This is a genomic window from Desulforamulus hydrothermalis Lam5 = DSM 18033 (assembly GCF_000315365.1).
Taxonomy (GTDB): domain Bacteria; phylum Bacillota; class Desulfotomaculia; order Desulfotomaculales; family Desulfotomaculaceae; genus Desulfotomaculum; species Desulfotomaculum hydrothermale.
This window is the reverse complement of record NZ_CAOS01000012.1, coordinates 1-57,671: the sequence shown is the minus strand read 5'-3', so window position 1 is coordinate 57,671 and position 57,671 is coordinate 1. Positions and strand designations below refer to the sequence as shown.

Genomic DNA, 57,671 nt, shown 5'->3' with positions numbered 1-57,671 from the left:
CGTTGCCCTCTCAACCGCCTTAAGCGGTTACGCCGGGGGCTGCCATACTACCGGCTGACCGTTGCGGCGGCTGCTAGGAAGATCAATCAACCGTTGATTGGCAGAGCCCCGAAAGGCCAGGCTTAAATCTCTTTTATCTTGTTCAAAGGGACCGTCCACCAGCACATCCACCAATTCCAGTACAGGCAGGTTTTTTATTTCTTCATACCGGTAGCCGGTATACAACCAAATATCCAGCCTGGGAAACTGTTTTTTGATCAGTCTGGCCAGCTCGTAAACCGCTGCCGGCTGCAGCAGCGGGTCGCCGCCCGAAAAGGTAACGCCCTGGGTCAGGGGAGAAATGGTAGGCTTGATTTCCTGCCAGGCTTCCTCCACAGTTACTTCCCTGCCGCCGCCGGCGTCCAACAGCTCTTGGTTATGGCAGCCCGGACAGCGGCGGGGGCATCCCTGCAGGAACACCACCGTGCGCAATCCCGGCCCGTCCACCACACTGTTGGCAACAATACCGCCCAAGCGAAGTTTGCCGCTCAACAAATTCCCCTTCTCCATCTTAACCTCGCCCATCCATTCCGGAGTGTACCACCCGATCCTTTAATTCTGATACCTTGGCGTCATTAAACCGGTCCACCGTACTGAGATAACCGGTGATGCGGCGCACCCGGCGAATTTCCGGGGATGCGCAGCGGGGGCAACTGTCCTGGTTAATGACTCCCGTGATATTGCAGGAAGTGCAGTAGTCCACCGGGAAGTTGATGGCAGCATAACCCATATCACTGGCCCGCATGTGTTTAATTATGGCCTCCACCGCCTGGGGGTTATGCAACGGCGGTGAAGCCATTTCAATATAACTGATGTGCCCGGCATTGCAGAACTTGTGATAGGGGCCTTCCAACGATATTTTTTCAAAAATACCGATGGGATAACCCACTGGCACATGGAAGGAGTTGGTGTAATAATCTTTGTCGGTCACACCGGGTATAATGCCAAATTCTTTGCGATCCAGTTTCGCAAAACGACCTGCTACGCTTTCAGCCGGGGTAGCCAGCAGGGTATAGTTGAGATTGTATTGTTCAGCCGCCTCGTCAACCTTACGACGCAGGTAAGAAACAATTTCCAACCCTAATGCCTGGGCCTCCTCACTGTGCGCATGGTGCCGGCCGGTTAGTGCCACCAGCGCTTCGGCCAAACCGATGAAGCCCGGTGACAGGGTGCCGTGCTTAATTACATCTTCAATCACATCGTCCGGTTTAAGTCCCTGGGAACCCAGATACAACCCCTGCCCCATAACAAAAGGCATGTCCTTTACTTTAAGTTTAGCCTGCACCCGGAAGCGGTGATACAGTTGACGGCAAGCTAAATCCATAACTTCATCCAGCAGGCGGTAAAACTTATCCAGGTTGCGTTCTGCTTTAATGGCCAGCCTGGGTAAATTAATAGTGGTGAAAGACAAATTACCTCTACCGTCGGTAACTGCCGGACCCCGGCGGTTAGCAATCACCCGGGTACGGCATCCCATGTAGCCCACCTGATCCCCATACTCGTTGTTAAAGGAAGAATCCATAAAGCTAAAGGTAGGATTTAACCGTTTAGAAGAAACCCGAATAGCTAACTGAAATAAATCATAGTTGGGATCACCGGGATTCAGGTTAATACCCTCTTTTAGTTTAAAAATGATATTGGGAAAGATGGGGTTTTCCCCCCGGCCTAACCCGGCTTCATAAGCCAACAAAAGGTTGCGGGTTACCTTGCGTGCTGCTTCAGAGGTTTCGGTGCCCAGGTTAAGACTGGAAAAAGGCACCTGGGCACCGGCCCGGCTGTGCATGCTGTTTAGGTTATATATTAAGGCCTCCATAGCTTGGTAAGTTTCATGATCACTGGCGTCTTCCACAAACGGTGCTAAATCGCGGTCAAAAAAGGCAAAAGACTGGCCGCCGTGCATATCGTTTTGGGAGCTTTGCAATATAATCGCAGCCAGGGCAGTGGCCGAGGTCGGCCGCTTGGGTGGGCGGATATAACCGTGGCCTGTATTAAATCCTTCTTTCAATAATCTTCCCAGGGGGATCTGTATGCACGTTAGAGTTTTACCGTAAAACTCCAGGTCATGTATATGTATATCCCCCCTGACATGGGCCTGGGACATTTCTTCCGGGATTAAGCGGGTTAAATAATACTTCTTGCTGGCTGCGCTGGCAATCTGCAGCATTTTGGCTGAGGGCGAGTTGGAAACATTGGCATTTTCCCGGTTGGTTTCTGCCAGAATTTCCTCTACGGCATCCATCAGGTCGCTTTTGGCCTCCCGCAGCCGGGTACGCTGGTGACGGTACAAAATATACGCTTTGGCGGTACGGGCATGCCCTGTCTCAATCAGCACCTTTTCCACCATGTCCTGAACTTCTTCTACACCAAAAATATGACCGTTATATTGTTTTTTCAACAACTTTAAAACTTCCAGGGTGAGTTCCATCGCCGTTTGGCGGTCTTCGCCCCCTACCGCTTTGGCCGCCTTAAAGATGGCATCGGTAATTTTTGTTTCATCAAAGGCCACTTCCCGGCCGTCTCTTTTTCTAATCTTGGTAAACATCCCAAGGTCCCCCTTTATGTCTTACTCTTTAACAATTTTTCAACTTCCTTGAGAAAACTCTTGATATCACCAAACTGCCGGTACACCGAAGCAAACCGGATATACGCCACTTCATCTAATGCCAGCAGCCGGTCCATCACCAGTTCCCCCACCACATGGCTGGGCACCTCCAGTTCCATATGGCTGCGCAGTTCCCGTTCGATGTAATGCACAGTATCTTCTATCTTTTGCAGCGGTACCGGTCTTTTTTCGCAGGCCTTCATTAACCCGGCCAGCAGTTTGGTACGGTCAAAAACCTCCCGCCGCCCGTCCTTTTTCACCACCACCAGCGGCCGTTCATCCACCCGCTCGTAGGTGGTGAATCTTTTACCACACTCACCGCATTCCCTGCGGCGACGTATGCTGTTTCCTTCATCTGCCGGACGGGAGTCTAAAACCCGGCTTTCGGGAAAACTGCAAAAGGGACAACGCACCTGTGTTCACCCCCGATAAATAGGGTTTTGTTTTGCCCAATATATAGTGGGCAGACTAATTATAAAATACCATATATTGTGAGTCAAAGCCCTCCTGGCAGTAATTTTTTCCTTTCTGGCGTTAATGCTTAGCCAATCTCTGCATTAGCTGCCTTTTTTAACAACCCGATAAAAAATAAAATCAGGACCTTCAGTCTGTTCTGTATAATTCAAAAGTCCTGCGACATACTTAGATATAAAAATTTAAACAAAGGACGAGGTTATGTCAAGTACTGTAGTAAAAAATAACATTACCGCCGATATCTTCATTCCGAAACGAGTTTTCATCGAGCCGGCCGCTCTGGATTATGAACTGGGTATTAGGCTACGCGATCACTTCCGGTCTGCAGGCATTCCGGTGACGGTGACCGGTTCCCATAACCGGGTAACCGGTATCCCGGGGCAAACCGCCCAGGAAGCCTTTGTCGAAGCCAAGCGTACACTGGTGGTGGGAGTTCGCAAAGGAAAAGATTTTCAGACCTGCAAACCCTCAGCCCATTACCAGCTGCCTCTGGTGACCGGTTGCCCCGGCAAGTGCGAATACTGTTATTTGCTGACCAACCTGGGCAAGAAGCCCTATCTGCGGGTATATGTCAACATTGAAGAAATATTAGAGCGAGCCGAGTCTTATATAACCCATCGTTTGCCTGAGGAAACTGTTTTTGAAGGCGCTGCCACTTCTGACCCTATCCCGGTAGAAAGGTATACCGGGGCTTTAAAGCAAGCCATTGAGTTTTTTGGGCAAAACCGGTATGCCAGGTTCCGTTTTGTAACTAAATTTACCGATGTGGATTCACTGCTGGATGCCCGGCACAACGGCCGCACCCGTTTTCGGTTTAGCCTTAATGCCCAACCTGTGATAAAAAATTTCGAACACGGTACACCCTCTATGCGGGAACGAATAGCTGCCGCCGGCAAAGTAGCACAGGCAGGTTACCCCCTGGGCTTTTTGATAGCTCCTATTATGATGTACGACGGCTGGCAGCAGGATTACAGCGAATTGTTTGAGGAACTGAACCGGGTCTTGGAGCCGCACTACCGCCATGATTTAACCTTTGAATTTATTACTCATCGTTTTACCCAGCGGGCCAAGCTAAACATCAATCAGCTGTTTCCCCAATCCAGACTGGATATGGACGAAAGCAAGCGCCAATTTAAGTACGGTCAATTTGGCTACGGTAAGTACGTTTATCCTAAGGAGGCACTGGCAGAAATAAGCCAACTGTTCCAGCTTCACTTGGCCAAGCATTTCCCCGGAGCAAAAGTAGAGTATCTGGTATAGAAAATATAGATATATAATATTGTGATTTTTGTAACATAATGTCTTGCAATAATAAGATAAATTTGTTACTTTTGGCACAAATAAAGCTTGCCGGTACGGTCTGTGAGCAAACTGCCCACATCATCGGGGTGCCTTCGCGACAAAAAATAAAAATTCTTTGACATTAGCTGGTTGTGGGGCAAAGCCTTAACAAGGGAAAGGATTTAATTGCTGCGTAAATTGTTAACACCGGTGTCATTTGTGTTTATTTCTCTGCGTAAAGGAGGTTTTAAAATGAGAGATATAAAGGTTTATGCAGGAGAAAATTGCATTGTTATTCATGTGAAAACAAACTATCTTTTCCCTGCCTGTGCCACCATTAGTCGATTGCATGACAACGTTTGGTATTTTAACCGATTGATTGTACCAAAATGCACAAGGCGTCAGGGCTTGGCCGGTGAGTTAATGAAAAAGCTTGTGACGCTGTTAGATGATAATAAAATTATTTTAATTAATGAAGTTCAGGGTACCGGTGATTTAAACAATGACCAACTGGTTATATTTTATAAAAAATATGGTTTCTTTGAAACAGACCGCCCCTACCGGTTAATCCGCCTACCCAGCCGGTAGTAAAGTATTAAAGCACTGATTTTTCCACATATCGGTGGGCAAAAACCGGAGACCGGTTATCAGCCGGTCTCCGGTTAAATATGGCTATTCTGTTAAGGCTTCTGCCAGCAGCTCGGCTGTGTGCTTAACTACCATGTTTTTGCCTCTGGCATCCAGACCGCCGCTGATTTGCATTTTACAACCGGGGCAGTCCAGGGCCAACACGCCGGCACCGGTAGCTTCCGCATTGGCTAATTTCTTTTCCAGTATGGCCAGGGAAATTTCCGGCATCTTAATTGAATAAGAACCGCCAAAACCACAGCATTCATCGCAGCCCTTCATTTCAGTAACGTCAACACCCGCCTTGCTCAGCAGCTGCCGGGGTTCTTGCCAAACCCCCAGGGCCCGTTTCATGTGGCAGGAATCATGGTAGGTTGCCTTGATCCCCAAACCTTTAAATTTAAGTTCCTTGCCATGTTTAGTTACAAACGATGCAAAATCAATAACTTTGGCCGCAATTTTCTCAGCCCGTGCCCGCCAGGCCGGGTCATCTTTAAAGTGCTCCGGGTAATGGTGTTTCAACACCTCAACACAGGTGGGGCACAGCGAAACAATGTAATCCACGTTTTCTTTTTCCAAAGCTTCAATGTTCTGCTTGGCTAATTTTACGGCTACCTCCGGTGCTCCCATCTGGCTGGCAGGGATACCGCAGCAGGTTTGCTCCATGGGGAACACCACTTCCATCCCCATTTTATTAAGCACCTTATAGGCAGCTTCACCCTGTTCAGGGTAGACAAAATCCCCCAGGCAACCGGCATAATAAGCAACCTTGGCCTTTACTTTACCTTTGGGCTTAGCGTGTCCCACCCGGTCCCGCAGCGGTGTTGCAGCAACCGCCGGCAGGCTGCGGCCTTCGGTAAGTCCGGAGAAGAATAAGGGCAGATGGCGAATCATATTGCCTTTAACAAAAGGTTTTTGCGCCAGAGAGGCGGTTCTGATTAAAGAATGGAACAGTTTACGGTTGGTCAATACCTTTTCTAAAATCAGCTTTTGCCCCATGGGCAAGCCGTCTTTCTTAACGGTGCGGCGGCGCAGCTCAACAATCAGACTGGGAATGTCCACCTTGCCGGGGCAGAAAGACTTGCAGCGTTCGCAGCGCAGACAAAGGTTTTGCAGTTCGCCGGCCTTTTCAAAGCTATTTAAGAAGGCAGTTAAAATCGTGCCAATACCACCGGTGTATACATCGCCATAAACGTGACCGCCCACCTGCTGGAACACCGGACAAACATTCAAGCAGGAAGCACAACGGATACATTGCAGAGCTTGTTTAAAAACAGGGTCGTTGCGCATTTCGGTGCGGCCGTTATCCATCAGTACAATGTGCATTTGTTTTTGCTGTATAATGTTGCCATCCATGTCAATGGCCGGGGTTGGGCCGGTCATCATAGTCACATAACTGGTTAGTTTTTGACCGGTAGCACTGCGGGGCAGCGCTTCTAAAATGGGACCCACATCTTCAAATTTGGCCACCAGTTTTTCCATCCCCACCAGTACCACATGCACCGGAGGAACCGTGGTAGTAAGCCGCCCGTTGCCCTCGTTGGTGCACATGACAATTGTACCGGTTTCAGCCACTGCTATGTTGGCGCCGGAAATACCCATTTCTGCCCGCAGAAATTTATTGCGCAAGTTCTCTCTGGCTACCTTTACCAGTTTAGGAATATCGGGTTCTAAATGTTCGTTGACTTCTTTGGAGAATATTTCTGCCACTTCGCCGCGGGTCATGTGAATGGCAGGCATTACCATATGGGAAGGACGCTGGCCGCACAGCTGAATAATCCATTCTCCCAGGTCTGATTCTGCCACATCCTGGATGCCGTTTTCATTAAGAAATTGATTAAGGTGAATTTCCTCTGAAGCCATAGATTTGGACTTAATAATATGATTTACATGGTTCTCTCTGGCAACTTTGAGGATATATTCTTTAGCTTCCTGAGCGGTTTTGGCCCGAAAGACGATGGCGCCGTTTTTTTGCGCATTAGCAGCAAACTGCTCCGCCAGTTTCTCCATATTTTCTGCGGCGTAGCTCTTAGCTACACGAATTTTTTCTCGGATGGCCTCAAAATCTTTACCTTCGTAGGCCTTGGCACGGGCAATGGGGTAAGCTTCCCCGAAACGCCCCAGGGCACCCTTTAAATTGTCGTTATTCAGGGCGGCATTAATCTCTTGTTTCAATTTTGCTGTCCCCATGATGTACCTCCTAGTCTATAAACACAATGATTAATCTGCCCGGACCATGCACACCAATGGTGAGCACCCTTTCAATATCGGCAGTTCGGCTGGGCCCACTCACAAAAGTAAGGTATTTAGGAAGCTCGCCCAGGTTTTTATTGTAAACAGCAATGGCATCTAACAAAGTTGGCAAAAGATTCTTTGTCTGTACCAAAACCAAGTGCACCGGCGGCAGAATAGACACCATACGGCTTTCTATACCGGTGGCATTGCCAACCAGGGTGCCGATTTCAGCAATGGCATAGTCTAATTGCGAAATGCCCAGACCGGCATCCGCCGCGTTTTGGCGCAAGTTCTCATCGGTCATGGTGATACCCAGTTGACCGGCAAGTGCTTTGACGTCCAGTTCGTCAACCAGCGGCCCGGCAGCATAAACCGCTTTGGAAATCTTTAATTCTTTAATCAATTGGCTAACCAACCGGCGAGCATCTGCCATATTGGCTGCTCGATATACTTCGGCAGATAATGCTTCGGCAGCGGTTTTAAATTTTTCGTACAAAGCATCACCTGCAAATTTATCACAGGCCTCTTTGATAGGAACTTTTGCTTGTACGGCACTCATACAATCCACCTCTTAATAAGATTTTTTTGGAACCTTTATAATAAAATTTACATTCCGAACATTTTGAGGGCATGATGGTCTGACCACATTATCCATTCTAATAATTCCTCCAGCAACGCGGAGAAATAAAACTCATCGACAGTTTAATAGTTTGTGTCAGAATATTCTTTACCAAAATCCGGCTTGATAACTTAATATGCCAAAGTATACTGCATTTTCCTTGAAATAAAACAACTATTTTCTGATTTTCAGTATATTAAAATTTTCGACAAAATGCAATAATTATTACTGGATTAGCTTCCCTTAAATAAACAGTCATAATATTAGAATAAGTCTTAACAAAACTTAGTAGCGACCGGTTTCCTCGCCGGGGCTTTGGTATGGCGTTATTTCCACTAATATTGTATCGATACCTATTTTCTTAATTTTATCCCAGGGAACCACCAGTTCGTCTTCCCGCCCAAAAAGACCCAGAAAGCGGCCCTGTCCCGGTAATATAAGGGCGGCAATGCGACCCGCTTCCAAATCAATATCAATATCCTTAATCATTCCTAACCTTCTGCCGTCCACTATATTTACCACCTCTCTTATGCGCAGGTCAGAAATCTTAATCATTTTGCCACCTCCCAATTAATGTATATGCAGCATGCCGGCTTTTCTGCACAAAAAAGGGAGTGTCTGAAAAGTCATTTTATAACATTTAAAAACAGGCATCCCGTCCCACTTTAACAGCGGCGACGGGACGCAACGTGTAGACAAGCGTTCATCGGCGGTTTGTGATCCACTGTAGCTACGGTCAACGCACCGGCCACTCTTGATGGCAACAATCTTATACGTACTTTCGCATGTGGTTTAGAGCGGCTTTTTCTAACCGGGATACTTGTGCCTGGGAGATTCCGATCTCCTCAGCCACCTCCATTTGGGTTTTACCTTCAAAAAAACGCAGTGTTAAAATGTGCTTTTCGCGATCGCTGAGTTTGGTTAGGGCTTCTTTGATGGATATTTCCTCCAGCCAGCTGAAGTCCTGGTTTTTCTCATCACTAATCTGATCCATGACAAATATGGGATCTCCCCCATCATGGTAAATGGGCTCAAACAAAGAAATGGGCTCTTGGATTGCATCCAGGGCAAAAATAATTTCCTCCCTGGGCATTTTTAATTCACCGGCAATTTCATTTATTGACGGTTCCCGGGAAAACTTATTAACCAAACTGTCTCTCACTTGCAGAGCTTTATATGCTACATCCCGCAGCGACCTGCTGACCCTGATGGGATTGTTGTCACGCAGGTATCTCCTTATTTCCCCAATAATCATCGGTACAGCATAAGTGGAGAATTTTACGTTTTGACTGAGATCAAAATTATCAATGGCTTTCATAAGACCAATACATCCCACTTGGAACAGGTCGTCCACATATTCGCCCCGGTTGGTAAAACGTTGTATTACACTGAGTACCAACCTTAAATTGCCGTTAATCAACTCATTTCTGGCATTTTTGTCGCCCTGCTGCATTGCTTCGAACAAAGTTCTCATCTGGCTGTTCGTTAGTACCGGAAGTTTGGATGTGTTAACACCGCAGATCTCAACTTTGTTTACCAGCATGGATCGGCCTCCCAACCTTATGTCTAGTAGCGGTGGTACCAGTGATAAAACCTATTCTCTTGACTTACAGTTCATTATTGCCTTGGTAAATTTCTTATATACATGCTTGTTAAGAGCATCAAAAAACCCCAAAAACAACCGTAATTCATTGTTTTTGAGACTTTTGCTTGCTGATACCGGCCCTCTCATATTACTCTAAACGGTGAATTTCTTTTTTTAATCTTTTAATAATTCTCTTTTCCAACCTGGATATATAAGATTGTGAAATTCCCAACAGGTCAGCCACTTCTTTTTGGGTTTTTTCTGCACCGTTATTCAAACCAAAACGCAGTTCCATAATTCTTCTTTCCCGGCCGGATAATTTTAATAGCGCCTGATGCAGCAGTTTTTTGTCAACTTCCTCTTCCAGGTTTTTGTAGATTATATCGTTTTCAGTCCCCAATACATCTGATAAAAGTAATTCGTTACCGTCCCAATCAATGTTTAAGGGCTCATCAAAAGATACCTCAGAACGGGTTTTATTGTTGCGCCTTAAGTGCATTAATATCTCATTTTCAATACAGCGGGAAGCGTATGTAGCCAGCTTTATTTTTTTATGGGGATCAAAGGTATTAACAGCTTTAATTAAACCAATGGTACCGATAGACACCAGGTCTTCAATACCTACACCCGTGTTTTCAAATTTCCGGGCAATATAAACCACTAATCGGAGATTTCTTTCAATAAGAATATTTTTAACTTTAATATCTCCGCTGCCCAACCGCTCAATTAAATCATTTTCTTCATCATTGGAAAGGGGCGGCGGCAAAGCTTCGCTACTGCCAACATAATGAACCTCCTGCCGGTAACCTAACCAGTGGATAACCCGGGCCACATAAAGACGAATCAATATTCTTAAATGCCAGGCGTTTTTCAAGCCTCTCCCTCCCTGAACCCCATCCTTTGGCCTTTTCTTTTAGGAAGCCAGTAATTGCGGGTGCAACAAAGCTCTGTAGGCGGTCTCCGGGCTAAGTCTTTGGTCATATATGCCTACCACCACGTCTTTAACCCGCTGTTGTTTATCTTGATAAAAAATTTCTATATTATCAGGTTGGATGCCCAACAGCATGCCGTGTTCGCTGCCAACGGCATGAAAAGGTATTAACCGCAAGCGTTTGGCGTAAGATGTCTGCGCCAGTGACAGCATCATGTGTGAGCCGTCTTTGGTTTTCCCTGACTGGAAAAGCCCGCAGATCTCTGCCGGCAGCAGCGGCTGCAAAACTTCATATTCCACTATGACAACCGGGTGCCGGCTCAAGGGTTCCATCAGCCGGTTGCCGGTATCCACCAATGCCTCCAGGGAAACCGATTTTCCCCACAGGGTAACAGTTAAGGGGATTTTAACAGCCTTTAAATGCAGCTGCCTAAGCCGGCTGTCAATCCCCCACTTCCCGGCCCCAAGGCAGCAAAGTACCGTACAAGTTAAGATCAGCCATTTATGGTAACTCATGTCCGCCAGGGGGCCTTTAAATTGCACCACCGTTATGTTTTGCCCCAAATAATGCAATCCCGCCGCAATGCCGCCTACAGTAAAGCCAATCAGTATAAACCAAAGAAAATTACGCATAAATTTTTGCCAAGAAGTATAGCCAAAGGCTATTAGAACCATCAACGCGGCAGTCAACAATTTAGCCCAAAAACTGCCTGCCAGGTTAAACCCGGGAACAAAAATTGCCAGGGCATAAAGACAACCTATAGCCGCAGCACTTAATAATCTGACCGGAGAACCGGCAGGGGTGACGTTTAATCTGGAAGTTAACCAGAGTACAGTGAAGTTCATTACCAGGTTAACAAGAATAATTTCATCTAAGTAGACCACTTGTCTCATTTATGTCTACCCCGTTATTACACAGGCTGATTAGTACCATCATATGGCTTGTTTAAATTAAATATTCCATCACTACCGGCAATAAAAAACCCTGGCAGTATTATACAACGCCAGGGTTAGAAAAAAATGTAAATATATGGTAATTAATTCCATTATTTTCAGAGCCGGTTTTACATTTTTTTAAGTAAATACAAACATCTTAATTTAAAGGATCGTTAATATCATGGCGGTTTGCATCTTTACGAGCCGGCCCCCGGTTGGGATCAATAAATCGCTGCTGGCTCCTTACCCTGTCCAGCGCTTCTTTACGGGTCAAACTTTCTTGATTGGCTGGTGGTTTTTTCATTACATCACCTCCGGCTGTTTCTCTTAATTATTTTGCCCCGGTGCATTCAGGCTATCCGCTACAAAAAAACACTATAAATCCCCTGCCAAAGTCGTCGGCAAAGATCACAAAACCTCCCGGCAGTTTTGCTAAACCTCTGTCCCAAAAAACAACCCCCCTGTTATTTAGGGGGGCAGACTGCTGTCTTAGCGTCGGCGCAGGAAAGCAGGAATGTCCAGGTCGTCCTGCCCGGCAAAGGGTTTAATTTCCATGTCGGGCTTTTTCTTTTCTTTTCTTGCGGGCACATGATGGTCAAACCCGGTGGCAATCACCGTCACCCTTACTTCTTCGTTCATTCTTTCGTCTATGACGGCACCAAAAATAATATTTGCTTCCGGATCAGCAGCCTGGGCAATAATTTCTGCCGCTTCGTTAACCTCAAACAAGCCCAGGGAGGAACCACCGGTAATGTTTAACAGCACACCTCGCGCCCCCTCAATGGAAGTTTCCAGCAGGGGGCTGGAAATAGCCATGCGGGCCGCTTCAGTAGCACGGTTTTCTCCCGTGGAGCTGCCAATACCCATGAGTGCCGAGCCGGTATCCTTCATAATGGTCTTGACATCGGCAAAATCCAGGTTAATCAAGCCGGGTACGGCAATTAGGTCGGAAATGCCCTGCACACCCTGACGCAATACATCATCGGCTATGCGAAAAGCTTCCACAATGGAGGTATGTTTATCAATAACTTGCAACAGCCGGTCATTGGGAATGGTAATTAAGGTATCCACTTTGCTTTTTAAGTTTTCAATCCCTTGTTCCGCCTGGGTTAACCTTTTTCTGCCTTCAAACGTAAAGGGTTTGGTAACAACGCCAACCGTCAAGGCACCCAGTTCTTTGGCAATTTCCGCCACCACCGGAGCTGCTCCGGTACCGGTGCCACCGCCCATACCGGCGGTAACAAAAACCATATCAGCTCCCTTAAGAGCCTGCATTATTTCGTCCCGACTTTCTTCTGCCGCCTTACAGCCGATTTCCGGGTTGGCGCCGGCACCTAAACCTTTCGTCAGTTTAGTACCTATCTGTATTTTGTGGTTGCTCTGGGACAAGAACAATGATTGAGCATCTGTGTTAACCGCGACAAACTCAACACCTTTTAACCCGGCGCTGATCATACGGTTGACCGCATTATTCCCGCCGCCCCCAACACCGATTACTTTAATGTTCGCAAAATTATCCAGATCTAATTCAAAATCAAGCATGATTATCCTCCTCCGTATTTTGCCGTCAAGCCGTTCACTTATATAAACCTGCTTATTACTTCACGCCATCCGGTTTGGTTTCCTGTGCGGCGGGTGCTTCCTTTGGCGCCGTAGAGCACCATGCCTAAGACTGAAGCATATACGGGGCTGCCCCACTCCTCCTGAGACATAGCCAATTTGACAGGATGACCCACTGCCACCGGGCAATTCATCTGGCAAGCGGCCAAATCCACTATTCCCTTTAATAAAGACCCACCTCCAGTTAAAATAACCCCCCCCGTTAACGAGGCAAGCCTAACATGTTGGCTTAATGCCTGATAAACCAGTTCAAAAATTTCCTGGCTTCTTGATTTTATAATATCACTGGCTGTACAAGCCGGCACCGTCCTGTTTGCCCGCCCTCCGACACCGCTGATTGTCAGCGTCGTGGAAGAATCCGGTCTGAGCAAACCAAGGGACCGCTTAATGCGTTCCCCTTCGCTGAGCGAGGTTCGCAAACACAGTGCCAAATCACTGGTGATATGTTCACTGCCGACAGGCAGCATGCGGGTTAAAACCGGCTCTCCTTGGTTATAAACAGCCAAACCGGTCAGTGCCCCCCCCAGATCTATTAACACCGTGCCAATGTGCTTATGCGTATGATTTAAAATTGCTTCGGCGGAAGCAATAACTGAGGAAAATGCTTGGCGAATTGTCACTCCTGCCATGGCTATAGCTTCATACAATTGAACATCCGTGATTTCACAAGTTCCCGCCGGTTGACTGGCATACGGCAGCGAACAATAAAATTCCTTAATACTCAGGCCGGCCATGGCTTGTGCCATACCCACAGCATGAGCAATGGATTTGCCTAATGAGGTTTTGTCAATAACCACGCCCTTACGGATCCCCAGGGCGGCACACTCTCCCCACCCCTTGATCACAGGGTGACCGTGCAGGCCGGCTTCAGCGATTACTGATACCACTTTGGTGGTACCAATATCCAGTCCACCAATTATATGTTTCCTGGCCAAGCCAGGCACCTCCCAGGCAACTGTTTACTTAAAATGTAAAATTCAACATAGAATAGAAATTCCCTTTTATGTAACAGCCAAAAATGCTTTATTTTTTTAATAAATGCCGCCGAATAATGGCGAGATTTTGGAATAAACGGACACCAAAGGCCACCACCGCCGCTGTACTGAGCGGCACGCCCAATTTAGTGCCAATGTAAGCTAAACCGGCTGCCAATAAAATATTGCTAAAGAATCCGGTTACAAAAATACGGTTGTCATAATGGTTTTCCATAGCGGCACGAATCCCGCCGAAAACCGAATCCAGAGCGGCCAACACACCCAACCCCAGATACTGAGCATATACCTGGGGTAGTACCATGGGAACATTCAGCCCTATGATGGCTCCTATGCTCAATCCCAGCAGCGCCAGCAAAACACCCACGAGCATAATTATTTTTCCTCCTTTAACGGCCTGGCATATTCAATGTTAATAGGGTGGTTGTAGGCCGGCAAGGTTAATAATTGCTTTTTGGTTACGGTAACGGCAACCCCCCAGTCCCGCATTGTATCAACCAGACCGCCTTTAATCAATAGGGCGCTTTCCAGTTGATCCGGCGACCCAATAGCTCGCACCTGATAGGGGGGAGAAATTCTGGTCAGGTTAACGTCAATAAAAGAACCTGCCAAACGGATCTCACTGGTGGAGATGATTCTCTCATCATTAACAGACAGGCCCTCCGCACCGGCAGCTCGCAGTTCGTTTACCACCCTGAGCAAATCCTCATCCCTGACGGTGAAAAGATTAGCTCCTCCCTGCGGGTCTTCCTTTTTGACTGGTTCCAGGGTTACTTCCACACCCGGACCTGTCAGTTTTGTCATTCCGGCCAGCTGGCGTACTTTTTGCAATTCGTTATGTACCGCCTGGGAGGCTTCCGGTCGGCCCTTGGCCGCTTGGGCTAATTTATTTTCCAGATCGTTGGCCTCCATCAGCAGGGTATTATATTCCTTTTCGAGTTGTTTTAATTCGGTGGTTAAAAGCTGTACCCTGTCGATAGGGACACCGGCATCTATTCTGCCGGTGGTGCGAAATTGAAAAGCCACCATCATGCCAAGCACTACTGATACCAGCACAATTGATACATAGAGTATTTTATTCATACTATCCCGCCTTACCCGCCTTATTCTTCCACTGCCGGTCGGGCATACTCAAAGGTTGTAGGTCCGGTATACTCAGCAATTTCTATGCCGGTTTTTTTCCGCACCTGCACCTGGATGCCCCAAATTTTCAGTTGCTCCACTACGCCGCCCTTCATAAACAAAGAATTTTCCAGGGTATCCGGGTTACCAATAGCGGTAATGGTAAACGGTGCAGGCAGTCTTTTGTTTTTATTGGTAAGAATGGTGGGTCCAATGCAGCGTATCTCACTGGTAGCAATTAAACGCACCCCGTTTAAAGCTATGGCCTCCGCTCCGGCGGCTTTTAGCTCATTGATAACCCGGAGAACATCTTCATCGTGCAGCACAAACAGGTTGGGATCTTGTCCCGGAGGCAGCGCTACATTGCTGTCGTTTAAGGTCACTTCCACACCCGGCCCCACTACTGCCTTGGTGCCGGCAATAATCCGGTAAATTTCCAATTCTCTGCGGTTAATATCTGATACCGATGCTTTTTTGTCAAGTTTTTCCCGCAGTTCGTTAACCCGCTGCTGCAGCCGGTTGCGTTCCTCTTTTTTCTGATTAATTTCGTTGGACAGGGCTTGTACTCTGGCAATGGGCGGCGTTTCGTTGATATCTTTGTAAGAACGGTATTGAACCGACAGCATTAACCCTAAAACTATGCCCACCAGTACAATGCCCCACTGGTATTTTTCCATTTTCATGGTTGCCCCTCCGGCTGCTGTTTCAAATATTTAACCACAGGCACCCTGGGGTTGGAAATATCAACATATTCAATCCGGTTGCCGGTTTGCCGCAGGCTGTCCAACACCTGTTGGAAAACAGTGCCTTTGTAGGCAACATCCCTAGGCAATCCCAGTTTGCCCTGAACCCCGTCAATGGTATATAAATTAATTTGACCGTCTTTGCCGATATTAATTTCTGATAGTTTAACAGCTAAAGAACGTGGTAATTGGGATAAGATTGACAGTGCCACCGGCAGGTTCTCTGCCGACACCGGTTGCCCAGGTTGTGGCACTCTAACCTGCAGGCCGGTAATGATGGGTAAAGCTGAGGCAATCTGACCCTTTTGCAAGTATACCCCATCAGCATCCACTTTAATAAAGCCGTTTTGTACCGGCAGCAGTGCCACAGCCGTTCTCTCCACAACTGTTATGGTAATCTTGTTGGGTAAGGATCGCTTTAACTGCGAGCTTTTAATCATAGGAACCAGGCTTAACCTTTTTGCCGCCTCGGCCAGGTTCACTTTAAATATATTGGCATTGAGATGCAGCCCGGACAGCTTAATAATTTCTTCCTCGGTTAACTGGCGATTGCCGTTCACCGTAATATATTTAATCTCAAAAAAAGGTGATTGCAATAAAACATAAATTGAAACTGAAACCAGTAAAATAAAAAAAACACTTTGCAGCAAGTGGTTCTTCTTGCGTGGGGAACCTGTATGAGGCCTGTACACAGTCCCACTCCTTACCTGTTTTTTCCCGCTATGTTTTTACAACATTATAACTGAAATAAATAATTCTTGTCCAAGGCAAAACCAAAAAAAGAGTCATTAACTGTTGACTCTTATAATACGTGCGCCCAGGGCATTATATTTCTTTTCTATCCGCTCGTAACCCCTGTCAATATGCTCAATATTGCTTAAAACGGTGCCGTCTTCCCCGGCCAGCGCAGCCAGGATAAGGGCAGCTCCCGCCCGCAGATCGCTGGCTTCTACGCAAGCCCCGGTCAGTCGTTTGACACCTTTAACCACAGCTGTATGTCCTTCCAGGTAAATATCCGCTCCCATGCGGCGGAATTCTGAAACATGTTTAAACCGATTTTCAAAAATAGTTTCGGTAATGACACTGGTTCCGTCGGCAACGGTAAGTAAAGCCATCATCTGGGGCTGCATATCTGTGGGAAACCCCGGATACGGCATGGTTTTAATATCAGCCGCTTTCAGTTGCCCGTTACCCTGTACCCGCACCCAGTCTTCGCCAACTTCTACCGTTACGCCCACTTCCCTTAATTTGTAAATAACGGGATCTAAGTGCTCGGGAATCACATTGGCCACCGTAACATCACCCTGGGTAATAGCCCCGGCAATCATATGGGTTCCGGCTTCAATGCGGTCCGGGATTACCGTGTGGGTAACCGACCCTAATTCTTTCACCCCTTCAATTCGTATAACATCTGTACCGGCACCCACAATTTTAGCCCCCATAGCGTTAAGAAAGTTCTGCAAATCAACAATCTCAGGCTCTTTGGCTGCATTTCTAATAACCGTGGTACCCTGCGCCAGAACGCCGGCCATCATTAAGTTTTCAGTGGCCCCCACACTGGGAACATCAAAATGAATTACTGTGCCTGCTAATTGATTGGCTGACGCCGTAATATAACCAAATCTTTCAGATATTTTGGCTCCCAGGGCAGCTAAACCTTTAAAGTGAAGGTTCATGGGGCGAGACCCGATGTTGCAGCCACCGGGATAAGAAATTTTAACATTGCCAAATCGACCCAGCAAAGGACCCAATACCAGGTTAGAGGCCCGCATTTTGCGCATCAGATCTTCAGAAATTTCCTGCGACTGGACGTAGGTACAGTCCACCGTCATAGTATTGCCTTCGAAAACTGTCTTTGCGCCCAGGTAATTAAGAAGTTCCTGCATAACAAAAACATCTCTTAACCTGGGAACTTGCTGAATTGTGCAAATGCCGCCGCTTAGTAATGTTGCTGCCAGGATCGGTAAGGAAGCATTTTTTGAACCGTTTGCTTTGATAGTTCCCTTTAGGCGGTTACCTCCTACAATCACGAACTTTTCCATCTTGCCACCTCCGCCTAATCTTCTCCCAACACTCTCACTTCCAGGTGCAGTTCAATGCCAAAAGCTTCCTGCACCATTTTTTTTATTTTTTCAATGAGGGTTAAAACGTCTCGTGCCGTAGCACGGCCAAGGTTTAATATCCAGTTGGCATGTTTGGTGGAAACTTGCGCATCTCCCACCCGGAGACCCTTGCCGCCACAGGCTTCTATTAATCTGCCGGCGTAATCACCGGCGGGATTTTTGAAAACACTGCCTGCATTAGGATAACCCTGGGGCTGGGCAGCTTTTCTTTTTAACAAATAGTCCCGGGTTTCCTGTTCGATTAATGCTTTGCTTTTAGCATAACCCTGCCATAGGGCAGAAACACAAATAACCTGTTTGCCTTGCAGGTTGCTGGTACGGTATTGAAAACCCAGCTCTTTATTGTGCAGTGTAACAAACCGGTTGTGTTCGTTTATCACTTCAACTGAATGTAAAACATTTGCCACACAACCGTTGACTGCCCCGGCGTTCATTACAATGCCCCCTCCCAGTGAACCGGGAATACCGGCGGCAAACTCAAAACCGCCCAGGCCGGCCCGGCGGGCCGCTGCCGCCAGTTCCGGCAGCATGGCACCGGCGCCGGCCTTAATGGTAGTCCCTTGCACAGAAATCTCCGCCAAGCCCCGGCCCACTTTAAGGACTACCCCCCGGATGCCGCCGTCTTTAACCAGCAGATTTGACCCGTTGCCGATTACCGTCAGGGGGATATCTCTGGTTCTGACAAACTCCACTACCCGACGAATATCTTCTTTGTCACCGGGATCAACAAAAAGGTCCGCCTTGCCGCCAATGCGCCAGGTGGTATGTTTACTCATTGGCTCATCGGTTTTGACAGTACCCTTAACCAGTGACCGAAGCTCGCCCGCCAGTGCAGTATAAACCATGCTTACTTTTCCTCCAGTCTTTTAAGCAGTGCCCCGCCCAAGGTGTAAATATCACCGGCCCCCATGGTCAATACCAAATCCCCCTGTCTGACTTCGCCGGCCAGGAAATCTGCCGCTTCTGCCAGGCCTGGCAGGTAGACAACCTGTTGTCCTGCCTGTTTGGGCATGGCATCAATAATCAGCTTTGTATGCACACCTTCAATGGGCTGTTCACTGGCAGCATAAATATCAGTGAAAACAACCAGGTCCGCTTGACCGAAAGACTGCCCAAATTCTCGGTAAAGCTGTCTGGTTCGGGAATATCTGTGGGGTTGAAAAACGGCAATAATTCTTCCCGGGTGAACAGATCTTGCTGCCTGCAGGGTCGCCTTTACTTCTGTGGGGTGGTGAGCATAGTCGTCCACAACCTGTACCCCGCCCGCTTCGCCAATTAGCTGAAAACGTCTTTTGGCTCCTTGAAATGTTCTCAGCGCATTGGTTATCTGAGCAAAAGTAAGCCCCAGATACCTCCCCACCGCTACGGCCGCCAGGGCATTAAGAAGGTTGTGGTAACCCGGCACCTGCAGGGCCAGAGTGCCAAGTTTTTCTCCCCGATAATACACTTCACCGCAGTTAAAGCCGTCTTTACCTTTCAGAGAGTGTAAAACATAGTCAGCACCGGCATCCTGCGAACCGTAGGTAATCAGCGGGCAGGTCAGACTGCCTCGCATTTGTTTAAGAACAGGATCATCCAGGCAAATTACCGCCACGCCATGCTGCGGCACCTTATTAAGGAAAGCCCGAAAGGCCTCTGTTAACTTTTCTTGACTGCCGTAATAATCCAAGTGGTCATCCTCGATATTGGTTACCACAGCCACCTGAGGTTCCAACAATAAAAAGGACCCGTCGCTTTCATCTGCCTCAGCCAACAGCAGCTCGCCCCGCCCCAGTTTGGCATTGCCACCGATTTTGCTCAAGTCACCTCCGATCAATATGGTGGGATCCAGCCCGTTATCTTCTAATACCAGGGCTGTCATGGATGTGGTGGTGGTTTTGCCATGGGCTCCTGCCACCGCAATGCCTTGTTTTGATTGCATCAGCCGGGCCAGCATTTCCCCACGCTTAACCAGCGGTATACCCAACCGGTTAGCCGCCAGCACTTCCGGGTTGTCGGGGGAAATAGCGGTAGAAATTACTACCGTGTCAATATCCCGGTCGATATGGCCGGCCTCATGCCCCACATAGCACTTGGCACCTAAGCTTTGCAGCCGTTCCAAAACCGCTGAATATTTGGCATCCGATCCCGATACCCGGCAACCCATGCCCAATAAAACAGTGGCAATGCCGCTCATACCGGCACCACCGATACCGACAAAATGAATTCTTTTCAGGTTTCCCTGCAATTATGTCACTCCTTCCCGAAACAAGACTGCCCCGCCTGAAGATTGGCTCCTGTCTGCCTATGGGTTAATCTTAATCAACAAGTCATCACCGCCGGAGCGTTTCTGTAAGCCATACTATGCACCTTGACCGGCGGGTGTTACTGCCGGGCAAGCCGGCAGGCTTGTCCTGTTCCGCAGCAAATAAAAGACGGCCCCGACCGCTGAAATAAGCTACGGCCGCGGCAATATCTCTTCCACGCATTTAATAATATCACGAAGTGCCTCGGGACGCCCTAAATTTTGGCTGGCCCGGGCCATGTCCTGCCGTTTGTCCGGCCGGTTAATAACAGCGTCAATACTTTCAACCAGCCGCCGGCCTGTCAGCTCGGCATCCTTGATCAGCACCGCTGCCCCCCGGTCTGCCAGTGCCCGGGCATTATATTCCTGATGGTTCTCAGCCGCATAAGGATAAGGAATTAAGATGGCGGGCAGTCCCAAAGCCGTTAGTTCCGCCAAAGTAGCGGCACCGGCCCGGCTAACCACCAGATCGGCAGCAGCCAGGGCTTCATGCATATTGTATAAATATGGTTTAACAATAATATTGACATATTTATCCAAAACAATACTTTGGCTAGATAATTCTTGCAAAAATTCCCGGTACCCTGCTTGTCCGGTAGCGTGCAGCACCTGTACCTGCGGGTGGTTGCCGTATCGTTTAATCACCTCAATCATTGCTTGATTAATTTTCCTGGCCCCCCGGCTGCCGCCAAAAACCAGCAATGTCAGTTTTTCCCGGCTTAAATTCAGGGAGCCCAAAGCCTCAGAACGGCGAGCCTGCAAAATTTCCGGGCGAATGGGCAAACCGGTGAGCTTCACCCGGGCCTTGCCGGAAAAATAACGCCGGGAGTCCTCAAAGGTAACCGCCACCAAATCAACAAACCTGGATAAAATGCGGTTAGTTATGCCGGGTAAAGCATTCTGTTCGTGAATTAAAGTCGGTATCCCCAGTCTGGCAGCTGCCATAACTACCGGTCCGCAGACATAACCGCCGGTGCCAATAACAATATCCGGCTGAAATTTTTTGATAATACGGCCGGCTTCCCGGTAACCCTGCCAGGCTTGCCACAGCACTTGCAAGTTGGCTAAGGATATCTTTCTCGCCAGGCCGGACACCGTAATGGCTTGAAAAGGGAAATGGGCCTTGGGCACAATATCCGCCTCAAGACCTCGATTGGTTCCCACATATAAAATTTCCGTCCGGGGAAAATGTTGCTGCAGGCCTCTGGCAATGGCCAGAGCCGGGTAGATGTGGCCACCGGTACCGCCGCCTGTTAAAATAGCACGCAAAGCCTTCACCTCAGTTAAGGTTGATATTCTTAAACATAAAGGTTTTTTAATAATTACCGGAACCTTTATTCAGCGCGGTGTAGTATACTTGGAAATATTCAAAAGAATACCTATACCCAGCAGGGTAAACAATAATGAGGTTCCGCCATAGCTGATAAAAGGCAACGGCACCCCGGTTACCGGCAAAGAACCGGTTACCACCCCCATGTTAATCATGGCCTGCAGGGCAATACTGCTGGTAATCCCTGCCGCCAGGAGACTGGCGAAGGGGTCCGGTGAAGTAACTGCAATTTTTAAGCCGCGCCAAACAAACATAATAAACAGCAGGACAATCAAGGAAGCCCCGATGAAACCAAGCTCCTCCCCTGTGATGGCAAAAATAAAATCAGTGTGATTTTCCGGCAGATAGAGATACTTTTGCTTGCTTTGCCCCAGCCCAACCCCGAATAAACCGCCGGAGCCCAGTGCATAAAGGGATTGTATTATATGATAACCACTCCCCTGTGGGTCAGCTTCAGGATCCAAAAAGGCAAGAAACCTTTTCATGCGGTAGGGCTCAAAGTAAATGGCCAGTCCCACCGCTACCAGCCCCAATCCCGCCAGACTGCCCAGGTGAGAGAGCCTGGCCCCGGCGGCAAAAAACATGATAAAAACCGTGCCGCACAGGACGATGGCCGTTCCCAGGTCAGGCTGCAGCAGGATCAAACCGGCAGCCAGCGCCATCACAACCAGGTAAGGCAGCAGCCCTTCTGTAAAGGAGTTTAACCTGTCGCCTTTTTTTGATAACCCAAAAGCCACAAACATAATCATACAGAGTTTAACCAGCTCAGCCGGCGAGAAAGACATAAAACCCAGGTTGATCCACCGCCGTGCACCGTTTACCACCTGGCCTACCCCCGGCAACAACACAGCGATTAAGAGAATAAACCCGGTTAAAATAATAGGCCCAATCCATCTTTTCAACCTGTAATAATCGAAATTCATCATAAAAAACATCACTGCCAAACCCATCAGAGCCCAGAGCAACTGCCTTTTGAAGAAGTAGAAACTATCCCCGTAACGGACCATGGTTACGTACTCGCTGGAAGAAAAAACCATTACGAGACCAATGGCTAACAGCATAAGAACTGTTAAGAACAACACAAAATCCGGTGGTCTCTTTTTTAAACGCACGGTTTCTACCTCCTTTAGTTTCCGCCTTCAAATGCCGGGGGGCAGGCTGTGATTGCTTCAATTGTTGTTTGGCAGTTCCAGCACCAGTTTTTTAAATAATTGGCCCCGTTCCTCAAAGTTTTTAAACATATCCCAACTGGTGCAGGCCGGGGAAAGCAGTACCACTTCGCCCGGCCGGGCCTGCCGGTAAGCCAGCTGTACGGCGTGGGGGTAATCCCGGGCGGGCAAAATGTTGTTAAATCCCTGTGCTCGGGCGGCCTCGGCTATCTGATAACCGTGCATCCCCACGGTAATTAAAACCCTGACTTTCTCTTTAATTTTACGGGCAAATTGTTCAAACGATACTCCTTTGTTTTTACCGCCGGCAATCAATACAATCGGTACGTGGTAGGCATCCAGCGCCTTAATGGCAGCATCCGGATTTGTGCCCTTGGAATCATTAATATAAGCCACACCGTTGATGGTGGTAACATATTCCAAGCGGTGGGCAACTCCGGTGAAATGACCCAAGGTGTAGGCCAGTTCAGCCGGCGATAAGCCCATAGCACAACAGGCGGCAACGGCAGCCAAAGCGTTTTCCAAATTGTGGCTGCCAGGTATGCGCAGGGAGTCAACCGGGGCAATCTCACGCAAGCCGGACCGGTCGGCAAACACAATCTTGTTGTCCTGGACAAAGCTCCCTTTTTCTAAAATATGCCGCCGGCTGAAAAATATAACCTGGGCAGGACAATCCTCGGCCAATTGCCTGGTAACCGGATCATCATAATTTAATACGGTCCAGTCTGAGGGCTGCTGCCTGGTAAAAATATTGGCTTTGGCTTTGATATAGGCTTCCATTGAACCGTGACGGTCAAGGTGGTCCGGTGTGATATTTAAAATTACTGCTACTTTAGGTGAAAAAAGGCAAGCGGTTTCCAGCTGAAAACTTGATACTTCGGCCACCACTATATCATCTGCTGTATAGTGCTCAATCTCACTGATCAGAGGCAATCCAATATTGCCTGCCACCAAAGTTTTATAACCGGCGTCCTTAAACATTTGGCCGATTAATGAGGTGGTGGTGGTTTTGCCGTTGGTACCGGTTATGGCTATCACGGGCGCCCTGGCAAACCGGTAGGCCAGTTCCAGTTCACCTAAAACAGGCACGCCGGCCGCCCCGGCCTGGACCACCGGATCTACTGTCAAGGGAACGCCGGGACTCACCACCAATAAATCATAATCCTGACGGCTCACCGGCGGGTATTCCCCAAACACCGGTTTTATTCCCTGCCGGGAAAGTTGATCCGCCATCTCTGCCATTTGTTCCCTTGGTTTTGCATCTGTCAGGGTTACCCTGGCCCCTTTGTTATGTAAAAATTCACATACTGCCCGGCCGCTCACTCCGGCCCCCACCACTAAAACGTTCTTTCCTGCCAAATCCACTTTACGCTCTCCTTTATGCAGCAAAAAGTATTTCCACCTTTAACAAGGTCGAACCTGCCAGGTATGCCGGGTTAACTCAACCCCACGGTGCCCAGCAAGCCAACCAAGGAAAATATTAAGCTCAACAGCCAAAAAAAGCTGACCACTTTTTTTTCCGACCACCCGGTAAGTTCAAAGTGGTGGTGCAACGGGCTCATGCGAAAAACCCGGCGGCCGGTAGTCTTAAAAGATATTACCTGAATAATGACCGATAGGGTTTCCAGCACGTACAGGCCGCCAATAATAACCAGCAGTAATTCACTGCGGGTAACCACAGCTGCCGCCCCCAGGGCGCCTCCCAACGCCAGCGAACCGGTATCTCCCATGAAAACCTTGGCCGGATGCCGGTTATAAAATAAAAAACCCAGGCAACCGCCTGCCACGGCTGCCAAAACAATAGCTGTGCCTACTTTACCGACGGCCAGGGCCAGCACCACAAAGGCCGCCGCAGTAAATACCGTAGCACCGGCAGCCAGACCGTCTAAGCCGTCTGTTAAATTAACGCCGTTGCCGGTGCCCAGCAGCACCAATACCGTAATTCCGAAAAACGGCCACCAACCGGGATCAAATCCAATGCCCCCCGGGGTAAAAAAGTCGGTAAAAGGAATTACATAATCAGTTCCTCGCCCCAGCCGGAACACAGCCACCACTGCCAAAACCGCAGCAAATATCAGCTGGCCTAAAATTTTCTCCCGGGCCTTTAAACCCAGATTTCTTTTTAGCGCAACTTTAATGAAATCGTCCAAAAAACCAATTAAACCATATCCCAGGGTAACGGCTAACACCACCAAACCTTCGGCCCGGCCAGGTACGCCGCTGCTTAATAATAAGGCACCGGTCACCGCGATGGCCGCCAGAAACATTATGCCACCCATGGTTGGGGTGCCGGATTTAGCCATGTGACCGGACGGTCCTTCCGCTCGGATGGTTTGCCCAAACTTCAGTCTTCTCAGCAAAGGAATGGTTAGCGGACCCAGCGCCAGGGTTACCAGCATACTGATCCCTGCCGCCAGCCCAACCACATGATAATCCACGCAAAATTCCTCCCTTATGCACCGAGGGCCGTGCCAATTCAGCCCCTATATCGCCCTCATCCTCATCAAGATCGGCCGTCTGCTGCCAATTCCTGAACAATTTGCTCCATGCGCATACCACGGGACCCTTTAATTAATATTGTGTCACCGGTTTGCAGTATGTTTTTTATAATGCTAACCGCCTGTGGGTTATCTGCACACTGCCGAATGCAAGCGGATGGTAATCCTGCCTGCTGTCCTCCCTCAGCAATCCAGCGGGCCAGCTGCCCCACGGTTACCAGGTAATCCACCGGCACACCGGCTGCCGCTTCGCCCACTTCCCGGTGTCCCGTCTGGGACAGGGCACCCAGTTCATACATATTGCCCAAGACCGCAATTTTTCTGCCGGTGGCAGTTTCCTGCAAAACCTTGAGGGCAGCTTTAACCGATGCAGGATTGGCATTATAGGTATCGTTTATAATGGTAATGCCCTGACATTTAATTATTTCCAGCCTCATCCCGGAAAGTGCCGCCTGCTGCAACCCGCAGGCAATGTCAGCAAAGGTTAAGCCCAGCTGCAGACCAACTCCCACCGCAGCCAAACTGTTCAGGACATTGTGGCTGCCTGGTACCGGCAGGTATATTTCGCCCCGGCCCCCTGGATAAATGACCTGATACTTAACCCCCAGGCCATCCGGCTCAATGTTATAACCCCGAATATCTCCCCGGCCTGTTAAAGAGTAGAACCATACCTTACCCCGGCAGCGGTCGGCCAGCTCCTTGAGCCAGGGACTGTCCCCGTTTAGCACAGCAAAGCCGCCCGGCTCAATGTGTTCTAATACCTCTGTTTTAGCCAGGGCAATATTTTTTACTGAGCCCAGGCGTTCCAGATGGGCTTCGCCGATGTTGGTGATCACCGCACCGGTTGGTTTAGCCAGTTTGGCTAAAAAATCTATCTCTCCGGGCCCCCGCATGCCCATTTCCACCACGGCGGCTTGATGTTGTTCAGTTAAATTAAGCAGCGTTAAGGGCAAACCAAGTTCGTTATTATAATTGCCCTGGGTCTTGAGGGTATTGTAGCGGGTTTGCAGCACTGACGCAATCATATCTTTAGTGGTTGTCTTACCGTTGCTGCCCGTTACCGCCACCACCGGCACAGTCAGGCGGGCCCGGTTATCGGCAGCCAGGCGCTGCAAGGCCTGCCTGGTATCCTTCACCAGCACAACCGGTACAGCCGCAGCAACGGTAACCGGCCGGGATACTAACAGGGCGGCTGCCCCCCCTGCCACAGCCTGTGCCGCAAAATCATGGCCGTCAACCTGCTGTCCGGGCAGGGCCGCAAAAATCCCCCCTGGCTGTACTTGGCGGCTGTCAATACAAACCCCATTAACCGGCGTGGCAGGGTTGCCCTGCAATAAGACACCCCCGGTTATCCGGGCAATTTCATCTACACTGTAAGGTAACATGTTGATTGGCACTTCCTTTTTTAATTTCGCTTGGTGCCGTAGCGGCGGGCTATGGCCTGCCGCGCCTCCAACCGATCATCAAAGGGATATTTGGTAGTCCCGATAATCTGGTAATCTTCATGCCCCTTGCCGGCAATTACCACCACATCACCCGGCCGGGCCAAGTCAACCGCCCGGTTGATAGCCTCCCGGCGGTCCTCAAGGACCAGGTAACTGTCCGGTGAAGCTGCTTTGCTTACCCCTTCCAGCACATCTTGAATAATCCTGCCGGGATCTTCGGTCCGGGGATTATCTGAAGTTACCACCGCCAAATCACTGTAGCGGGCAGCAATTTCGCCCATGATGGGCCGCTTGGTGCGGTCACGGTCGCCGCCACAACCAAAAACAGTAATTAACCTGCCGCCGGTAATCTGGCGGGCTGTCTCCAGGATATTGGCCAACCCGTCCGGCGTATGGGCATAATCCACAATCACAGCAAAATCCTGACCCTCGTCTACCAGTTCGAAGCGGCCGGCAACGCCGCTGACACCGGCCAGCGCAGTTATTACATCCGGGGCCGGCAAACCTAAAGCGAGACCTGCCGTATAGGCGGCCAGAGCGTTGTAAACATTAAAACGTCCGGTTAGTTTTAACTGCAGCTTGTGTTCACCCCAGGGGCCCCTGACGGTAAAGCTAACCCCTTTAGCGGTAACTTGTATATCGGTTGCCATAACGTCCGCCTGCTGTTCAATGGCATAGGTATAAACTTTTCCTCGGCTTACCTTGGTCAAATATGCCGCCGCCGGATCATCAGCATTAATAACAGCATACTTAATATCCATGGTAAAAAGTTTCGCTTTGGCCGCCAGGTACTCTTCCATGGTACCGTGAAAATCAAGGTGATCCTGGGTTATATTTGTAAACACTGCCATGTCGTAAGCCACCCCGGCAACTCGGTTCAAAGCCAAGGCGTGGGAGGAAACCTCCATGGCGACACCCTTGACGTTTTCTTCAACCATGCGGGCCAGCAATTTTTGCAAGTCCAGTGATTCCGGGGTAGTATTGGTCACCGGCAGTGCCTGTTCGCCGATTAAATTATGGATAGTGCCGATAACACCTGGCTTTAGACCGGCCTGTCGCCATATCGAAGCAATCAAATGAGTGGTGGTGGTTTTGCCGTTGGTGCCGGTTACTCCTACCATGGTTAAGTTTTGGGAGGGATTGCCGTAAAAATGGCTTGACAATAAGGCCAGCGCCTTTCTGCTGTCCGCCACTTTAACAACAGTCAACCCCTGCGGCACAACTGTATCCTTTTCCACCACAACGGCAGCAGCCCCGGCTGCCGCAGCCCGGTCAATATACATATGCCCGTCGGTTTGAAAGCCCCGGATGGCCACAAAAAGCATACCCGGTCCGGCCTGGCGTGAGTCATAACAAATACCTTCTATCTCAATATCCTGTGAACCTTCAACCGAAACCGTTGCAACAGCCTGCAGCAATTGTTTTAACAGCACCCTAAGCCCTCCATTCATTATACTTCCTATTCTTTCCATTTGTGCATCATTTATGCCTGTCGGCGCCGGCTGTAAAAACCCTGGCCCCCCTGCACGGGAGGCCAGGGTTTCCCAGCCGTCGGTTAAAATTTATTGGCTGCTGACGGGGGTTTAAATTCCACCTTTACGGTGCTGCCCCGAGGCAGCTTCTGCCCGGGAGCGGGACTCTGGGTTACTGCCAACCCGGAACCCACCGGTTCTAACTTAAGCCCTATACTCTCCAACAAATTGCCTGCCTCACGAATGGTCATGCCCTTTAAATCCGGTATGGAAACCTGTTCCCCCTGTTTATTTTTAGCGTCGGCGGTACCGGCGAGATCCAAAATGACAGTGGTGCCTGACAATACCAAGGCGCCGCTTTCCGGAATCTGGCCGTAAACCACCCTGCCCTGGCCTCTTGTTTCAAAAGCCAAGCCGGCCTCCCGTAAAGTTTTCTGTGCTTCATCCAGGGGCAGGTTAACTACGTTGGGAACCGCTACTTCAATTCGCTCCTGTTCCACTTCCCAGGGATTGGTCTTGGGCTTGGGTAAATTTTTCTGTTCCGGCACACCCAGGTAACGCAAAATATCCAGGGCCAGGGGAGAGAAAACCGGGGCAGCAACAACGCCGCCATAATATGCCCCTCCTTGGGGTTCAGCAATCATAATTAAAACGGCAATTTTGGGATCATTAACCGGTGCAAAGCCCACAAAGGAAGCCACATATTTGCCGCTGGCGTAGCCGCCCCGTTCTGCCACCACCTGGGCTGTACCGGTTTTGCCGGCTGCCCGGTACCCTTCAACAAAAGCATTCTTGCCGGTCCCCTTGAAGACAACATTTTCTAACAACTGACCGGTCAACCGGGCCGTTTCCGCAGAGATAACCTGCCTTATCATTTCCGGTTTATACTCTTTTATCACATTACCCTTTTGGTCTTCCACCCTTTTCACCAGTTGGGGTTTCATCAATTTGCCGCCGTTGGCCACCGCGCAAACTGCCGATAACAGCTGAATGGGCGTGACGGCAATAGACTGTCCGATGGACATGGTGGCGATATTAAGGTTAGTGGCATCATTTTCCCGGATGATAATACCTTTGGCTTCGCCGGGCAGGCCAATGCCGGTAGGCTGGCCAAAGCCAAAGGCTCTGATATATTTATAAAATTTTTCCTTGCCCAGGTTCAAGCCGGTTTGAATAAACCCCGGGTTGCAGGAATTTTGTACCACTTCTTCAAAGCTCTGGCTGCCATGGCCGCCGTCTTTCCAGCAGCGTATTTTGCGGTCGGCCACCTGAATATAACCGGGGCAATAAAAACGATCGGAAGGTTTAACGGCATTTTCCTCCAGGGCTGCGGCAGCGGTTACAATCTTGAAGGTAGATCCCGGTTCATAATTATACCAAATGGCAGGGTTGCGGTCCCAAACCTGTTGCGGCGCTTCCCGCCACTTATTAGGATTAAAGGTGGGACGGTTGCCCATAGCCAGCACTTCCCCGGTCTGGGGATCCATCACAATGATTACCGCCGTTTTAGGACGATGTGCCACCACAATCTTATCCAGTTCCCGTTCTACAAAATGCTGAATCGTCTGGTCCAGGGTCAGTACCAGGTTATTCCCCTGACTGGGCGGTATGTACTGGTGCAAAGCCTGAGGAATTTCCCGCCCCGCCGCATCATGTTCAATCACGATACGGCCGGGAATCCCCTTTAATTCTTCGTCAAAGGCCGCTTCCATACCCATTAGTCCCTGGTTATCCGTACCGGTAAAGCCCAGAATATGAGGTGCCAGGGTTTCCTGTTTATAATAACGCTTGCTTTCCTCAGCAAAACCGATGCCTTCAATTTTTAAAGCTTTAATTTTTTGGGATGTTTCATAATCCACTTTTCTTTTCAGCCACTCAAACCGAGACTTCCTGGTAATAATGGTTTTAACCTTGTTAACATCCATCCCCAGCAGGGGTGCAATTTGAACAGCCACTTCATCAGGGTTTTTAATGTGGTTGGGAATGGCATAAACAGAGTCCGCACTGACACTGGTAACCAACTCATTGCCGTTACGGTCCAGAATACTGCCCCGCTTAGCCTCCACCGGCACGTCCCGCATCCGGTTGATAATACCTTTCTGGCGATATTCATCTCCCTTAACAATCTGCACCCATGCCAAGCGTAATATAATGCATGACAAAAAAGCGGCGGCCAGTAAGAAAAGGCCGGTTATTCTCCTGCGGATAACAATACTGGTGGTCTTCAACCATGATTCCTCCCTGCAGGCCTGGGGTCGCCGCTCCCTAACGTTTTTGCTCCCATCGCTGTACCAGATCCATCAATGCGTCAATAACGGGATTTTTCCCAATCTCTCCCGTTTTATGCTGCTCCTGCACACCGGAGGCAGATTGCGATGACTCTTGTTTGTTTAATTGATTGGTTGAGCTGTTTGATGCTGCCTGGGGACTCTTAGGCAGGGCGGCAACCAAAACCACTTCCTTGGGATCCGGTTTTACCATACCCAGTCTAGTGGTGGCAATGGCCTCAATTCGTTGTAAAGACAGCAGTTGGTTAGCTTGTGACTCCAGGTACTCTTGTTCAGCCTGTAAATTGGCCACCTCGCTTTGCAGCCGGCTGATTTGGTAACCTACGGCAGCTACCTGGGCATAGTAATAAGCAATGGTGAGACCGGTCAAAAATAATGCCAGTATACAGCCTGTTACCACAATTTTGCCCCGGCGGGCAGCCCGTTTGGACAATTGTCGACCGGGCCTGGCTTTTTGTTGCTGCCGTTCTTCCGGCAATTGATAGCTAAATTTTTCCTGTGCTACACTCAAGCTTATGCACCTGCCATCCGGTTTAGAACCTATAGTTTACAAGACCCCGGCATACCTTTCAAATACATTAATTAACCCAGTTTTTCGGCTACCCGCAGTTTGGCGCTGCGTGCCCGGGGATTGTTTGCCACTTCTACTCTGCTTGGCTCAATGGGCTTACCGGTAATAACTTTAATCAACGGCCGCCTGCCGCATGCGCAAACCGGAAATGACGGCGGGCACAGGCAAGGAGCAGCCAATGCTTTCAGAGTGTCCTTGACAATACGGTCTTCCAACGAGTGAAAGGTAATTACACATATTCTGCCACCGGGTTTTAATACCGACACCGCATCCTGCACGGCCTGGCTAAGAATGTCCAACTCACGGTTTACGGCAATGCGCAGGGCCTGGAAGGTTCGCTTTGCCGGGTGGGGCCCTTCACGCCGGGCCCTGGCCGGCACGGCAGCTTTAATTATCTCGACCAGCTCGCCGGTGGTGGCAATAGGCTGTTTTTTTCTTGCTTCGCAAATAAAAGAGGCGATGCGTCGGGCCCAGCGTTCTTCACCATAGCGTCGAATGATATCCGCCAATTTTTCTTCGGCAAGTTGATTTACCAAATCCCTGGCACTATAGGGCAAGTCCGGTGCCATGCGCATATCCAGTTCGGCATCATGCATATAACTAAAGCCCCGTTCGGGGGTATCCAACTGATACGAAGAAACCCCCAAATCAAACAGCACCCCGTCTACCGCGGGCACAGCCATTTCTTGCAAAATTTTTTTTAAGCATGAAAAATTGCTTTGCACAACACGAAACTGACCGGCGAACTCCTGAAGTTTGACCACCGCATGGTTAACAGCTGCCGGGTCCTGGTCGATGCCTATCAGTTGTCCTTCCGGTCCCAGACGACGCAATATTTCGTAACTATGTCCGGCTCCTCCCAGGGTACAATCCACATAAATTCCCCGGGGGTTTATGTTTAACCCTTCAATGGACTCTTTTAACAGTACGGATATATGTTTGAACTCCATCGCAGTCCCTTTCCGGATGAAAAATCAAATATTAGCTTAACTGCCATTATTTTTATCAAAAAACCGGTTATTTCATACTGTCGTCTATATCTCAAAGGCAAAAAGAGCCGGCGGCTAAAGTAAATCAACAATCTTTTCCGCCAGTTCTTCAAAAGATGCTTCAGCCTGGGCGTGATAACGGTCCCAAATCTCTTTGGACCAAATTTCTACCCGGGTAGCCACCCCCACAATAACGGTTTCTTTATCCAGTTGGGCATATTCCCGCAGGTTGTTGGGCAGCAAAATCCGTCCCTGCTTATCAACCTCACATTCGGTGGCTCCGGAAAAGAAAAAACGTACAAAGGCCCGGGCATCTGCCCTGGCAAAGGGCAGTGACTTCAGTTTTTGTTCAACCTCAGCCCATTCCTGGCGAGGATAAACAAAAAGGCAGTTGTCTAAACCCTTGGTGACAATAAACCGGTCACCCAGACCTTCACGGAAGCGGGCAGGTATGATGAGACGACCCTTTGGGTCGATGTTGTGCTGGAACTCCCCCATAAACATGATATCATGCTCCACTTTCTGGGTATTTCCCACCACTTAATACCACTTTACACCACTTCTATTCGCTGTGCCGGTAAAAACTCCTTCTGGCCTGCGGATGTTTTTGATATTTCTGGCAAAAAAATTAACCAAATCCATTATTTGGTCACAGTCACCGCAAACAAAAGCATCCCGTTTCACGAAAAGCGGAACGGGATGCTTGTTTTTTATGTTATATCGCTCCTGCGGTACTCTTGGCCGCTTTCCTGCGACCAACACCGTCATCTCAGATTAATCATCGTGCGTTTTCTCTGTTGAAAGGTGGCCACCCGGCGGAAACCGATGTTCTTCAGGAGAGCTACCGCCCGGTCCAACCCCTCCCCGATTTGTTCCGGTTTGTGGGCATCCGAACCTAAGGTGACCGGGACGTTTTGTTCCAGGCAAAGCGTAAGAAATTCAGGTGACGGGTACAATTCATTACAAGGGTAACGCCAGCCGGCGGTATTAACCTCGGCACAAATATCGTACTGCTTCATAATCCGGACCGTTTTACGGTAAAGATCTGTCAGAGGGCGTTCCGGCAATAAGCCGAATTTTTTAATCAAATCCGGATGGGCTAAACTGTCAAACAGACCGCATGCCGCCGCCTGTTGTACATGTTGAAAATACAAGTCATACAAATCCTGAAGATCGTGCTTTTTATACTCAGCCAGGCAGGCAGGATCGTCAAAGGCCCAGTCCCCAAGAAAATGCACCGAACCCAGTACGTAATCCAGGGGTAAAGAATCCAGAACAGCTTTAAGTTGAGCCTCATGGCCGGGAATGTAATCCGCCTCCACCCCAAGTTTAACGGCTAAATCGGGGTTGGCTGCCCTGGCCTGCATTACCTCGGCTGCATAAATCTCCAGCTGCGCAGATGGCATCGACACTTGCGGGTTTCTTTTTTCCTCCGGCAACCAGTACATGGGTAAATGTTCGGCAAAACCAATTTCCTTAAAACCTTTGCGGCGGGCTGCCGCCACCATTTCCGCCACAGTTCCGACAGCATGTCCACAGCGAAAAGTATGTAAATGATAATCCACCGGCATGCTTTACACCTCTTTCGGGCATCCCCGGTCGTGAATTTTTTTAAAAGCGGTGCCTGACCAAAACCATTATATTATGGCACACTGTTTTACTCAACAGGTTACCCCGGGTTTGCCGCAGTTTGGTACCTTTAACTTAATTTCTGCCGCAAACTCTTAAAATTTCCGGCAGCAGTTCCCGGGCTGCTTTCTCGCCTTGCTCAATGATATAGGGTATTTTATGAAAATCCCAGGATCCGATGCCCTTTAGCAACGGGCGGATGCAAACATCAGCATGATCATCCAGCACTTGTTCAACCGCCTCCGAACGAATTATATCCAAGGTTTGGCTCAATAAATGGGCAATATTGCGCGGCACCCTGGGCTCGTCACCGTCGTTGCCCAGGTCTACAGCAAGCACGGTGGTTGCTCCCAGCGCTTTTAGCACCTGGGCCGGTACGTTTTCCCGCAGACCGCCGTCCACCAGCAGGTAACCGTTTATTTCTTTGGGTTCAAACAACCCCGGCACCGCTGTACTGGCTCGTACCGCCTGCCAAACCGGCACCCCGCTGATAAATACTTGGTCACGCTTGGCTTTTAAGCGCATCCGGTTTTGCCTGCTGAGAAAAATAACCTTTTTCCCGCTCGTTATGTCTACCGTGGTTATGGCCAGCTGGCGGTAAACACCCTCAAAACTTTGGCCGGCCAGCTTTGATTTGATAAACCGCTCTAATTTGGCTCCTCTCATTAATCCCAGGGGCGAACGGAAAGGATAAGGAAGGTGAAATACATCAAAAATTAATTTTAAAGTCATAATAAAAAAGTTCTCTACCGCAGCAAATTCATCTATGAACATGCTGGGTTTCAACCGGCGGATCATTTGGTCCAGTTGAGCCACTGTCCAGCCACCGGCATACAGTGAGCCTACAATGCTGCCTGCACTGGTGCCGGCAATCATTTGGGGTTTGATCCCGTTTTCCTCCAGTACCCTGAGCACCCCCACATGGGCTGCTCCCAGCACAAAACCGCCGCCCAGGGCTAAGCCTATAACTTTACGCATTTTCACCATCACCTGCCCAATTCATTTTATGGCTGCTTAAAGATGATGGTGAATAAGTAAAACATGGTAAGTTGAACCATCTTGTTTTTTGCTATAAAATGTATTAACAAAACCGGCAGGTGAATAACATTGACCAGATTAAAACCCGGCGTCAGGGTACGCCTCTGGCCCAAGGATACTTACCCCAAATATGGCATTGTAAGAGAAATCACTTCTGATTATATTGTGGTGCAATTAACTGAAAAGCACCCTCAAGATTACTGCCGCTATCAAGTCGGCGAACTCATTAAGCTGCCTGCCCAAGGACTGCTTGTTCTAAGCGAACAAGCGTTTAAAGATAAATATTGTTAAGCAACCCGTTGACCGGTCTACGCGTGTTGACAAAGTTAAGGCAGACATTATTGATGTTTGCGGCGGCGTGCCGTCAGCCCCAGGCGCCGCATCTTATTTAAAACGGTGGTGTGGGACACCCCTAATGCTTTGGCGGCTTTACGGGCACTGCCGTAGATTTTCAAAGCCTGCTGCAGGGAATCCCGTTCTGCCCGGGCGGTTGCTTCTTTTAAAGTTAAACTGTTGGGTTCGCAAACCGGAACAGGCGGCACAGTGTAAAATTGTTCATTATCTAAAATAATATGTTCCGGTCTTATTTCGCCATTTTCAACCAGGTTAACAGCTCGTTCCAGGACATTGGCCAATTCCCGCACATTGCCCGCCCAGCGGTTTTTCATTAATAAACGCAACGCCTCGGCCGCAATACCGGAAATCGTGCGATTGGGCCGGGAAGTATATTTTTTTAGAAAATGGTGCACCAGAAAAGGTATGTCCTCCGGCCGGTCCCGCAAGGGGGGTACTCGGATAGGAAATACATTTAAGCGATAATAGAGGTCCTCCCTGAAATCTCCCCGGGCAATCATTTCTTCCAGGTTCCTGTTGGTGGCGGCAATTACCCTGACATCTACCGGCGTCTCGTGGCGGTCGCCCAGGCGCCTTACTTTACCGTCCTGCAGTACCCGGAGAAGTTTTGCCTGCAAATGAGGTGACAGTTCGCCAATTTCGTCCAAAAACAAAGTCCCCTCATGGGCAAATTCAAACAACCCTTGTTTGCCACCTTTTTTGCTCCGGTAAAGGCACCGTCAGCATAGCCAAAAAGTTCGCTTTCTAATAATGAATCCGGTAATGCCGCACAGTTTAGAGGCACAAAGGGCTTGTTTTTACGCAAACTCTCCATATGGATGGCTCTGGCAAATAATTCCTTGCCAGTGCCGCTTTCTCCCCTGATCATAACGGTGGAGTCACTGCGGGCCACCCGTTTGGCCATGGCCACCACCCGTTCCATAACTTCACTGCCATAAATGATGTCATCAAAGGTAATCATGGAAGGCTTGGTTACTGAATAAACCAGGTCACGCACCTGGGACATATCTTTAAGGGCCGCCACCATGCCAATCACTCTGCCCGCTTGATCCTTAATGGGCCGACCGGTGCTTAAGTAGTGATGCCTGCCCCGGGGAGTAGTAATTTTTATTTCTTTATGATCATATCCTTCACCGTTTTTTAAACTGTTTATCATGGGGATATCCATAGAAATTACTTCCGCCACATCCCTGCCCAAGGCCTTTTCTGCGGCTATGAGAAGAATCTTCTCGCAAGCCGGATTAAAAACGGTGATGATTCCTTGACGGTCTACGGCAATAATGCCGTCGCTCACCGAATCGAGAACCGCTTTGAGCTGCCGCTCCCGTTCTTCATGGGGCATCACCTCAATGTTTGCCACCCTGATAACACCGGCAATAGCTTGCAGTTCCTGCTGCAAAGCCGCCGCTTCCCGCTCCCCTAAAGCCTCAATTTCCAGGTACATATTATTAGGCAAAACCTGCAGTGAAATAATGTTTATATTTTTCGGTGACACCACCTGGGAAACATCATAAACAATGCCTACCCGGTCCTTAAATTCAATACGCAGGCGTAATGTGTCCAACAGCCACACCTCCGACTTCTGGATCTATTAACATTTCTACAGGACGTTCATGCATCCTGCCGAAAATGCCTGCCACCTATAAATACCGGCTTTTTTGTTTGTAATTCCCTCGCTCCCCGGACATGCAAGCAACAAAAATTAAATTTTAGATTTAGGGATTGACAGCCGGTTTGCCCGGTCATATACTAAAAACAGATATTGATAATCATTTTCATAGTTGTTTTGCGTAAGTAATTCAACTTGCTGATCATAATATGTTTATCCTAAAACCAAATTTCTTGGCAAGATTTTATTGATAATGATTATCGTATTCAAATTTAAAGGAGTGTTTGGATATGACATTAGACCTGATAAAAAAAGGCCAAAGCTTTAAAATCAATCATATTTCTAATGAAACTATCCGGGCCCAGGCTATCCGGTTTGGCATCACCGAAGGCCAGTGGCTCACCTGCGATGAGGTTGTCCCGGCCGGTCCCATTGTGATCCGGCAAAACCGGCAACAAATTGCCCTGGGCCGGCAACTGGCCAGAGAAATTAACATTAGCCTGGCGGACTGACCATTAAACAAAGTTTACGCATTAGGCCGAGCCAACCAACGCTGCGTTCTTGTAACTTGATAAGGAGTGAATAAGCATGTCCCATTGTCATAACTGTAATATTAAAATTGAGATGCCGGAAGGCGCCCGGCGTATTGTTTTGGTGGGTAACCCCAACGCCGGAAAATCAGTGTTTTTTAACTATCTAACCGGCATGTATGTGGATGTTTCCAACTACCCGGGAACCACGTTGGAAATCTCTCACGGTCGTTACCAAGGAGATGTTATTATTGACACTCCCGGGGTTTACGGCATTTCTTCCTTTAACGATGAAGAAAGGGTGGCCCGGGATGTCATTCTGTCGGCAGATGTGGTAATCAATGTTGTAAACGCCGTCTATTTGGAGCGGGATTTGTTTTTAACCCAGCAGATAATTGATACCGGCGTACCGGTAATTGTAGCCTTAAATATGACGGACGAAGCCGCCCGGCAGGGTATCGAAATAGATGTGCCCCTGCTTGGCCAATTGCTGGGAGTCCCGGTTATCCCTACGGTGGCAGTTAAAAAACAGGGTTTGGAAGAAGTCAAACAAAACATCTGGCAAGCCCGCCGCGGTCATTCTGATCCGGCTTTGCAACAGGATTTAGATGAATTGGTTAACCGGGTGGGCAGTCGCGGTGAAGCCCTGTTGATTCTGGAAGGGGATGCAGCGGTGGCCGCCCGGCATGGCTTGCCACCAATAAACCGGCGGGAAGAAATTTATCTGGGCAGGCGCCAACGGGTCAACCGGCTGGTACATCATGTGGTGAAGGAGATCAGCAAAACCGCTGCCTTTAGCAATACCCTCAGCAGCTTAATGATCAAACCGCTTACCGGTATTCCTATTCTGCTGCTGGCTCTGTACGCCATGTATCAGGCTATTGGCGTTTTTGTTGCCGGAACCGTGGTAGGCATAACTGAAGAAACTGTTATGGTCGGTATGTATGAACCGGCTGTCCGCTCTCTGGTAGGAAAGTTTATCAGCGAAAGCTCCACCCTGGGGACCATCTTAATTGGTGAATTTGGTTTGCTAACCATGACCTTTACTTATGTACTGGGGTTGTTAATGCCTTTAGTGGTGGGTTTTTACTTCTTCTTGTCTTTGTTTGAGGATTCCGGTTATCTGCCCCGGCTGGCCACGCTGGTGGATCGGGTATTGACCGGCATCGGTTTGAACGGCCGGGCTGTGATCCCTTTAATTTTGGGCCTGGGTTGTGTCACCATGGCTACCATTACCACCCGGTTGCTGGGCTCAGAGCGGGAGCGGCGCATTGCCATTTTTCTCCTGGGTTTGGCCATCCCTTGTTCCGCTCAATTGGGCGTTATTGCCGGCATGCTGGCAGGGGTGGGGGCCGAATTTGCGGCCCTTTATTCCCTGGTGATCCTGGCAGTGCTGGTGGTGGTTGGAACCGTCATGAATTCACTGTTAGCCGGACGTTCCTCCGACCTGTTAATTGACTTGCCGCCTTTGCGGTTGCCCAGAATCGATAATGTTTTAACCAAAACAGCAATTAAATCTTATCAATTCCTAAAAGAAGCATTTCCCTTGTTTGCCCTGGGCGCCCTGTTAATCAGTATTTTCCAGGTAACCGGCTTGCTTGCCCTGCTGCAAAACGCTCTGGCTCCCCTGACGGTAGGCTGGCTTGGTTTACCTAAAGAAGCTGCCACAGCCTTTATCATGGGAGTGGTGCGCAGAGATTTTGGCGCCGCCGGCCTGGCAGACATGACATTAACCCCGATTCAAACGGTGGTAGCCTTGATTACCATCACTCTGTTTGTACCCTGCATCGCTTCCATTCTGGTCATTTTTAAAGAACGCACCAAACAAGAGGCCGCCCTGATGTGGCTCAGCACCTGGGTGATTGCTTTCCTGATCGGCGGCGTGGTTGCCCGGTTGTCAAGCCTGCTGGGAACTGCCAACCCGACCCAAGTTTTAACAGTTGCCGCAACTGTGCTTGGATTGTCTGTTCTGCTGATAATTGTTGTCCGGTTACTTATTAAACAGGGTCCCTACGGCAAAACCCCGTCCAAGGAGGCATCCTGATGAAACAAAAAGACAGTCACCATTGCTGCAACCTTAAAACCTGCCCCCGTTGCCGCTGCCCGGTTGACAAGTTGACCCTGGTTTGCCCCAGGTGCCGGGAACCCATCCCCGGCGGCTGCACAGGCAGTTGTTTTAAGTGCAACCTGGCTAAAGCAAAACATTAGCGTATCGGCAAACAAGACCCCGTCACAAGAGTGACGGGGTCTTTGGCTGTAAACTAACATTTGAGGGTGGTTTATGCTCCCCTTCTGCGCACCGGCAGCAGGATGATTCGCTACGGTCGCCAATGGAATCGCCGGGAGCGCGCCCGCCCCGGTTGGGCCGGTACCCGTGTTGCGGGCGCCATCCCACCGGCTTCTTCGCTCATCGAGTGCAGTAACCGGTGCTTCGCCAAGGGATTGGCATGTGATCAAAAAACACCCGGCAAGTATTCAGAACCTTTGTCAGTAATCTAAACCCATCACTCCTGTGACGGGTTTTGGTTATCGGTTATCAACGCCGGTTGCAAACCGTCCTCGACTTGTACTTGTACTACTCTGTTGCGACCGGCTCGCTTGGCGGCATACAGGCAGTCATCAGCTGTTTTAATCATTTTTTCTATGGTTTCCGCCACTTTTGCTTGGGCAGGCGGCACCAGTGTTACCGCACCGATGCTGACGGTAATTTTTATCTTGAAATTATCTGCCTCAAAGACATGGTTACTGACATCCTGCCGGATTCTTTCGGCAATATCTTTTACCTGGTGGCTGCTGATAAAGGGCAGGATGATCATGAATTCCTCCCCGCCAAAACGCCCCACCACATCAGTCCGACGGCTGCATAGTTTGACCAGCCGGGCAAATTCTTTCAGCACTGCATCTCCTGCAGCATGGCCGTAAGTATCGTTGACAGCTTTAAAATGATCCAGGTCCAGCAGCATAACTGATATATTCTTGCTCAGGGTTCGGCTTAACCGGGTAAAACGGTCAAGTTCCTGGTTTATATAGCGCCGGTTGTACAACCCGGTCAGTTCATCCGTAATCGATATTTGTGCCAATTTATTTTTCTCCTGTTGCAGCTCTGCCGCGCTCTGCTCCAACTGGTTGACCAATTTGTTTAACTGGGTGGTTTTTTGGCACAAATTGCTTGACATGTTGTTAATGGCATAAACCAGGGCCTGCACTTCTTTATTGGCCTGCAGATCAACCACCGATCTGAATCTCCCCTCAGCAATACTGTTCACCTCGGCGGCCAGTTGTTCCAAGGGCCGGCTTAACCGGCGCGAATAATACAAGGCAAAGCTGATAAACAAGCCAATAATAACAGTAGAAGCTAACACCACTTTTAAGTAGGTGGCCAAGCCGTTCTCCAGTAAAGCACCGGTATATTCTTTTTCCACCACCAGGCCCAGTTTAACGGACGGCAACCAGCGATACACCCCAAATACCTGCTTATGTAGGTAGTCTATGTAAATGCCCTGGCCGCTGATGCCCCGGCTGAGCTGCTGAACCGGTATGTTTTGTAATTTTTGTTCGGTTAAGCCCTTGGGCTCCGCCCCGTTAAGAATCAACCCTTCTTGATTTATGAGATAAGCCTGACCGCCCGCACCCGGAAAGTTTTGCTGTACCAGTTTTGTTATTACATTAATATTGACGGCGCCAAACAGCACTCCCGCAATATGTTGTTCCCTTTTTACCGGCGTTGCTATTACAATAACCGGTTTACGGGTAATTTTACTTAATAAAACCTCACTGACGTAGGTTTTTCCTTCAAGGGCTTGCCTGAAATATTCCCGATCCACAACGCTTATTCTTCCCAGATCAGCCTGGTAAACGGGATCAGCTTTAATTTCGCCGTCAGTGCCCACAAACATCAGGCTAAGAAAGTTCTCATCCATTTTTAAGGCATTGCTTAACACATTTTGCATGGCACGATAATCTAAGCCGGTTATTTTTTCATTTTGGGCCAGTCCCTCAAGAAAATGCTTTCTGGCATTGAACCAGTTATTAATGGCGTTTTCCTGGGCGTTCACCAGGTATTGCAAGCTGTTAAAAACAGATTGCTCCATAACTTTTTTGGTTTGTACATAGCTAAACAGCCCTACGGCCAGGGCCGGCAAAATAATAAACAACATAAAGCCAATAAGTAAGGAGGTACGTATACGCCTGTTAAAAAACAGCAGATCAACCACCTGGCATACACCTCAGTTTCAAACAGCAGGCATTTAATCTATTATATCATTGTTTTTGACAATAACAGTGAAATTCTGAGATTTATTGAGTCTGCCTTATGCGGCTACAGATTGCCGACAAACATTTGACAGTGGTCGGGCTTCGCGCCGACAGCGCTATGCTTGGCAGACAAAGCTGACAGCAAAAAAGGGTGGCTCCGGTCTGTTTTCAGACCTTTGAGCACCCTCTCAACTTACCGCTTGCATTCGCCGCAGTAACCAAAAATCTTCAGTTCGTGATCAATAACAACAAAATTATAATCTTTAAATACCTGTTTTTCCAGTTCCTCCAGCAAGTCCTCGTTTATCTCCAAGATCTTACCGCATTTAAGACAGATGGCGTGGTGATGGTGATGCCGGTCGCTGTTATCACCGTATTCATAACGTTTGCGTCCGTCACCAAAGTCCACACTATGGATAATATCATGTTCCAGGAACAGCTCCAAGGTACGGTAAACCGTTGCCAGCCCCACATCCGGCGCTTTTCTTTTAACCAGCGTATATACATCCTCTGCACTCAAATGCTTATCTTTATTTTCCAGCATTACTTCTAAAATTTGCTGCCTTTGGGGGGTTAATTTGTACTCTTTAGCCTTCAGCTTTTCTCCAACTTGATTTATAATGTTTTTCAAACAAAAACACCACCCGAGCCGCTTTTTTCCAGTATATTGTTTTTTGCTGCGGGTGTCAATGCAGTTATTCTATCTCGTAGTCGTAATACCGGCGGCGCCTTGCTGCCCGCTGCTTCCTTCGCCGGTAAAGCATCAAACGCCGGCGAATCCAAAGCAATATTACCAGCGGCGGCACAGTCCAGGTAACAAATGCTTTACTGATGGCCCACCAGTCACGTTGCACATCAGCAGCCGCCACCAAGTTCACTCTGCCCAGCTCTTGCTCGCCGCTCTTGAGTAAAACCGTACCCAATACCTGGCCTTTTGTGACGGGAGCCTTTATTGACGGTATAATTTCTTTGCTGATCTGAACTTCCGCAGCCCCTTGCCTGGGAAAGGTATATAAAAAATCCGATGCGGCCACCAGGCTTACCTGGCTTTTTCCGTATTTGACAGGCAGCTTGTCCATAACTTCGCCCTGCCGAACCAACTGTTGGTTGGTAAAATTGGCAAAACCATAGTCCAACAGGCGCGCTGCATCGGTCCATAAATTACTGCCTTCACTGCGCAAAACTACAGCTATTAATTCCCGCCCATCCCGTTGGGCGGCAGCTATAATGCACTGGCCGGCCTGTACGGTGTAGCCGGTTTTAATGCCGGTAGCACCCTGATAGCCGTAAACTTTGCTCCACAGCAATTTATTATGGTTAAATAAATATTTTTGTGCCTCCGGGTCGCTGCGGGGAACTTCATGGTGAACAGTGGCCACAATCTTCCTGAAATCCTTGTTTTTCATGGCTTCCCGCCCCATTAAGGCCAAATCGTAAGCGGTGGAATAGTGATTGGCATCCGGCATGCCGTGCGGATTGGTAAAATGGGTGTCCCGGGCTCCCAACTCCTTTGCCCTTTGATTACATATAGCGGCAAAATTTTCTACCGATCCGGCCACATGTTCCGCAATAGCCACCCCGGCATCGTTGGCGGAGTTTAAAAGCAGGGCATAAAGCAACTCCTCCAGGGTTAACCGCTCTCCCTCCTGAAACCACATGGAGGTGCCTCCGGCATTGACAGGGTTAGGTCCAATGGTCACCGTTTCTTTCAGGTCTGCTCTTTCCATAGCTACCAGGGCAGTTAGTACCTTGGTGGTACTGGCGGGGAACATCCTTTTGTGTTCTTGCTTGCCATACAGCAACTGCCCGGTACCGGCATCCAGCAAAGCGGCTGCCTCCCCAACAATCTGCGGTGCTTCTGCCCGGGCGGTGGGTAGACAACTGCCAAAGGACAAAAATAATATGATAACCGCCAATATTCTTGTTAACACATCATCACCTGTTTTTTAAACTGTAGACAAATCTTGCCGGTGATCAATCATCCCCTCCGGCCTTTCGAGCCACCGGCAACACCAGGGTGCTCCGCTCTCAATCGGGGCCGTTGACAGAAGTAGAACCCCACTTTAGTTTTACAACCTTTTTTCTGCAAGCCGATCTGTTTTTATAATACTGACAGATTTAATCTATCTGACGGGTTTTAGCCGGTGCAGGCCCAGCAGCACAGCCAGCCCCAGCATGATGACACCCGCTAACATGGTTAACGGGGAAGTTGCCGGCAAGACATTGGTAAAGTAGTTCAGCAACTGGTTTATAATTCCTCCGATAAAGAAGGCCACTGTCATAACACCCAGCCAAATGGCAGTACCTTCCCGCCAACCCCTTTCTTTATATATCACCATGGCGGATGCAATACAGGGAACAAACAGAGTAATAGTGGTCAAAGCCACCATTTTTTGCATGTCCGACATAGGAAAAACAAACAGCCCTGCGGTCCCAAACTCCCGCCGAATTACTCCCATTATAAATCCGCCGGCTGCTTCCTTGGGCAAGCCAAGCCAGTTTACCGTCAAGGGAAGAAGGGCATTTTCAATGGCATATAAAGCCCCCGTCACTTCTAAAATACCCAAAAAAAAGGCGCCTAAAGCAAACAGCGGGGCTGCTTCAGTGATAAATTCTGTGCTTTTAAGCCAACTTTTTTTTACTACATTTCCCGGTCTGGGCAGTCTGAGAGGAGGCAAATCAATCCAAAGGGAGGTGGATTGGCCCGGTATAAACCGGTTTAAGACTAATCCCCCGGTTAAAAATACACTGATAATAATTAAGCCGTAGACAACGGCATAACCCGGCCCCAGCCCTGCCAGCATGGTGGTGATAATGGCCAGTTGAGCAGAACAGGGCACGGTTAATGCCAGTATAACGGTAGCGATGCGCCGTTCCCGTTCCGATCCCAGCAACCGGGTAGACAGCAGAGCCATGGTTACACAGCCAAAGCCCAGCACCAGCGGGATTACTGCCTGGCCGTTCAATCCAAAGGAGGTCAGCAAGCGATCCAGCAGTATGGCAATGCGTGGCAGGTAGCCACTGTCTTCTAATAAAGCCAACACCAGGTTAAAGCCCAGTACCAGAGGGAATAAAAGCCCCAGCAGATAGGTAACCGTCATGGTAATTACGCCAAAATCCCCTACCAATATTTGATTGATGGGGGAAGCCGGTGCCAGGAAACGGCTGGCCAGGTCTCTGACCGCAGGCTGAAAATACTCGCCCATCAACACCTCTTCGGTAAAACCTACCACCGTTTGCGCCACAAACACCCCTATCAGTTGATAGAGAAGCCACAAAATGAATATCAGTGTAGGAATCCCGGTTAGGGGTTGAATCATCCAACGACTGAGAGAAGCACTCCAAACATCACCGCGACCGGTTTCTTTGACCGACATGGCCACCAGTTCGTTAACCCACCGCCGCCTGGCGCTGTAAATCAGTTCCCGGTCACTTCCCGGCACCATACCGTGTCTGGTTGCTACAGCAGAATCCCCTTCTAAAATAAGCAGTTTGTCGGGATCCGGTATCTGCGCCGGCAACTCTGCCATTTTTTCTTGCACCAGCGGCAAACGACGGCCTGTCCGGGCCTGGCGGACGGCACCGGGCAGCTGATCCATACCTTTTCCTTCAACCGCCACGGTTGCGATTACCGGCACCCCCAACAGTTCGCTCAACACCGGAATGTCAATTTTTATCCCCTGTTGTCGAACTTCATCCATCATATTAATCACAACCAGTACCGGCAGTCCGGTATCTATCAGCTGTTGGGTTAAAAACAAATCCCGTTCTAGATGGACTCCGTCAACAATATTTACCAAAATATCCCCATGCAAAACAATATCCCGGGCAATTTTTTCCTCCTCACTAAATGAGGATATTCCATAAATCCCCGGGGTGTCAGTGACGGCGTGCCGGCCAAAGCGTCCGCATATTACGTTTGTCGTAGTACCCGGGAAGTTGGCTACATCCGTGTAGCGCCCGGTTAAATAATTGAAAAACACCGATTTTCCTACATTGGGGTTGCCCACTAAAACGATGTTTTTGCCGCCGGCTTCCCCTTGCCCAGCACTTTGATTATTCATTTTTCAACTACCTCGATAACTTATTTAGTTAACCGGTTGAACGGCAATATTTTTAGCCAGCTCGCGGCCAATGGCAATCTGTTGTTTGCACATACCGACCACCACCGGTCCTGCCGGTACTACTTCTTCACAAGTAACAACCGTTCCTTCAAAAATACCAAACCGGATGGCCTGTGACCTGATCACTTCGTTATTAATATTAACTATTTTAATTTTTTGTCCTCTTTTACATTTATCCAGTGTCATGCCACACTTCCCTCCTACCGGTCAAAACATTCAAAGATAATGGTTATCAATGTCATTTTTATTATAATTCTCACTCACAGCCAAAGCAAGGGGTTTGTTTATATTATGTTTGGCGGGAAAAAATAGTTCGCAAAGGAGGGATATGTTGTGGTAGATATCAACACAGAAGGACTGGAAATTGCTCCTTTGTCTGAGGAGCAAATTGAAACCTTAAACCAGGCGCAGTCCCAGCTAAATGAATTGGCTAAAATCAAGCAAGAGATTTATTTACTGGCGGTTACCCAAAAATCAGCCGCAAATGAAAGCTAGCCGGGAGGCCTTGCGCCTCCCTCAGCCTGTTGACAAACTTGAGATGTCAGGATAATCCCATATCCGTTAAGATTAGCTGCGGAATTAGGGAGGCCCCACTTTCTGTGGGTGCCGCCCCAACTCACTTTTTATTCATCAAGTGTTGTTACGGTAATTTACAGGCGGCTGACAGGGAAACATGCATCCGGGCAGGCTGAAACGCCTGATATTATAAAACTTAAGCCGTTATTTTAATTTTGTCTGCAGGGTACTCCAAAAAGCTTGGTCTTCAAAGCCCATGCGCCAGAAGCCTACACCGCCCAGCCGGTAGGATTTTACCAGACCTAATTTGATACCCAGGCTGTATTTATTTTCGAACCAAACTTCATGTTTTTCAGAACCAACCCAGTAGTACAAATACGGCGAACAGCTGACGTTATCCCAGCGAATCACCGCACCGGTTTGCTTAACTAATTGATTAATATCCTTCCATTTAACTGAGCGGTTTTTACTGGCTGACCAGTCATAACCATAGGCAGCCAGGCCTAAGATTATTTTATGGGAGGGAATTTGCTCCGTGGCGTAATTTAATACACTTTGCACCCAAGGTAATGACGCAATGGGCCCAGGTTGGCCTCCAAACCAATGCTCATCGTAGGTCATCAGCATCACATAGTCGCAAACTCGTCCAATTTCCCGATAGTCGTAAGCTCCCGACCAGCTGCTGTTCCACTGCGGGCTGTTTTTTGCCGGCACCGCCGCCGTCAGAAGATAGCCACCGGGTTTCAATAAACCCTTTAATTCCCACAATAACTTATTATAGTCGTTTCTGTTTTGGGGAGGTACTGCCTCTAAATCAATATTTACACCGGCATAGCCATATTGTTTAACTAACGAAACAATATTGACTGCCAGGCGCCATCTTTTCCGGGAATCTCCCAGTACAGCCGAAGCAGTGGCACTATCCATACCGTTGTGCATGTTATGTACCACTAATAAAGGTTTAACCCCTTTCTTTTGAGCCAGCTTGATACCTTCCGTGGGAGGAAAATCAACAGTTAGTGAGCCGTCGCTGTTGATGCGGGCAGAAAAAGCAGCTACATAATCCAGATAATTATGGTAGTTAACCAGTGAATTATAGGATAGGTCATCAGTGTACCAGTCCTTGGCATAATACCCCATGACAATGGGTTTAGACTGGCTGGCGGCGGCCGGTGCCGGCCAAAACATAAAGTTAAAAGTGAAAAGGTAAAGCAACAGGATTCCTATGGTTGTCCGTCTTCTTTTTGTCATAACTCCTCCTGCTTAAAAATTTTTAGCCCCGGTCCCTCTAAAAATTGTAACAGGAAGCTAAATTGCCTTGAAGACCAATAATTTTTCCATAGGTGTCAAAATTTTGATAACCATACAGGTTGTTATAATCAACCAGTTCTGATTATTCAACACTAGCAAGGATTTACCCTTAACACAGAGAATAGTAATTTAATAACCAAGGTCTGTTCAACAGTGCAACATGTAAGAGGTGAATATGTTTGTCAAAACTGTATTACTGGTTATATTTAAATAAAATCCTGTTTGCTCCCTTGACAGCTTTTTTAACCGCCCAGTTTCTTAAAGGGTTGCTGGAATGTCTAACAAACAAAAAGTGGCGCTGGGAGAGGTTTTTTGAAGCCGGCGGCATGCCCAGTTCTCACTCAGCTATGGTCACCGCTTTGGCCACTGCCGCCGGTTTAAGCTATGGCTGGTCTTCTTCTCTTTTTACCATTACGGCTATTTTTTCTTTAATAGTTATGTATGATGCGATGGGAGTGCGCCGGGCTGCCGGCATTCATGCCAAAGTGTTAAATCAAATTTTAGAAGAGATGGGACGCCAGGACGGACAGCAAAATGTCAAGGCTCTCAAAGAGCTAATTGGCCACACTCCATCTGAAGTGGCGGTGGGTGCCATGATTGGCGTTATCATGGCTGCAGTGGTCTTCTAAGGAGTATCATAAGTTGTTGCATTTGAGTTTTCTCTCACGTCAGGATTTATCTTTAATAATATTATTGTTTCTTACCGAGCTAACCAGAAGCGCTTTTTTTCTAACCTTCTGGCCTCTGTATACCGTTCATTTTTTAAATGCCTCGGTTGCCGGCGCCGGTCTGGTGGTATCAGCCCATTACTTTACTGAAACTGTTTTTAAAACAGCTGTGGGCTGCCAGTTGGATCGGCATGGCAAACCTGTCCTGCTGGCCGGCTTGCTGTTGAGCTTGCTTGCCCTGCTGGGTTTATTTCAGCAGCACGCTACCTGGTTGGCAGTGTTTTGGGCGGGCCTGTTCGGGCTTGGTTTTGCTCCCATATGGCTGGCTGTTGTCAGCCGGGTGGCCCCCATCGGTCATCCTGATCGGGCGGCCCGTATGGGCGCTGTTTTCTCTGCCTGGCTGTTGGGCGCCGGGGCAGGCCCGGTGAGTATTAACTTTGTGTTAACCGCCGGCTTTCGTACCGCCTTTCAACTGCTGATCGGTATCTGGGTTATCTGTCTGGTTGTGGGCATACTGGTTCCCTTGCCGGCCCAAGGAGCCGGCAAACAACTCTCCCTGGCCGACCAACTGAGAAAACTGGCGGCAGACCCCATGGTGGTGAAGATTTTGCTACCCGGGATGTTTTTGCAGACCATGGCAGCCAGTTTGTTATTGCCGATCCTTCCGGTATATGCCACCGGGGTGTTAGGCTTATCCTCCCGGCAGTATGGTTTGTTATTAACCGCCGGCGGGGCTGCCACCGTTCTATTTTTAATACCTATGGGAAAACTGGCAGATCGGTGGCCGTTAAAAAAATTATTAACAGCCGGCTTTTTGCTCAGTGCCTTGTTTTTGTCTTTGTTAACCCGGGCACACAGCTTTCCTGCTTTAATGCTGTTGGCTGTTCTGGTTGGTTTTTCCTACGCGGCCGTGTTGCCTGCCTGGAATTCTTTACTGGCCAGAGCTATCCCACCGGAGCAACAGGCTACCGGGTGGGGCATTTTCACCACCCTGGAGGGACTGGGCATAGCTGTCGGCCCTGTGCTGGGCGGGGCAATCTTTGGTTGGCTGCATCCCACCGGGGCTATTTTTTTAAGTGCATTCATCCTGGCCGGCATGGGTTTGTTTTATCTTTACTACCCCTTTGACCGGACTTTAAGCAACCAGGAGTGATTAAACGTGTTTGAAACCGTTTTAAAGCTGGCTGGCCTTGTAATCTTTTTTTACATGCTGTTGCCAACCATTTTGGGACGTCTGATGCATCTAGGGTCAATCTTTCGGGGCAGCAAAAAATCGGGTCTGGTTGCCCTGACCTTTGACGACGGTCCTGATCCTGATTATACTCCTCAAGTATTAGATGTTTTGCAACAATACCAGGCTAAAGCCACTTTTTTTCTGGTAGGTCAGCACGCTGTACAAAATCAAGGCCTGGTAAAGCGGATTATTGCCGAAGGACATAGTATCGGCACCCACGGTTACCTTCATCGTTTCGCTTGGTTACAATCCCCTTGGTCTGCCACGCGGGAGATAAGCAGCGGCATTAAGGCCATTGAAGGCATTACCGGTAATGCGCCGCGATTTTTCCGCCCCGCCTGGGGTGTGTTTAATTTATTTACATACATATATCTGTTATTATCACGGCAACAGACAGTATTGTGGACTTTCATGAGCTGGGATTGGCACCCGGGTTCATCGCCCCGGCGCATCCACGACATTGTGCAAAGCAAGGTGAAATCGGGCGATATTATTGTTTTTCATGATCGCTGTACCAAGCCAGGAGCCGTCATAAGCGGTCCGGCCAACATGGTGGCAGCTTTGCCCTGCATAATGCAAACTTTACAGCAAAAAAACCTCCGGGCCGTTAGCCTGGATGAATTGCTGCTCTGTCAAGATCCTTATATTGTTAAGAAAATTTTGCGCAGCCTATGGCAAGTATGGGAATACTGCTTTGAGCGTCTGGCCGGCCTGCGTCCGGTAGGCGGCCAGGAAAACAGTCTTTTTCGCCTGGCGGTACGTCATTACCGGGGCCGCCGCATGGAACTGCCGGATGGCACAACTTTGCTGCCAGGCGATAAAATTGGTGAGCTGCATTTTAATAATAAATTTTTGCAAAAAATTACTACAACCGCCCGTTCATTGGAGTTAATCGGCCTTGCCTTGCTGCGGGAAACCAGAAGATCACTGCCCGTGCTGGCAAAAACCGTTTCGCAGGACCCGGCTTACCAGGGTATTAAAGCACTGATGGGCATTACCATGATTCACCGGGGCACCAGCCAACTGGGTTTTTCGGTCTACGACCTTACTCCCGGCCTTCGCTCGCTGGTGGCGTGGTATCAGCGCTGGCTCATGTTTTTGCTTCATCCCGGGGGATTGTCCCATCTGCGACGCCAGTGGCATAAACTGACACCGAAAAAAGTAGTAATTTCCAAACATGAACTTTTAAAGCGTTACTTGTCGGACAACATAGCCTGGCCGGAAAGAGGAAAGACCAACCCGGCAAAAGGAACTGCCAATGCCCGGTAGGCCGGACCATATTTCCTGACAAGCATCTTCTCTGCGGTTTGCCAATCTGCTGCATTTTTAAGCAAAGGCACCTGATTTTGTGAGCCGGCTAAATCAGAAATTAAGATTATTTCCTTTTCTTGCATAATTTTGCTGAGCAGGTATGCTTTATGCCCCCCCAGCACAAAGCCCTGCTCATGAAATTTGCGCATAATTTCATGGGGGGATCTGGCTTGCTCCAACCACTGCTGAAAAACCGGCTCGCCAATTCCCTCCTGGCAGCGGGCCAGCAGCACCACTGTACCGCCGGTTGCCGCCAGCCCGGCACCGTTGATCAGGGCTTTGACCGCCTGGTACAAATTTATATCCCGCGGGTATCCTCCGGCGCCGGCTATTACCACTTGCTGCGGCGCCGGTAGCTTTTGTCGGTAAAGGTTGTGGCAGCAGCCACACCCTGTCAGCCAAGAAGCAGCCGGATCACCGGCAAAACATTTGATGATTTCATTTTCTTCATTAATAATTACATTTACCGCAAAGTCAACTCCTACCCGTTGTGCCGCTTCCATTATCTGCTCTGACACCGGATTGCCGGCAATTTTACCGGGGCCCACTCCTTGGCAGGTCAGCATGCCGTGATTTTGCTCAATGGTTTTTCGGCCGGCAACCCCCGGCAGGATGAGTTTAGGACCGCCGGAAAACCCAGCCAGGTTATGCGGCATAATATTGCCAACAGTGATAACCATTGCAGCTTCAATTACTTGTTTATTAATATATAATTCGGTACCGCTGCTAAGCCGGCCCAGGTTAACCAAACAGCGGTCGCAATCATGGTTGAAAAACAGATATTGTTCCGCCAAAGGACCAAATACTTTTTTGATTTCGCTTACTGAATTGGGTCGGTGGGCGCCGGTAGCAATGATAAATTTAACCTGGTCCTTTTTAACGCCGGCCGTTAGTATTTCTTGCAAAACAGGTTCCAAGACAGCCCGGTATGGTATAGGTCGGGATACATCCGCAACCAGGATGGCAATGGAAGCCGGCTGCTTTTTTAACACCAGATCCCGCAGTTTGCTGCTGCCGATGGGATGCGCCAGAGTATTTTTCACCTCCTCTGACTGGTTAGGGGCAGCCGGCAAATTTGTCTGTACGATACCGGCTAGGTTACGGTCTTCTATATTAATCTTAACGGTTTGGTCACCGTAGCGGAAAGGTATTTCCACAGCAGCACCTCCGCTGTTAGTTTGCCCCCAAAACAATAACAGGACACATCATGTGCCCTGTCCAGAGTGTTGACAAACATTACCTGTGGCTTATGATCCCCTTTAGCTCCGGTCTACGCACCGACAGCACTATGATTCGCTACGGTCGCCCTTGGGGTCGCCTCAAACGGACCATCCTGGCCCGGTTCGGCTGGCGCCCACGTCCTGTGGGCGCCACCCCAATGACTCCTTCGCTTATCAAGTGCTGTGACCGGTGCTTCGACAAGTCGCTGACAGGGGATCATAAAACCACTTTGTCTTTCCTTTGTCTACATTCTGAAACAGGGACACATCATGTGCCCTGTCTTATCTTCCTTCAGCCGGTCTTTCTTCAGTTTGTACAGTAACCTTAATTGTCTTGCCCTGGCGGTAAACCTCTAATACAATATGGGAACCTGCTTTCTTTTTCTGGATAATTTTAATCAGCTCATCCGGTGTTGCTACTTTACTGCCGTCAATGCTTAAAATAATATCTCCTTGCCGCAGCCCGGCCTTGTGAGCAGGCCCGCCCGCTACGACCCCGTACACCACCGCTCCTGCCGAGCCTTCATAGCCAAGGTAATTGGCTATGTCCGGCGTCACCGGCTGGATTTGAACTCCTATCCAGGGTCTTTTCACTTTCCCCTGTTCAATTAATTCATTGATAACTTCCTTTACCGTACTGGTGGGAATGGCAAAACCAATGCCTTGAGCTTGGGCATTTATGGCAGTATTGATACCAATTACCTCGCCGTTTAAATTCAGCAGCGGCCCGCCGCTGTTGCCAGGGTTAATTGATGCGTCAGTTTGCAACAAATGTTCAAAAGTACGGTTGTCTATTTCTAAGGGCCTTTCTTTAGCACTAATCACGCCAATAGTTACGGTGTCTTCAAGCCCGAAGGGACTGCCAATGGCAATTACCCAGTTGCCAACCCGGATACGGTTGGAATCGCCCAGTGTAAGAACCGGCAAGTCACTGCCGTCAATCTTCAAAACGGCCAAATCAAGAGCAGGGTCTGCCCCTACCAACTTAGCTGCAAAAGGCTTTTTATGACCTTTAACCAGAACACTGATCTTTTGAGCTCCCTCGATTACATGCTCATTGGTAAGAATATAGCCGTCTTTTGAAATAATAAAGCCTGAACCAAGACCGCTCTGATATTGCGGTTCAGGTCTTAGACCAAAGAACTGCCGGAAGAAAGGATCATTAAATAAGGGGTTTTGATATCCGCCTACCTCTACCACGGTGGTTATCTTAACTACTGCCGGCCCGGCTTTTTCCACAATGTCTGCAATGGTGTTGGGCCCTACGCCGGGTACCCCGGCATCAGCTACCCCTTCTTGTGAGCCTGCGGTGTTTTGCTTTGGTGCAATATCTTTAATCAGGGTACAGCCGGCCGTGAACATGATGCCGGATAAAAAGGCCAGCAACAGTGTAAAAACTGCAATGTTGCGCCATTTGCTCATGCAACCACCTCTACCATATTATTTACGCTGAACCGGTTATAAAATCCGGTCAACCAAAAGCGCAGCTGTCAACCGGTTATCGCTAAGCCGTTTCACCGCCAGCAGCCAAGCTGCTTGCTTACTTTATGGGTTTTGCAAAAAATCCAAATAAGCTACCACGCCCCGGTTTATTATTGTTTATTTTTATTGCCTGCTTCTTGCTCTGCGGTCATCAGCTCCACTTCGCCCAGCACCCGGCTGATTACCACATTGCGGTGTTCAGACAGTTCAATTTCAATCAAATCGGTTACCGGTTTTCTTGTTCTGTCATACAATAGTCTCACCCGGGGATATAAAGAAAATCCTTTCCTGGTACGCACCACCACTGCAACTTCTCGGGTGCTTAGTTCAACCACTGTTCCTGCCGGATAAGCAGCAATATTCGCCAGAAAGGGTTGAATTATATGAAAAGCAAACAGGTAATCTCCCGACCCGGCAATCATTTCGTAAGCTTCATGGGGTGGAAAAGCTTTGCGATAGACACGGTCGGCCGTAAGGGCATCATACATGTCCACCATACCGGTAATTTGAGCAAACTCGTGTATTTCCGAATCCTTTAACCCCTGCGGGTAACCTGAGCCGCAGAACCGCTCATGGTGCTGGTAAACCACCAATCTTGACAAACTGCTTACCTGGGGGTTTTTTTTGAGTATTTCCAGCCCGTATTCAGGATGTTTTTTTACAACATTGTATTCTTCCTCGGTTAAGGCCCCTGGTTTATTTAAAATTTCTTTAGGTATGAAAATTTTACCTATATCATGCAGCAGGGCACCCATGCCCAGGTGAAACAGCTTAGGACGTTCATAGCCCAGGGAAATACCTGTCATGAGAGCCAGCACGCAGACATTTACTGAATGTGCAAAAACATAGTCATCCAATGAACGTATATCTGACAGTTCCACCATTAATTTATTGTTATTTAACAGCTGGTCAATAATGTCATTAATGGTGGAGTAAACTTTTTCCATTTCAGTCGCACTGTTCCCCAGAGACATAGAGTGGGCTTTCAGCAGCTCTTTGACTTGTTTTACGGCCTTCATCCTGGTTTCGCAGGATATTACGTCGTCAACTTGAATGTCCGGTAGAAAGCCGTCATCAATGTATAACGACGGGATCCCCAGTAATTTTAATCGTGCTATGTATCTTTCGTTCAGTATGACCCCAGCATTCAAAAGTACTTGACCGTTACTGTTGAGAACCGGGCGCCCGACCTTCATGCCGGGTTTTACATGTTGCAGAGACACCCGTCGCATATTATACCTCCGTCTGTTGTTGCTGGGTTAAAATATTCTACTTTTTCCTTTAAATTCCTCTGTTTTTTCGCCTTAAAATTACTTTTGAACCACAGCTATGACAATATTTTAACTTGAAAAAATTTTAATTTTTTTAAAGGTATAAATAAGATCATTTACGAATTAATTAGTTAAATTATTTTTACCATTAAGGGAGGTGTGTCTATGTTTTTGCCAGTTGCCAAAAGGATGTTTCCCGGCTTGTTGGCCGTAATGATTTGCTTGATTTTTTTCAGTTCAAGCGGTATTAAGGCTGCGTTAGGCAGCAAAGCTGTTTATCGTAAGGAAACCGGCGATAAAATTGTGGCTTTAACTTTTGACGACGGTCCGGACCCTCGCTATACCGTACCGATGCTTGATACACTAAAGCAATCTCACACACCGGCCACATTTTTTATGGTAGGCAATAACGTCAAGGCTCATCCTGACATTGCCAAAAGAATTGTTGCCGAAGGCCATGAACTGGGCAACCACACCATGACACACCCCAAGCTTACTGAACTGTCGCCGGAGGAAACCTATACCGAGTTAGCCACTGCCCAGCAAACCATTATTGAAACAACCGGTATCGCACCTGTGTTTTTCCGCTCTCCCAAAGGCTTAACCACCGGTTACGCTGAGCAGGCAGCCGCCAGTCTTGGCATGCAGGAAATTTTATGGTCAGTAACCATCGAAAACCGCTCAGCGACAACTCCTCAGGAAATGGCGCAGCGTGTATTAAACAAAGTAAAACCCGGCTATATTATCCTTTTACATGACGGCCGACTTGACAGGAGCAAAACAGTGGAGGCCCTCCCTTTGCTGTTAAAAGGCCTGCAAGAAAAAGGCTACCGGGTGGTTCCCTTATCTCAATTGTTACAATGGGACGACAATGATGTTGCCGTCTATGATCCTATGGACAGTCTGTAAATTTATACAGTGCTGAACGGTTGTCAAACAGTTCCGTTGCCCGTACTTTGCCAAGAGATTGTTAAAACACACATCCTTTAAGTTTTGGCTCTATGTCAAATGTTGGGGTGACAGGTGTCTACGGATACCTGTCGCCATATTTTTATGTCCAAAATTAAGCGCAGCAGTGAAGAATACGTGAGCGGAATCTATTAAAATTTGAGCCAATTGCAAAATGTAAAAAAACAACTACCATATAATAAGCCTATGTCACTAAATTCTCAGGGTTTTTAGCTCCGTTACCCTGAATGTTAATAATTATCAACTATTTCTGTAAAAATGGACGCAAAAACCCCCTAGACTAAAGTAGGCACCAAAAATAGTTTAACCTATGCCGCCTTCTGTATTTTCTGGCGTTTTAACTCTGTCAGGGTTACTGCCAGGTATGTTATGAGGCAAAGCATTGTGTCAGTAAATGCTTTCTCTATCCCTCTTTTTGTCAGGTTACCCATGTTTAAATGGCATTTTAGTAAAGAGAATAGTCTTTCAATCGAGCTTCTCTTATTGTAAATCTTTTGCCAGTTGTCGCTTCCTCTATGTGGGCTACAAAAATACCGTGGGTTATCCTTGAAGTAAACTCTTTTCTGATAACCATAGGAAGTTTGATTGCTGCATTCCCCCTGGCAAGTTACCTGCTGGCCACATTTTTGGGGACACCGAAACTTGTTTGCCCCAATATTTTTTTCAGTACCTTGATAGACCATTGCATATCCTGCCGGACACAAAGGGGTACCGTCACTGGTATGATCCTTATTTCTGTTTTTCTGATTTCTTGGGTTTAGCTTAATTATTGCTTGCCCGCCCAACTCAAGAACCTGACTATAAATAGCCTCAGCATCATATCCGGCATCCATAATGTAGAAGTGGGGGGCTTTCCCTACAACATTTTTGTAAAATTCACAGGCTTCTTTTATTAGTTTATCGGCAAGCTCCATGTCGGAGCAGTTTGCTGGAGCTACTCTAGCCGCCAAAGGTAATGGCCCAACTGGCATATTTACTACAGCAAGATGTGCTTTGAAACCATAAAAAATACTGGTTTCTTCAGCTGAAGCGGTTCGGTATCCGTATGCTGCACCCGTTTCGGTTTCGGTAGATGGTGTCTCCTTGGCTGGGATGTCTGTACTGTCTATTACAACTTCAGATGTGGCATCAACCTTTTTAAGAATTTCTATGGTCAGTTTTTCGCAAATTTCTCCCATTACCGTGTTGATTCCGTTTTGACTCAATTGCTCCTCAAATCTAGAGAAAACACTTTCGGAAGGAGTTTTTTTACCTGTATGAAAACCACACCAGCATGCCAATATTGGAGAATACTGCAAGCAATTTACCAAGGTCTTGGTAGTGGAAAGCCTCATTAGTTTTTTAAGCAGAAGAGCTCTAAAGAGAGCCTTGCGGTCATAACCTAATCTCCCATATGCCTTTGGCTTAAAATAATTATCTAAAAATGAACAATCAACCTGTGTCACCGCCGGGATATAATTGACCCAGGTTCGCCGGAAAGAAAATGACCCACCCTTAGCGAATATATCCCCTTCGTAATTAACGGCCAAGTTAATCTTAGGAGGGAGACACATGCTAAGGAGTGGGATAGTGATATCCCCCCATACCAGAAGGGCCGACGGCAGGACAATTCGTGAAATTGCCCGTCTAACGGGGCATTCTCGAAATACAGTTCGCCGATATCTCCGGGGTGAATTCTCCCCCAAAAAGGGAAACCGTAAATCTCGTGGTTCCAAGCTTGATCCGTATAAACCGTTCCTGCAGGAACGTCTTCAAGAAGGTATCTATAACTGCGAGGTTTTATTCGATCTTCTACGAGAAAAGGGGTATACCGGGGGACGTACCATCTTGAAAGACTATGTGAAGGACTTTCGTCCTCCCAAACAAGTTCCCGCTGTTCTTCGTTACGAGACTAAACCTGGTGAATATGCACAGGTCGACTGGGGACTGTGTGATTACGTAGATTTGGACGGTACAGTCCGAAAAGTGCCGGTATTTGTCATGGTATTGGGGTACTCTCGTTCCACCTATATAGAGTTCACTAAGCGTTGTGACATTCACAGCTTTCTTCGTTGCTTGATTCATGCTTTTGAATATTTTGGGGGCATCCCAAAGGTAATGCTGACCGACCAGATGAAAACCGTCGTACTGGGCATGGGAGATGATCCCCCCCCCCCTGACTAGTCGACGCGTGGCC

General features: G+C 48.5%; 55 protein-coding genes and 2 pseudogenes. 14 read left to right on the top strand and 43 right to left on the bottom strand.

Annotation, left to right across the window (positions count from 1 at the left end; all coding sequences use genetic code 11):
- Positions 1-27: 27 nt before the first annotated feature.
- The 3 genes from nrdG to nrdR are packed head-to-tail and all read right to left on the bottom strand — an operon-like array spanning position 28 to position 3,054.
- Entirely contained in the window at positions 28-549 is a 522-nt protein-coding gene (gene nrdG / locus DESHY_RS09620; protein ID WP_008412335.1) for an anaerobic ribonucleoside-triphosphate reductase activating protein, read from the bottom strand.
- Position 550: 1 nt separating this feature from the next.
- On the bottom strand, positions 551-2,581 hold the full coding sequence (gene nrdD / locus DESHY_RS09615; protein WP_008412333.1) for an anaerobic ribonucleoside-triphosphate reductase: 2,031 nt from the start codon (positions 2,579-2,581) through the stop codon (positions 551-553).
- Between the two features lie 14 nt (positions 2,582-2,595).
- Complete coding sequence (gene nrdR, locus DESHY_RS09610) at positions 2,596-3,054, bottom strand: transcriptional regulator NrdR (RefSeq protein WP_008412332.1); 459 nt, start codon at positions 3,052-3,054, stop codon at positions 2,596-2,598.
- A 262-nt stretch (positions 3,055-3,316) separates the two neighbouring features.
- Here nrdR and splB point away from each other — a divergent pair, with 262 nt between their 5' ends.
- Together splB and DESHY_RS09600 are read left to right on the top strand one after the other, a co-directional pair.
- Positions 3,317-4,375, top strand: a complete 1,059-nt coding sequence (gene splB, locus DESHY_RS09605; protein ID WP_008412331.1) for a spore photoproduct lyase — start codon at positions 3,317-3,319, stop codon at positions 4,373-4,375.
- Between the two features lie 273 nt (positions 4,376-4,648).
- Entirely contained in the window at positions 4,649-4,984 is a 336-nt protein-coding gene (locus DESHY_RS09600; RefSeq protein WP_008412330.1) for a GNAT family N-acetyltransferase, read from the top strand.
- An 84-nt stretch (positions 4,985-5,068) separates the two neighbouring features.
- Here DESHY_RS09600 and ldhH read toward each other — a convergent pair whose 3' ends face one another.
- The 28 genes from ldhH to DESHY_RS09465 all read right to left on the bottom strand — a co-directional run bounded on the left by ldhH (position 5,069) and on the right by DESHY_RS09465 (position 34,582).
- Positions 5,069-7,213 (bottom strand): L-lactate dehydrogenase (quinone) large subunit LdhH, encoded by a 2,145-nt coding sequence (ldhH, locus tag DESHY_RS09595; RefSeq protein WP_008412329.1) that lies wholly within the window; start codon positions 7,211-7,213, stop codon positions 5,069-5,071.
- 10 nt (positions 7,214-7,223) lie between these two features.
- Positions 7,224-7,817, bottom strand: coding sequence for a LutC/YkgG family protein (locus DESHY_RS09590; RefSeq protein ID WP_008412328.1), 594 nt, complete (start codon positions 7,815-7,817; stop codon positions 7,224-7,226).
- A gap of 345 nt (positions 7,818-8,162) precedes the next feature.
- A complete protein-coding gene (locus DESHY_RS09585) occupies positions 8,163-8,432 on the bottom strand; it encodes a YlmC/YmxH family sporulation protein (protein ID WP_008412327.1) in 270 nt (89 codons plus the stop codon).
- A 214-nt stretch (positions 8,433-8,646) separates the two neighbouring features.
- Positions 8,647-9,420 (bottom strand): RNA polymerase sporulation sigma factor SigG, encoded by a 774-nt coding sequence (gene sigG / locus DESHY_RS09580; protein ID WP_008412326.1) that lies wholly within the window; start codon positions 9,418-9,420, stop codon positions 8,647-8,649.
- Positions 9,421-9,610: 190 nt separating this feature from the next.
- The gene (gene sigE / locus DESHY_RS09575) at positions 9,611-10,336 is read right to left on the bottom strand and encodes an RNA polymerase sporulation sigma factor SigE (RefSeq protein WP_008412325.1); all 726 of its coding nucleotides are present in this window, start codon (positions 10,334-10,336) and stop codon (positions 9,611-9,613) included.
- 39 nt (positions 10,337-10,375) lie between these two features.
- Positions 10,376-11,287, bottom strand: coding sequence for a sigma-E processing peptidase SpoIIGA (gene spoIIGA, locus DESHY_RS09570; protein WP_008412324.1), 912 nt, complete (start codon positions 11,285-11,287; stop codon positions 10,376-10,378).
- A 199-nt stretch (positions 11,288-11,486) separates the two neighbouring features.
- Positions 11,487-11,633 carry a hypothetical protein gene (locus DESHY_RS14285; protein ID WP_008412323.1) on the bottom strand — a complete coding sequence of 49 codons (147 nt, stop codon included), beginning with the start codon at positions 11,631-11,633 and terminating at the stop codon, positions 11,487-11,489.
- Positions 11,634-11,818: 185 nt separating this feature from the next.
- Positions 11,819-12,871, bottom strand: a complete 1,053-nt coding sequence (ftsZ, locus tag DESHY_RS09565; RefSeq protein WP_008412322.1) for a cell division protein FtsZ — start codon at positions 12,869-12,871, stop codon at positions 11,819-11,821.
- Between the two features lie 38 nt (positions 12,872-12,909).
- On the bottom strand, positions 12,910-13,893 hold the full coding sequence (locus DESHY_RS09560; protein WP_235695555.1) for a cell division protein FtsA: 984 nt from the start codon (positions 13,891-13,893) through the stop codon (positions 12,910-12,912).
- Between the two features lie 79 nt (positions 13,894-13,972).
- Positions 13,973-14,314: a small basic family protein gene (locus DESHY_RS09555; RefSeq protein ID WP_008412320.1), complete on the bottom strand. Its 342-nt coding sequence runs from the start codon at positions 14,312-14,314 to the stop codon at positions 13,973-13,975.
- 2 nt (positions 14,315-14,316) lie between these two features.
- Positions 14,317-15,024: a DUF881 domain-containing protein gene (locus DESHY_RS09550; protein WP_008412318.1), complete on the bottom strand. Its 708-nt coding sequence runs from the start codon at positions 15,022-15,024 to the stop codon at positions 14,317-14,319.
- Between the two features lie 20 nt (positions 15,025-15,044).
- On the bottom strand, positions 15,045-15,746 hold the full coding sequence (locus DESHY_RS09545) for a DUF881 domain-containing protein (RefSeq protein ID WP_008412315.1): 702 nt from the start codon (positions 15,744-15,746) through the stop codon (positions 15,045-15,047).
- Positions 15,743-16,498, bottom strand: a complete 756-nt coding sequence (locus DESHY_RS09540) for a cell division protein FtsQ/DivIB (protein WP_008412313.1) — start codon at positions 16,496-16,498, stop codon at positions 15,743-15,745. Before DESHY_RS09540 ends, DESHY_RS09545 begins: the two co-directional genes overlap by 4 nt.
- 96 nt (positions 16,499-16,594) lie before the next feature.
- A complete protein-coding gene (murA, locus tag DESHY_RS09535; RefSeq protein WP_008412311.1) occupies positions 16,595-17,848 on the bottom strand; it encodes a UDP-N-acetylglucosamine 1-carboxyvinyltransferase in 1,254 nt (417 codons plus the stop codon).
- Between the two features lie 14 nt (positions 17,849-17,862).
- Entirely contained in the window at positions 17,863-18,774 is a 912-nt protein-coding gene (gene murB, locus DESHY_RS09530) for a UDP-N-acetylmuramate dehydrogenase (protein WP_008412309.1), read from the bottom strand.
- A gap of 2 nt (positions 18,775-18,776) precedes the next feature.
- Entirely contained in the window at positions 18,777-20,156 is a 1,380-nt protein-coding gene (gene murC / locus DESHY_RS09525; RefSeq protein WP_008412307.1) for a UDP-N-acetylmuramate--L-alanine ligase, read from the bottom strand.
- 210 nt (positions 20,157-20,366) lie between these two features.
- Positions 20,367-21,482, bottom strand: a complete 1,116-nt coding sequence (murG, locus tag DESHY_RS09520) for an undecaprenyldiphospho-muramoylpentapeptide beta-N-acetylglucosaminyltransferase (RefSeq protein WP_008412306.1) — start codon at positions 21,480-21,482, stop codon at positions 20,367-20,369.
- 69 nt (positions 21,483-21,551) lie between these two features.
- Positions 21,552-22,655, bottom strand: coding sequence for a stage V sporulation protein E (gene spoVE / locus DESHY_RS09515; RefSeq protein WP_008412304.1), 1,104 nt, complete (start codon positions 22,653-22,655; stop codon positions 21,552-21,554).
- Positions 22,656-22,712: 57 nt separating this feature from the next.
- Positions 22,713-24,101, bottom strand: coding sequence for a UDP-N-acetylmuramoyl-L-alanine--D-glutamate ligase (murD, locus tag DESHY_RS09510; protein ID WP_008412302.1), 1,389 nt, complete (start codon positions 24,099-24,101; stop codon positions 22,713-22,715).
- Between the two features lie 47 nt (positions 24,102-24,148).
- Entirely contained in the window at positions 24,149-25,150 is a 1,002-nt protein-coding gene (gene mraY, locus DESHY_RS09505; RefSeq protein WP_008412300.1) for a phospho-N-acetylmuramoyl-pentapeptide-transferase, read from the bottom strand.
- A gap of 65 nt (positions 25,151-25,215) precedes the next feature.
- Positions 25,216-26,595, bottom strand: coding sequence for a UDP-N-acetylmuramoyl-tripeptide--D-alanyl-D-alanine ligase (locus tag DESHY_RS09500; protein WP_008412297.1), 1,380 nt, complete (start codon positions 26,593-26,595; stop codon positions 25,216-25,218).
- Between the two features lie 20 nt (positions 26,596-26,615).
- On the bottom strand, positions 26,616-28,088 hold the full coding sequence (locus DESHY_RS09495; protein WP_008412295.1) for a UDP-N-acetylmuramoyl-L-alanyl-D-glutamate--2,6-diaminopimelate ligase: 1,473 nt from the start codon (positions 28,086-28,088) through the stop codon (positions 26,616-26,618).
- A 122-nt stretch (positions 28,089-28,210) separates the two neighbouring features.
- Positions 28,211-30,355, bottom strand: a complete 2,145-nt coding sequence (locus DESHY_RS09490) for a stage V sporulation protein D (protein ID WP_008412293.1) — start codon at positions 30,353-30,355, stop codon at positions 28,211-28,213.
- 37 nt (positions 30,356-30,392) lie between these two features.
- Positions 30,393-30,926, bottom strand: a complete 534-nt coding sequence (locus DESHY_RS09485; protein WP_008412291.1) for a cell division protein FtsL — start codon at positions 30,924-30,926, stop codon at positions 30,393-30,395.
- A gap of 71 nt (positions 30,927-30,997) precedes the next feature.
- Positions 30,998-31,936, bottom strand: a complete 939-nt coding sequence (rsmH, locus tag DESHY_RS09480) for a 16S rRNA (cytosine(1402)-N(4))-methyltransferase RsmH (RefSeq protein ID WP_008412289.1) — start codon at positions 31,934-31,936, stop codon at positions 30,998-31,000.
- Between the two features lie 114 nt (positions 31,937-32,050).
- Positions 32,051-32,479, bottom strand: a complete 429-nt coding sequence (gene mraZ / locus DESHY_RS09475) for a division/cell wall cluster transcriptional repressor MraZ (protein WP_048818060.1) — start codon at positions 32,477-32,479, stop codon at positions 32,051-32,053.
- A 260-nt stretch (positions 32,480-32,739) separates the two neighbouring features.
- A complete protein-coding gene (locus tag DESHY_RS09470; protein ID WP_008412285.1) occupies positions 32,740-33,546 on the bottom strand; it encodes a histidinol-phosphatase HisJ family protein in 807 nt (268 codons plus the stop codon).
- 133 nt (positions 33,547-33,679) lie between these two features.
- Positions 33,680-34,582 (bottom strand): patatin-like phospholipase family protein, encoded by a 903-nt coding sequence (locus DESHY_RS09465; RefSeq protein WP_008412282.1) that lies wholly within the window; start codon positions 34,580-34,582, stop codon positions 33,680-33,682.
- A 129-nt stretch (positions 34,583-34,711) separates the two neighbouring features.
- On the opposite strand from DESHY_RS09465, the gene DESHY_RS09460 reads away from it, so the two are divergent.
- Positions 34,712-34,933, top strand: a complete 222-nt coding sequence (locus tag DESHY_RS09460; protein ID WP_008412279.1) for a hypothetical protein — start codon at positions 34,712-34,714, stop codon at positions 34,931-34,933.
- 47 nt (positions 34,934-34,980) lie between these two features.
- Here DESHY_RS09460 and DESHY_RS14940 read toward each other — a convergent pair whose 3' ends face one another.
- Together DESHY_RS14940 and DESHY_RS14630 are read right to left on the bottom strand one after the other, a co-directional pair.
- Positions 34,981-35,496 (bottom strand): AAA-type ATPase lid domain-containing protein, encoded by a 516-nt coding sequence (locus DESHY_RS14940; RefSeq protein WP_476580440.1) that lies wholly within the window; start codon positions 35,494-35,496, stop codon positions 34,981-34,983.
- A pseudogene (locus DESHY_RS14630) lies at positions 35,482-36,338 on the bottom strand (sigma-54 interaction domain-containing protein); the annotation flags it as partial. The gene DESHY_RS14940 and the pseudogene DESHY_RS14630, both read right to left, overlap by 15 nt.
- 557 nt (positions 36,339-36,895) lie before the next feature.
- Between DESHY_RS14630 and DESHY_RS09450 the strand changes: the two are divergent.
- The 4 genes from DESHY_RS09450 (at position 36,896) to DESHY_RS13905 (ending at position 39,634) form a co-directional block, all read left to right on the top strand.
- Positions 36,896-37,117, top strand: a complete 222-nt coding sequence (locus DESHY_RS09450; protein ID WP_008412273.1) for a FeoA family protein — start codon at positions 36,896-36,898, stop codon at positions 37,115-37,117.
- 76 nt (positions 37,118-37,193) lie between these two features.
- Positions 37,194-39,179: a ferrous iron transport protein B gene (gene feoB / locus DESHY_RS09445; protein WP_008412271.1), complete on the top strand. Its 1,986-nt coding sequence runs from the start codon at positions 37,194-37,196 to the stop codon at positions 39,177-39,179.
- Complete coding sequence (locus DESHY_RS14050; RefSeq protein WP_160162494.1) at positions 39,179-39,343, top strand: hypothetical protein; 165 nt, start codon at positions 39,179-39,181, stop codon at positions 39,341-39,343. The genes feoB (DESHY_RS09445) and DESHY_RS14050 overlap by 1 nt, the downstream gene beginning before the upstream one ends.
- A 60-nt stretch (positions 39,344-39,403) precedes the next feature.
- Positions 39,404-39,634 carry a hypothetical protein gene (locus DESHY_RS13905; protein ID WP_143147741.1) on the top strand — a complete coding sequence of 77 codons (231 nt, stop codon included), beginning with the start codon at positions 39,404-39,406 and terminating at the stop codon, positions 39,632-39,634.
- Positions 39,635-39,639: 5 nt separating this feature from the next.
- On the opposite strand, the gene DESHY_RS09440 is transcribed toward DESHY_RS13905, so the two are convergent.
- From DESHY_RS09440 to DESHY_RS09420, 5 genes are all read right to left on the bottom strand, one after another.
- A complete protein-coding gene (locus tag DESHY_RS09440) occupies positions 39,640-41,349 on the bottom strand; it encodes a sensor domain-containing diguanylate cyclase (protein WP_008412269.1) in 1,710 nt (569 codons plus the stop codon).
- A 233-nt stretch (positions 41,350-41,582) separates the two neighbouring features.
- Complete coding sequence (locus DESHY_RS09435; RefSeq protein ID WP_008412268.1) at positions 41,583-42,020, bottom strand: Fur family transcriptional regulator; 438 nt, start codon at positions 42,018-42,020, stop codon at positions 41,583-41,585.
- A 64-nt stretch (positions 42,021-42,084) separates the two neighbouring features.
- Positions 42,085-43,320 carry a D-alanyl-D-alanine carboxypeptidase family protein gene (locus tag DESHY_RS09430; protein ID WP_008412267.1) on the bottom strand — a complete coding sequence of 412 codons (1,236 nt, stop codon included), beginning with the start codon at positions 43,318-43,320 and terminating at the stop codon, positions 42,085-42,087.
- A gap of 192 nt (positions 43,321-43,512) precedes the next feature.
- Complete coding sequence (feoB, locus tag DESHY_RS09425; RefSeq protein ID WP_008412266.1) at positions 43,513-45,453, bottom strand: ferrous iron transport protein B; 1,941 nt, start codon at positions 45,451-45,453, stop codon at positions 43,513-43,515.
- A gap of 24 nt (positions 45,454-45,477) precedes the next feature.
- Entirely contained in the window at positions 45,478-45,699 is a 222-nt protein-coding gene (locus tag DESHY_RS09420; protein WP_008412264.1) for a ferrous iron transport protein A, read from the bottom strand.
- A gap of 147 nt (positions 45,700-45,846) precedes the next feature.
- Between DESHY_RS09420 and DESHY_RS14280 the strand changes: the two genes are divergently transcribed.
- The gene (locus DESHY_RS14280) at positions 45,847-46,008 is read left to right on the top strand and encodes a hypothetical protein (RefSeq protein WP_008412262.1); all 162 of its coding nucleotides are present in this window, start codon (positions 45,847-45,849) and stop codon (positions 46,006-46,008) included.
- A gap of 225 nt (positions 46,009-46,233) precedes the next feature.
- Here DESHY_RS14280 and DESHY_RS09415 read toward each other — a convergent pair whose 3' ends face one another.
- A complete protein-coding gene (locus tag DESHY_RS09415) occupies positions 46,234-47,280 on the bottom strand; it encodes a glycosyl hydrolase family 18 protein (RefSeq protein ID WP_008412261.1) in 1,047 nt (348 codons plus the stop codon).
- 239 nt (positions 47,281-47,519) lie between these two features.
- Here DESHY_RS09415 and DESHY_RS09410 point away from each other — a divergent pair, with 239 nt between their 5' ends.
- Genes DESHY_RS09410 through DESHY_RS09400 form a run of 3 tightly spaced genes read left to right on the top strand, consistent with a single transcriptional unit; the run spans position 47,520 to position 50,511 of the window.
- Positions 47,520-47,969: a divergent PAP2 family protein gene (locus DESHY_RS09410; RefSeq protein ID WP_008412259.1), complete on the top strand. Its 450-nt coding sequence runs from the start codon at positions 47,520-47,522 to the stop codon at positions 47,967-47,969.
- 13 nt (positions 47,970-47,982) lie between these two features.
- A complete protein-coding gene (locus DESHY_RS09405; RefSeq protein ID WP_008412258.1) occupies positions 47,983-49,161 on the top strand; it encodes an MFS transporter in 1,179 nt (392 codons plus the stop codon).
- Between the two features lie 6 nt (positions 49,162-49,167).
- Positions 49,168-50,511 carry a polysaccharide deacetylase family protein gene (locus DESHY_RS09400; RefSeq protein WP_008412255.1) on the top strand — a complete coding sequence of 448 codons (1,344 nt, stop codon included), beginning with the start codon at positions 49,168-49,170 and terminating at the stop codon, positions 50,509-50,511.
- Here the strand turns inward: DESHY_RS09400 and larAH6 are convergent.
- On the bottom strand, positions 50,436-51,710 hold the full coding sequence (larAH6, locus tag DESHY_RS09395) for a nickel-dependent malate racemase, LarAH6 family (RefSeq protein ID WP_008412253.1): 1,275 nt from the start codon (positions 51,708-51,710) through the stop codon (positions 50,436-50,438). The genes DESHY_RS09400 and larAH6 overlap by 76 nt on opposite strands.
- A gap of 50 nt (positions 51,711-51,760) precedes the next feature.
- Between larAH6 and DESHY_RS14160 the strand changes: the two genes are divergently transcribed.
- Positions 51,761-52,096, top strand: coding sequence for a hypothetical protein (locus tag DESHY_RS14160; protein WP_162470945.1), 336 nt, complete (start codon positions 51,761-51,763; stop codon positions 52,094-52,096).
- Here DESHY_RS14160 and DESHY_RS09390 read toward each other — a convergent pair.
- Positions 52,056-53,195: a S1C family serine protease gene (locus DESHY_RS09390; RefSeq protein WP_008412251.1), complete on the bottom strand. Its 1,140-nt coding sequence runs from the start codon at positions 53,193-53,195 to the stop codon at positions 52,056-52,058. The genes DESHY_RS14160 and DESHY_RS09390 overlap by 41 nt on opposite strands.
- Before the next feature lie 170 nt (positions 53,196-53,365).
- A complete protein-coding gene (locus DESHY_RS09385) occupies positions 53,366-54,487 on the bottom strand; it encodes an HD-GYP domain-containing protein (RefSeq protein ID WP_008412249.1) in 1,122 nt (373 codons plus the stop codon).
- 204 nt (positions 54,488-54,691) lie between these two features.
- On the opposite strand from DESHY_RS09385, the gene DESHY_RS09380 reads away from it, so the two are divergent.
- On the top strand, positions 54,692-55,435 hold the full coding sequence (locus DESHY_RS09380; protein ID WP_008412247.1) for a polysaccharide deacetylase family protein: 744 nt from the start codon (positions 54,692-54,694) through the stop codon (positions 55,433-55,435).
- Positions 55,436-55,803: 368 nt separating this feature from the next.
- Here DESHY_RS09380 and DESHY_RS09375 read toward each other — a convergent pair whose 3' ends face one another.
- Positions 55,804-56,940 carry a transposase gene (locus DESHY_RS09375; RefSeq protein ID WP_160162493.1) on the bottom strand — a complete coding sequence of 379 codons (1,137 nt, stop codon included), beginning with the start codon at positions 56,938-56,940 and terminating at the stop codon, positions 55,804-55,806.
- A gap of 106 nt (positions 56,941-57,046) precedes the next feature.
- On the opposite strand from DESHY_RS09375, the pseudogene istA reads away from it, so the two are divergent.
- Positions 57,047-57,649 (top strand): annotated as a pseudogene (gene istA, locus DESHY_RS09370) (IS21 family transposase); the annotation flags it as partial.
- Between the last annotated feature and the right edge of the window lie 22 nt (positions 57,650-57,671).

Bases quoted from the DNA above. Each gene is read 5' to 3' on its own strand.
- nrdG (WP_008412335.1), bottom strand. From the start codon at position 549: ATGGAGAAGGGGAATTTGTTGAGCGGCAAACTTCGCTTGGGCGGTATT.
- nrdD (WP_008412333.1), bottom strand. From the start codon at position 2,581: ATGTTTACCAAGATTAGAAAAAGAGACGGCCGGGAAGTGGCCTTTGAT.
- splB (WP_008412331.1), top strand. From the start codon at position 3,317: ATGTCAAGTACTGTAGTAAAAAATAACATTACCGCCGATATCTTCATT.
- DESHY_RS09600 (WP_008412330.1), top strand. From the start codon at position 4,649: ATGAGAGATATAAAGGTTTATGCAGGAGAAAATTGCATTGTTATTCAT.
- ldhH (WP_008412329.1), bottom strand. From the start codon at position 7,213: ATGGGGACAGCAAAATTGAAACAAGAGATTAATGCCGCCCTGAATAAC.
- DESHY_RS09590 (WP_008412328.1), bottom strand. From the start codon at position 7,817: ATGAGTGCCGTACAAGCAAAAGTTCCTATCAAAGAGGCCTGTGATAAA.
- DESHY_RS09585 (WP_008412327.1), bottom strand. From the start codon at position 8,432: ATGATTAAGATTTCTGACCTGCGCATAAGAGAGGTGGTAAATATAGTG.
- sigG (WP_008412326.1), bottom strand. From the start codon at position 9,420: ATGCTGGTAAACAAAGTTGAGATCTGCGGTGTTAACACATCCAAACTT.
- spoIIGA (WP_008412324.1), bottom strand. From the start codon at position 11,287: ATGAGACAAGTGGTCTACTTAGATGAAATTATTCTTGTTAACCTGGTA.
- DESHY_RS14285 (WP_008412323.1), bottom strand. From the start codon at position 11,633: ATGAAAAAACCACCAGCCAATCAAGAAAGTTTGACCCGTAAAGAAGCG.
- ftsZ (WP_008412322.1), bottom strand. From the start codon at position 12,871: ATGCTTGATTTTGAATTAGATCTGGATAATTTTGCGAACATTAAAGTA.
- DESHY_RS09555 (WP_008412320.1), bottom strand. From the start codon at position 14,314: ATGCTCGTGGGTGTTTTGCTGGCGCTGCTGGGATTGAGCATAGGAGCC.
- DESHY_RS09550 (WP_008412318.1), bottom strand. From the start codon at position 15,024: ATGAATAAAATACTCTATGTATCAATTGTGCTGGTATCAGTAGTGCTT.
- DESHY_RS09545 (WP_008412315.1), bottom strand. From the start codon at position 15,746: ATGAAAATGGAAAAATACCAGTGGGGCATTGTACTGGTGGGCATAGTT.
- murA (WP_008412311.1), bottom strand. From the start codon at position 17,848: ATGGAAAAGTTCGTGATTGTAGGAGGTAACCGCCTAAAGGGAACTATC.
- murB (WP_008412309.1), bottom strand. From the start codon at position 18,774: ATGGTTTATACTGCACTGGCGGGCGAGCTTCGGTCACTGGTTAAGGGT.
- DESHY_RS09500 (WP_008412297.1), bottom strand. From the start codon at position 26,595: ATGTTACCTTACAGTGTAGATGAAATTGCCCGGATAACCGGGGGTGTC.
- rsmH (WP_008412289.1), bottom strand. From the start codon at position 31,936: ATGGAGTTCAAACATATATCCGTACTGTTAAAAGAGTCCATTGAAGGG.
- mraZ (WP_048818060.1), bottom strand. From the start codon at position 32,479: ATGTTTATGGGGGAGTTCCAGCACAACATCGACCCAAAGGGTCGTCTC.
- DESHY_RS09470 (WP_008412285.1), bottom strand. From the start codon at position 33,546: ATGCCGGTGGATTATCATTTACATACTTTTCGCTGTGGACATGCTGTC.
- DESHY_RS09465 (WP_008412282.1), bottom strand. From the start codon at position 34,582: ATGCGTAAAGTTATAGGCTTAGCCCTGGGCGGCGGTTTTGTGCTGGGA.
- DESHY_RS14940 (WP_476580440.1), bottom strand. From the start codon at position 35,496: ATGATTGCCCGGGGAGATTTCAGGGAGGACCTCTATTATCGCTTAAAT.
- DESHY_RS09450 (WP_008412273.1), top strand. From the start codon at position 36,896: ATGACATTAGACCTGATAAAAAAAGGCCAAAGCTTTAAAATCAATCAT.
- feoB (WP_008412271.1), top strand. From the start codon at position 37,194: ATGTCCCATTGTCATAACTGTAATATTAAAATTGAGATGCCGGAAGGC.
- DESHY_RS14050 (WP_160162494.1), top strand. From the start codon at position 39,179: ATGAAACAAAAAGACAGTCACCATTGCTGCAACCTTAAAACCTGCCCC.
- feoB (WP_008412266.1), bottom strand. From the start codon at position 45,453: ATGAATAATCAAAGTGCTGGGCAAGGGGAAGCCGGCGGCAAAAACATC.
- DESHY_RS09420 (WP_008412264.1), bottom strand. From the start codon at position 45,699: ATGACACTGGATAAATGTAAAAGAGGACAAAAAATTAAAATAGTTAAT.
- DESHY_RS09415 (WP_008412261.1), bottom strand. From the start codon at position 47,280: ATGACAAAAAGAAGACGGACAACCATAGGAATCCTGTTGCTTTACCTT.
- DESHY_RS14160 (WP_162470945.1), top strand. From the start codon at position 51,761: ATGTGCCCTGTCCAGAGTGTTGACAAACATTACCTGTGGCTTATGATC.
- DESHY_RS09390 (WP_008412251.1), bottom strand. From the start codon at position 53,195: ATGAGCAAATGGCGCAACATTGCAGTTTTTACACTGTTGCTGGCCTTT.
- DESHY_RS09385 (WP_008412249.1), bottom strand. From the start codon at position 54,487: ATGCGACGGGTGTCTCTGCAACATGTAAAACCCGGCATGAAGGTCGGG.
- DESHY_RS09380 (WP_008412247.1), top strand. From the start codon at position 54,692: ATGTTTTTGCCAGTTGCCAAAAGGATGTTTCCCGGCTTGTTGGCCGTA.